Below are 55568 nucleotides of genomic sequence, written 5' to 3'. Positions count from 1 at the left end.
GGAGATCGCGCTGCAGAACAAGCTGCCCTTCATCCATCTGGTGGAAAGCGCGGGCGCCAATCTCATGCGCTACCGGGTCGAGGGCTTTGTGCTGGGCGGCGGGCTGTTCCGCAATCTGGCGCGGCTGTCGGCCGCAGGCATTCCGGTGATTACCGTGCAGCATGGCTCGGGCACGGCCGGCGGCGCCTATATGCCGGGGCTCTCGGATGTGGTGATCATGGTGCGCGGCCGCTCGCGCGCCTTTCTGGCCGGGCCGCCGCTGCTCAAGGCCGCCACGGGCGAGATCGCGACCGAGGAGGCGCTCGGCGGTGCGGAGATGCACACCGGCATCTCGGGCCTGGGCGAATACCTGGCCGAAGACGATCGCCATGCGCTGGGCCTGGCGCGCCAGGTGGTGGCGCAGCTATCCCAATGGAAACAGCCTGCAGCCAAGAACGGTCATGCGCTGGAAGCTATTGAATCGGGAGCGGCTGCCTCCGCCGGTGCACCGCTTTATGCGACCGAAGAGCTGCTGGGACTGATGCCCGCCCACCATCGCGAGCCCGTGGACATGCGCGAGATCATGGCGCGGCTCGTCGACGGCTCGGCGCTGCTGGAATTCAAGCCCGGCTACGGCTCGGCCACGGTCTGCGCCCAGGGCGCGATCGCGGGCCATGCTGTGGGCTTCATCAGCAACAACGGCCCCATCGATGTGGCCGGTGCCAACAAGGCCACGCACTTCATCCAGTGGATGTGCCAGCTCGGCCATCCCATCGTCTATCTGCAGAACACCACGGGATACATGGTGGGCAAGGACAGCGAGCAGAGCGGCATGATCAAGCACGGCAGCAAGATGATCCAGGCCGTGACCAATGCCACGGTGCCGCAGATCACCATCCAGTGCGGAGCCAGCTTCGGCGCCGGCAATTACGGCATGTGCGGCCGCGGCTATGCGCCCAGCTTTCTCTTCAGCTGGCCCGGTGCCAAGACGGCGGTGATGGGCGGCGAGCAGGCCGCGCGCACCATGCAGCAGGTGACCGAGGCCGCCATGGCGCGCAAAGGCCTGCAGCCCGATGCCGAGCAGATGCAGAACCAGTACCAGCAGATCGTGGCCATGTTCGAGGCCCAGGCCGATGCGCTCGTAACCAGCGGCCTGCTGCTGGACGACGGCGTGATCGATCCGCGCGATACGCGCCAGATCCTGGCCTTCTGCCTGGACACCCTGGCCGAGGCCGGCGCGCGCAGCCTGCGCCCCATGCAGTTCGGCGTCGCCCGGATGTAGTGCGGCGCGCCTATGGCCGTCCTTTTCCCTTCACCTGCCCCGCAGACATCAACGGAGACAAGCCATGCAGTGGACCCATGAGCATCTGGAAGTGCGCAAGACCCTGAAACGCTATATCGACGAGCAGATCAATCCCCATGTCGATGCCTGGGAGGAGGCGCAGATCTTTCCCGCGCACCAGGTGTTCAAGGGCCTGGGCAATCTGGGCCTGCTGGGGCTGACCAAGCCCGAGGCTTTCGGCGGCGCCGGCCTCGACTATTCCTACAGCCTGATGATGGCCGAAACCCTGGGCCATATACGCTGCGGCGGCGTGCCCATGGCGATCGGGGTGCAGACCGATATGTGCACGCCGGCGCTGGCGCGCTTCGGCAGCGACGCACTGCGCGAGCAGTTCCTGGCTCCGGCGATTGCGGGCGACATGGTGGGCTGCATAGGCGTGAGCGAACCCGGCGCGGGCAGCGATGTCTCGGGCATCAAAAGCCATGCGCGCAAGGACGGGGACGACTACATCATCAGCGGCCAGAAGATGTGGATCACCAACAGCATCCAGGCCGACTGGATGTGCATGCTGGTCAATACCGGCGACGGCCCGGTGCACAGGAACAAGAGCCTGATCATGGTGCCCATGCGCGACGGCCCGGGCGGCAAGCTGACCCGGGGCATAGAGGTGGCGCAGAAGCTGCGCAAGATCGGCATGAACTCCTCCGACACCGGCCTGATCTTCTTCGACGAGGTGCGGGTGCCGCAGCGCTATCTGGTGGGGCAGGAAGGCCAGGGCTTCATCTATCAGATGCAGCAGTTCCAGGAGGAGCGGCTCTGGGCCTCGGCCAGCGGCCTGGTCGCGATGGACGAATGCATACAGGAAACCATCGAATGGGCGCAGCAGCGGCAGATGTTCGGCTCCACGCTGATAGAGCAGCAATGGGTGCAGTTCAAGCTGGCCGAGCTGCAGACCGAGGTCGAGGCGCTGCGCGCGCTGACCTATCGCGCCGCCGAGCTGTACATGAGCGGCAAGGACGCGCTGCAGCTGGCCAGCATGGCCAAGCTCAAGACCGGGCGGCTCACACGCGAGGTGGCCGACACCTGTCTGCAGTTCTGGGGCGGCATGGGCTTTACCTGGGACAACCGGGTCTCGCGCCTGTATCGCGACGGGCGCCTGGCCTCGATAGGCGGCGGCGCCGACGAGGTGATGCTGGGCATCATCGGCAAGACCATGGGCCTGATCAAGCGCCCCAGCCACTGAAGGAGAGTGCCATGGCCGAAGTCCTGCAGATCGAACGCGAGCCATTGGCCGATGGCTGGCTGGAGTGGTGGCGACTCGATTCGCCACAGACGCGCAATGCGTTGACCGACGAAATGGTGGGGGCCTTGCGCCGGGCCTGCGCGCACGCCAGGGCCGACGCCGGCCTGCGCATGGTGGTGCTCAGCGGCAACGGCGGCTACTTCTGCGCGGGCGGCAGCCTGGGAAGCTTTGCGAGTGCCATAGGCCGGCCGCTGGAGGCACACGAGGGCGGCGACCCGTTGGTGCGCAGCAACCGGGAGTTCGGAGCCCTGCTGCAGGATCTGGCGGGACTGCCGCAACTGCTGGTGGCGGCGGTGCAGGGTTCTGCCATGGGCGGCGGACTGGGCCTGGTCTGCGTGGCCGATCTGGTGCTCGCCGCATCGGATGCGGTGTTTGCGACCCCCGAGGTGACGCTGGGCATTGTGCCGGCCCAGATTGCGCCTTTCGTGGTGCGCCGCATGGGCGACGGCCGGGCGCGCGAATGGCTGCTGGGCGGGCAGCGCCGCTCGGCGGCCCAGGCCCGCGAGGCGGGTCTGGTGCACAGGCTGATCGCCGCTGCCGACGAGCAGGACTGGCAGACCCAGCTGCGCGCGCATATCCAGGTCTGCGCGCAGGCCGCGCCCGCCGCCGTGGCCGCGACCAAGCAACTGCTGGCGGCCGCTGCGCATCAGCCGCTGGACGAGTTGCTGGGCCTGGGCGCTCGGACCTTCGCGCAGGCCTTGCGCGGGCCCGAAGCCGGGACGGGGCTCAAGGCCTTTGCCAACAAGCAGGCTGCGCCCTGGATGGTGCAGCAGAAGGGCTGAGCATGAAACGCATATTGATCGCCAACCGCGGCGAGATCGCACTGCGCGTGATGGCCACGGCCGGTCGCCTGGGCATAGAGACGGTGGCCGTCTACTCCGATGCGGATGCGTGCAGCCCGCATGTGCAGGCGGCAAGCCTGGCCTATGCGCTGGGCGGCCTGAGTTCGGCGCAGAGCTATCTGGATGTGGGCAAGCTGCTGGAGGCGGCCAGGGCCACGGGTGCGGATGCGGTGCATCCAGGCTATGGCTTTCTGAGCGAGGACGCGGGCTTCGCCCAGGCCGTGCAGGATGCGGGGCTGACCTGGATAGGGCCGCCGCCCGTCGCCATACGCCAGCTGGGCAGCAAGGCGGCGGCCAAGCAGCTGGCCAGGGTCCATGGCGTGCCCTGCCTGCCCGGCTACGAGGGCGAGGATCAGTCCGATGCGCGCTTTGCGGCCGAGGCCGCGGCCATAGGCTACCCCGTCATGGTCAAGGCCGTGGCCGGCGGCGGCGGGCGCGGCATGCGCCTGGTGGAGGGCGCAGCTCAGCTGCAGGCCGCGCTGGCCGGCGCTCGCTCCGAGGCGCTGGCCGGCTTCGGCAACGGCGAGCTGCTGGTGGAGCGGGCCCTGATGCACCCGCGCCATGTCGAGGTCCAGGTGTTCGCCGACGCCCATGGCCAGGTGATCCATCTGGGCGAACGCGACTGCTCGGTGCAGCGCCGTCACCAGAAGATCATCGAGGAAGCGCCCAGCCCCGCCGTGGATGCGGACCTGCGCGAACGCATGGGCGCCTGCGCCGTGGCGCTGGCCCGGGCCGCAGGCTATGTGGGCGCGGGCACCGTGGAGTTCCTGCTGGAAGGCCAGGAGTTCTTTCTGATGGAGATGAACACCCGGCTGCAGGTGGAGCATCCCGTGACCGAGGCGCTGACGGGGCTGGACCTGGTGGAGTGGCAGATTCGCGTGGCGCGCGGCGAGGATTTGCCTCTGACGCAGCAACAGGTTCGCTTCAGCGGCCATGCGATCGAGGTGCGGCTGTGCGCCGAGGATGAAAGCTTCCAGCCCCATACCGGCGTGGTGCGCCATTTCCTCGCTCCCGAGGCCTCGGCTTTCTCTCGCTCGGCCCTGCGCTTCGACCATGCGCTGCGCGTGGGCAGCGAGGTCAGTCCGTATTACGACGCCATGCTGGGCAAGCTGATCGTGCATGCGCCGACCCGGGAGCAGGCCATCGATCAGCTGCTCCACGCCTTGCACCGGCTGCAGCTGCTGGGCCTGCCCACGAATCGCGCGTTTCTGATGGAGTGCCTGCGAGACCCGGTGTTCCGCCAGGGCCGGGCCTTGATTTCCTATCTGGCCGGCAATGCGGAGCGCCTGCAACAGCTGCTGCGGGAGCGGGAAGCCCTGGCCCACCGGCGCTGGGGGGCTTTGTGCGCGCTGGGCCAGGCGCCCGGGCCTCTGGCCTGCGGCTTCGCCCAGCCGCGCCGGCTGCGCCATCGCGGCGAGGTCCGGGACTTGGTCCTGCAGCCCAAGGGCAGCCAGCGCTGGACCCTGGCGCAGGCCGATGGCGAGACCCTGCGGCTGCAGGTGGATGGTCTGCTGGCCCGGGGCTGGCGCGCAAGCCTGGACGGCGTGGGCGAGACGGTCCATGGCGTGCCCGTCGACGCACCGGACGGCGGCCAGCGCTGGCATCTGCAGGCCGCGGGCGTGGACTGGTGGGCCGAGGATGTCAGCTATCTGCCCCCCGAAGGCGCCGACGCAGCGGCGGCCGCCACCGAGCTGCGTGCGCCCTTCAACGGCCGGCTCGTGCAGGTCGCGGTGGAGCCCGGCCAGGCGCTGGAGGCTGGTGCCGTAGCCCTGGTGATCGAGTCCATGAAGCTGGAGCACAGCCTTTCGGTGCGGGCCGCGGCCGTGGTGGAGGCCGTGCTGGTCGGCCCGGGCCAGCAGGTTGCACCGGGCCAGGTGCTGCTGCGTCTCGCGCCGGTTCAAGGAGGTGCAGCATGAGCGAAGCCGCAGAGCGCGAACTGCTGTATGACACGGTGCGGCGCTTCGCACTGGAGCAAATCGCCCCCCATGTCACGGACTGGGACCGTGCCGGGGAATTTCCGCGCGAGCTCTACCGCCGGGCCGCGGAGCTGGGCCTGCTGGGCTTTGGCTATCCCGAGGAGCTGGGTGGCACGCCCGCATCGCACGGCCTGCGCGCCGCGCTATGGATTGCGCTGTGCCGCCATGGCGCGAGCGGTGGCGTGCTGGCCAGCCTGCTCTCGCACAATATCGGCCTGCCGCCGGTCGTGGCCCTGGGTAGCGAGGCCCTGAGGCGCCAGGTGGTGCCCGAGGTGCTGACGGGGCGCAGGATTGCGGCGCTGGCCATCACCGAGCCCGGCGGCGGCTCCGACGTGGCGGCGCTGCGCACCCGCGCGCGCCGCGATGGCGGCGACTATGTGATCGACGGCGAGAAGACCTTCATTACCTCGGGCATGCGCGCCGACTGGCTGACGGTGGCCGTGCGCACGGGCGAGGAGCGGGGAGCATCGGGCCTTTCGCTGCTGCTGGTGCCCGGAGACAGTGCGGGCCTGAGGCGCAGCCGGCTCGACAAAATGGGCTGGCAGTGTTCGGACACGGCCCATCTGTACTTCGATGCGGTGCGCGTTCCCGCGGCGAATCTGCTGGGGCCGGAGGGGCAGGGCTTTCGCGCCATCATGCACAACTTCAACGGCGAGCGCTTCGGCATCGCCTGCGCGGCCCTGGGCTTTGCCCAGGCCTGCTACGACGAGGCCCTGGCCTGGGCTCGGCAGCGCCAGGCCTTCGGCACGACGCTGAACCAGCATCAGGTCATACGCCACAAGCTGGTGGACATGCAGCAGCGCATACGCGGCACCCAGGCCTGGCTGGATGCGGTGGCCGCGCGTGCCGACGGCGGCGATAGCGGGGCAGACTGGGTGGGCGAGGTCTGTGTGCTCAAGAACCACGCGACCCAGACCATGCAGCACTGTGCCGATGCGGCCGTACAGATTCTGGGCGGCATGGGTTTCATGCGCGGCACCGTCAGCGAGCGCATCTACCGCGAAGTCAAGGTGCTGACGATCGGCGGCGGCACCGAGGAAATCATGAAGGAGCTGGCCGCGCGCCAGTGGCAGATCTGAGCTTTGCCCCGCAGTGCGCGGGCTGCGGGCCGGCTCTGGATACCGTTGAAATTTCAGTGAAACAGGGCTGTAGCGCTGATATATCAAGCGTAGGCAGCTTCCATTTAAGGAGCGAGCATGTCCGACAAAGCCATCATCACCTGTTCCATCACCGGCGTGCTGACCGACCCGGCCCAGCACCATGTGCCGGTCACGCCCGAGCAGCTGGCGCAGGAGGCGCGGCGCGCCTACGACGCGGGCGCCTCCGTGGTCCATGTGCATTTTCGCAAGCAGGAAGCGGGCAAAGGCCATCTGCCCAGCTGGGAGCCCGCGGTGGCCAAGGCCTGCGTGGACGCCATGCGCGCGGCCTGCCCCGATCTCATCATCAACCAGACCACGGGCGTGGTCGGGCCCAATTACCAGGGTCCGCTGGACTGCCTGCGCGCCACCAGGCCGGAGATGGCGGCCTGCAATGCGGGCTCGCTCAACTATCTGAAGGTGCGCAGCAACGGCAGCTGGGCCTGGCCGCCCATGCTGTTCGACAACCAGCCGGCCAAGGTGCAGGACTTTCTGGACGTGATGGCCGAGACCGGGACCTTGCCCGAGTTCGAGTGCTTCGACGTGGGCATCGTGCGCTGCGTGGGCATGTATGTGGAGACCGGCATGTACCAGGGCCTGCCCGAGTACAACTTCGTGATGGGGGTGGAGTCCGGCATGCCCGCCGACCCCGATCTGCTGCCGATTCTGCTCAGGCTCAAGATCAAGGATGCGCCCTGGCAGACCACGCTGATCGGCCGCAGCGAGATCTGGCCCACCCATCTGCGCACGGCCGAGCTCGGTGGCCATCTGCGCAGCGGGCTGGAAGACACTTTCTATTTGCCCGATGGCAGCAAGGTCACCTCCAACGCCCCGCTGATAGAGCAGCTGGCCCGCTATGCGCGCGATGTGGGCCGCGAAGTGGCGAGTCCGCAGGAAGCGCGGCAGCTGCTGCAGCTGGACAGCCGCGTGCTGGCTTGAGACGAGGTGACGACATGAACGTGCAATTTGATTTCTCCGGCCGCCATGCGATGGTGTTTGGCGGCACCACGGGCATCAATCTGGGCATTGCCCAGGCCTATGCGCACGCCGGCGCGCGGGTCACGGTGGTCAGCCGCAAGCAGGCCAATGTGGATGCAGCAGCGGCCACGCTGGGCGAGCGGGGCCTGGGCCTGGTGGCCGATGTGCGCGACGAGCCGGCCGTGGCCGCGGCATTGGCTCAGGCCGTGGCCAGTCAGGGGCCCATCGACGTGCTGGTCTCGGGGGCTGCCGGCAATTTTCTGGCACCTGCGGCGCAGATGTCGGCCAATGCCTTCAAGGTGGTGGTCGATATCGATCTGCTGGGCAGCTTCCATGTGGCGCGCCAAGCGCTGCAGCATCTGCGCCAGGGTGCCGCCAGTCTGATCTTCATCACCGCGCCCCAGTCCACGGTGCCCATGGCGTATCAGGCCCATGTCTGCGCGGCCAAGGCCGGCGTGGACCAGCTGGCGCGCGTGCTGGCGCTGGAGTGGGGCGCGCTGGGCGTGCGCGTGAACGCCATCTCGCCCGGCCCTATCGAAGGCACGGAGGGCATGCGGCGCCTGGCCCCGCAGGGGGAGGAGGGCGCCGCGCTGGTGCGGCAGATGGTGCCGCTGGGCCGCATGGGAACCACGGGCGACATCGCGCAGCTGGCCATGTTCCTGGGCAGCGATGCGGCCGGCTATATCTCGGGCACGGTCATAGCCTGCGACGGCGGCGCGCAGGGGCAGCTGTCGCCCATGATTCTGGCCGCCGCCGATGGAGCGTTGAAAAAGACATAACAGGCAGAAAAAGCGTTGGTGTGGGGGTGGTCTGAGTTTTTCCAAGACAAGCACTATCAAGGAGACAAGCCATGATCGAGATGAATCTGTCCGCAAGCGCGCGCCGCATACGACGCATAGCCCTTGGCGATCTGCTCTACCGTACGGCGCGCAAGTTCGGGCAGCGCACCGCGCTGGTCGACGGGGAGCTGCGCATCAGCTATGCCGATCTTGATGCGCGCAGCTCGCGCTTTGCTCACCATCTGCTGGACAAGGTCGGGACGGGCAAGCAGGTGGGCATGCTGTGCGCCAACTCCATAGACATGGTGGTGGCCTGCAACGGCATTCACAAGGCCGGCCAGGTGTGGGTGCCCGTGAACATCAAGCTCGATGTGGCCGCCATCGGCTACATCTTGCAGCATGCCGAAGTGTCTGCCGTGGTGGTGGACCAGGAGCTGCTGGGCCTGCCCGGCCTGACCGATCTGCTGCGGCAACTGGCCGTTCCCCTGATTTTCACCCGCAGCCAGGCCGGTGTCGCCGTGCAGGGCCTGAGCCTGGCCCAGGCCGAGTCCGGCCAGCCGGAGGCCCTGCCCGAGGTGGCGATAGACGACAACCAGGCCGCGCTGCTGATGTATACCAGCGGCACCACGGGCAACCCCAAGGGCGTGGTGCATTCGCATCTGTCGGTGTATGCGGCCGTCAAGGGCAATATCGACGAGATGCGCTATGGCGAGAGCGACGTGCTCAGCGGCTGGCTGCCGCTGTTTCACTGCGCCCAGCACGCGCTGACGCAGACCGCGATCGCTACCGGCGCCTGCACGGTGCTCACGCGCCAGTTTGTGCCTGCGGAGGTCGGCCAGTTGGTCCTCCGCGAAGGCGTGACGATTTTTGTCGGCCTGCCGCTGATGTACGCGGCCCTGCTGGCCGATCCGGGCTTTGCACCCACCACCATCCGCCACTGCATCTACGCCATGGCGCCCATCCCGAAGCCGCTGATTGCGCAGATCGCCAAGCGCATGAGCCGCAATATTTCCTTGGCGACCGGGCAGACCGAGATCTATCCGGCCACCATGAGCTTCTATCCGCTGCAGAACCCCGATTGCGATGCCAATTTCTGGGGCCGCTCTCTGGCCACCTGCGAAACCGCGGTGATGGATGACGAGGGCCGTCTGCTGGGGCCGGGCCAGCTCGGCGAGATCGTGCACCGCGGCCCCAATGTCATGCTGGGCTATTTCAAGGACGCCGCCGCCACGGCCGAAGCCCAGAAGTTCGGCTGGCACCATACGGGCGATCTGGGCATGTGGGACGCCCAGGGCCGCATGGAGTTCGTGGACCGCAAGAAAGACATGATCAAGAGCGGTGGCGAGAACGTGGCCAGCGTCAAGGTGGAGGCCGTGGTTCTGGCCCACCCCGATGTGGCCGCGGCCGCCGTGTTCGGCCTGCCGCACCCGCACTGGAGCGAGGCCGTCTGCGCGTTTGTGATGCGCAAACCCGGCGCCGAGGTGGACGCGGAGTCGGTGCTCGCGCATTGCCGCAAGCATCTGGGTGGCTTTGAAGTGCCCAAGCTGGTGCACTTCGTGGATGCTTTTCCGTCCACGGCCACGGGCAAGGTGCAGAAGAACGTGATGCGTCGCCAGTTCGAGCAGGTGGCGCGGGATCTCTGGGGCGGCTGACGCTGCCGCTCGACGGCACAAGGCCGGATATGAAAAATGCCGGCTGGGCCGGCATCGGGGATCATGGTCGTAGCGTTGCCGCGGGCGGTGATCAGTCCGCGGTTTCGGGCGCCCAGGCAAACACCGGGTCGGCCCGGGTTTCGATGATTTTGTTTCGCGCCTGCAGCAGCGGATCCAGCATTTCCGGCTGGGGAATGATCCAGTACTCACCGCGCTCGATGGCCGCGAAAACATGCTCCGCGAACTCGTCGGGAGTCAGGCCGTTCTGCTCCAGCAGGCCGCTCATCATGCCGTGGAAGTCGCTCGACGCTTCGGAAGGCGCTTCGCGGAAGATGGCGGTCTTGACCGGGCCGGGGGCCAGCAGCGAAACCTTGATCTTGCCGTTGAGGGCCGCGAGCTCGGTGGCCAGGCTTTCGGTCAGAGCCACCACGGCGAATTTGGTGGCCGTGTAGGGCGCCATCATGGGGCTGGGCAAAAAGCCGCCCATGGACGCCGTGTTGATGATGCGCGCGGGGCGGTTGGCCTGCAGCAGGCGCGGCACAAAGGCGCGCAGGCCGTTGACGATGCCGTTCACATTGACCTGCCAGGACTGCTGCCACTTGGCGTCGCTGATTTCCCAGCAGTTGCCCGTGGAGAGCACGCCGGCGTTGTTGAACAGCAGATCGACCTGGCCGTAAGCGGCATAGGCCTTGTCGGCCAGCGCATCCAGCGAGGCCTGCTGGGTCACATCGGTGGCGACGGCCAGCGCGCTGCCTCCCTGGGCCTTGATGGCCGCGGCCACCTGCTCCAGACCCGCGAGGTCGCGGTCTGCGAGAACCACGTTCATGCCTTTGGCGGCGGCCAACCTGGCCAGGCCGGCTCCGATACCACTGGCTGCTCCAGTGATGACTGCCACGCTCATATCTGTCCTTTGAAACGAATCAATCTGATCTTTTATTTCATCATTTTTAATGAGATTGCTTCATGCAGATAATCCTGGGTTGACATTTAATTTGTGTGCCCACAGTATATTCATATAAATTAAGTGAAAACCATTTGCTTGATATTTGCAGTAGTTCATATGAATTAAGATGAAACCCTTGTTTAAATATACGTGGATAGTCCGTATGCAGTAAGTAAGAACACTTGATTGACTTATTTTAAGTAGGCCCACAGTGTTGTTGAAATTTATAAGGGTTTGTACCAGAGACTGTGAATGCATCGTATTTTTGTAAAGAGGGAAATTCACAGTGATTGGGGTTTTTAAAAATATCCAGAATTGCCTCCGCGTCGATTGGTGACGGGTAAATAGATTGAGGCAAGAATGAATGAGCGAATTGATGGTTTGAAGGACAAGGTGATACTGGTGACCGGCGGCACCTCCGGGCTGGGCCTGGCAAGTGCACAGGTGGCAGCCGCCAACGGGGCCAAGGTGATCTGCGCGGATCTGAGCAACAGCCAGAAAAGCCTGCCCGAAGGCTGCGAATTCCAGGCACTGGATGTGGCGGACTGGAAAGCCACGGAGGCCTTGGCCAAGGACATCCTGGCCCGCTATGGCCAGATCGACGGTCTCGTGACCTCGGCCGGAGTCTCGGCCCTGGGAGATGTCGAGAGCCTGGATCTGCAGGAGTGGGACCAGGTGCTGAGGGTCAACCTCACGGGCAGCATGCTGTCGGCGCGTGCGGTTGCGGCCCATATGAAGCAGCGCAAGACGGGCTCGATCGTGACCATCGCCAGCATCAACGGCATGCTGGGCAATCCCGCCAACCTCGCCTACTGCTCGTCCAAGGGCGGGGTGCTGCAGATGATGCGCAGCATGGCCGCGGACCTGGGCCAATACGGTGTGCGCGTCAATGCCATCAGCCCCGGCCTGATCGACACCCCCATGACCTCCATGCTGCAGAGCGGTCCCGCACGCCTGAGCTTCATGAAGCAGCACTTGCTGGGACGCGCGGGCAATCCGCTGGAAGTGGGGCGCGTCGCGGCCTTCCTGTTGTCCGAGCTCTCTTCGTTTGTCACCGGTGCCAATATTCCGGTGGATGGCGGTTTCTCTGCCGCCAAGGTTATTGAAGTTGCTGAAGTCCAGTGAGGAAAATCATGAAATACGATGTGATTGTGATGGGTTGCGGAATGTCCGGTATTCTCGCTGGCATTCATCTCAAGAATAGCGGCAAGAAATTCATCATTCTTGAAAAGGCCAATACTCTGGGTGGAACCTGGAGAGATAATACCTATCCCGGATTGACCTGCGATGTTCCATCGCATGCGTATACCTATTCATTTGAACCCAATCCAGAATGGTCGCGCATATTGCCGCCGGGTTCCGAAATTCAGCAATATTTCAGGACCGTCTTCGATAAATACGGTATTGGCGAATATGTGAAATTCAATACCGAGGTGGTGCGCGCCGAATGGAAGGGCGATGCCTGGGAGCTCGAGGACCAGGGCGGTACCCTCTACCAGGGCCAGACGGTGATCGCGGCCACCGGGGTGCTGCACCATCCCAACTACCCCAAGCTCAAGGGGCTGGAGCAGTTCGAAGGCCATACCATCCACAGCGCGCGTTTTGACCATTCCGTGCCGCTGGAAGGCAAAAAGATCGCCGTGATCGGCAACGGCTCCACCGGCGTGCAACTGGTTTCGGCCCTGGCCGAACGCAGTCAGGTGCGGCATTTCCAGCGCACGGCCCAGTGGATTTTCCCCGTCGAGAATCCCCTGTTCACCGAGGAGCAGCGTGCGGAATTCCGCAGCAACCGCGATCTGCTGCTCTATCTGCAGCGCGAACCCACCTATCTGGCCAATGTCGAGCGTTTCACGCAGGGCGTGCTCGATCCCGATTCCGAGCAGATCCAGGAAATCCAGAAGCTCTGCCAGGACAATCTGGACAACTCGATCGCGGACCCCGTGCTGCGCAAAAAGCTGCAGCCCAGTTACCGTGCGGGCTGCAAGCGCCTGATTTATTCGCCCGATTACTACAAGGCGATTCAGCAGCCCAATTCCCGGCTGGTGACCGAGGGCATCGAACAGATCGAGAAGAACGGCATTCGCACCAGCGACGGCGTGCTGCACGAAATCGACATCATCGTGCTGGCCACGGGCTACAAGGCCGATCGCTATGTGCGCCCCATGAGCGTGACCGGGATCAACGGCGCGACCCTGGAGCAGGCCTGGAGCAATGTGCCCACGGCCTACAAGTCGATCTCGGTGCCCGATTTCCCGAATTTCTATTTCATGAACGGGCCTACGTCTCCGGTGGGCAACTTCTCGCTGATCGATACCTCCGAGATGCAATGGGGCTATATCTGGCAGCTCATCGAACGCGTGGCGAGCCTGGGCGTTGCGGGTCTGTCGGCCAAGCCTGCGGCATTGGCCAGCTATGACGCGGAGCGCTTGCAGGCGGCCAAGAAATCGGTGTTCGGCTCGGGCTGCAGCAGCTGGTATCTGGACAAGAACGGCGTGCCCAATACCTGGCCCTGGTCGCAATCGCGTTTCCGCGAGGAGATGCGCACGCCGCAATGGCAGGACTACACGGTCCATCAGACGGAGGATGTGACGGTCTAAGCGCCGTCCATGCCCAGACCGACAGCTCGTCATCCCTGGTGGGGGCGGGCTGTTGGTGCATTTCCCGGTTCAAAAAAGCTGTAAGGAACAGTTATGCAAATTCATCCCGAGCTGGCAGCGCTGCTGGAGCAGTTCAAGGACGCACCGGCCATGGACTTCAACACCATGCCGATGCCGGAAATCCGCAAGCTCATGGATCACATGGAACTCCCTCCCGGAGACCTGCCCATGCACGAGCTGCGCGAGCTGCGCATTCCCGTGGCCGAGCACAGTGTCGCCGCACGCCTGTACCGGCCGACGGCCGACCGGGCGGCGCCCGTGATGCTGTTCTTCCATGGCGGCGGCTGGTGCTTCGGCACCATGGATACACACGACAACCTGTGCCGCCATCTGGCCCGGATCACCGGCATGAATGTGGTCTCGGTCGACTACCGTCTGGCGCCCGAGCATGTGTTTCCGGCTGCGCTCGACGATGCCTATGCGGCCACGCGCTGGGTGGCGGCTCATGCCTCCGAGCTGTGCTGCGATGCGGGCCAGCTCTGCGTGGCGGGCGACAGCGCCGGCGGCAATCTGGCCATTGCGACCTGCCTGCGCGCCAAGCAGGACGGCTGGAATGGCATACGGCAGCAGTTGCTGTTCTATCCCGTCTGCGATGCCGGCATGGACGCGCCATCGCATGCGCTGTATGGGCAGATGCCGTTTCTCACGCGCGACGGCATGGCCGCGATGTGGCGCCACTACCACCCGGTCACTCCCGTGCACACGCTGGCATCCGTGATGCAGCACCCCGATGTCGCGGGCCTGCCGCCCGCGGTGCTGGTGACGGCGGAGCTCGACATCCTGCGCGATGAGGGCGAGGCCTTTGCGCGGCGGCTGCAGCAGGCCGGTGTGCGGGTCTCGACCCTGCGTGCCGAGGGCATGCTGCACGGCTTTGCCAACTTCAGCACCCTGGTGCCCGCCGTCGCAGCACTGGTGGAAGAGGCCTGCGCACGGCTGCAAACCGCGCCGCGAACGGCCCGCGCATGAAGTGCATGCTGGCAACTGTTGGTGCATACAGTTGTGCGGGCGGGGCGCCACATTTCTTATCCCCGCTTCATGTGGACGCTCTTGTGGAAAACTGCGGTTGAAGCCCTTGAAAGCCGCGCCAGCTGGTGCTTTGCACGGATTGCCTAAAAAATGATCGATATGCGGTTTCGGATCAAATTCAGGGTTTTTACCTAGGTTTTGAAACAGTGAGAAACGCTGCAAAAAAGCCCGCAAAACCGGTATCGGCTGCGGGCTTTTTTGCGGGTCGGCGGCGGTTTCAGGCCTGGGGTGCGGGACGGGTACGGTAGAACTGCATGGGATGCTCCTGCATCTCCTTGGCATGCTGATTGATGACGGACTTCTTCATCTTGCCCACCACATGCATCTCGCAGGGCTTGCAGTCAAAGCGCAGCGTGAGCTTTTCCTTGCCGTTGATCAGCTGCAGCGGCTCGGCCTTGATCGTGCCCTTGACGCCGATCACGCCCTTGGCCTGCTTGGGGCACAGGCTCATGGAGAAGCGCACGCAGTGCTTGGTGATCATCAGCGAGACTTCGCCTTCCTCTTCCTTGCTCTCGTAGGCCGCGGCTATCACCTTCACGCCGTGCTTCACATAGAAGTCGTGCGCCTTCTGGTTGAACACATTGGCCAGATAGGTCAGCGTATCCTCGGGGAAGGGCGCGGGCGGCTCCACGGGCTTGGCGCGCGGCAGGCGCACCAGGCCTTCGGTACGCGCCTGCTCCAGTGCGGCCACGGCGTCGCGGCGCAGCTGGTTGAGTGCCGAGGCGGGCACAAACCAGGGCTGGCTCACGCTCAGCGAGATGTCGTTGACTTCAAAGATGGAAGCGCCAAAGCGGCCCAGCTGCTCGCGCAGCGTGGTCTCGGCCTTGGCGGCATCGGTGGCCGCCTGATGCGGCTGCTCGATCTCGGCCACGCCCACAAAGCCGTCCTCGTCGGTGAGCGTGAGTGCAAAGCCGGCAGCGGTTTCCTTGAGTTCGGCCCACAGGCCTATGCGGCGCTCGCTGGATTTCTTCTCCAGCATGCGCACCCATTCCATGTCGCGGTTGCGGTTGATTTCCAGGCCCTTGCGCAGGTCCTTGAAGCTGGCGATCTCGTTCTTGGGGAACACGCGCCAGATGCCTTTTTTGGCATGCACGCACTCGGCGCGGTTGATGTGCACCCCCACCAGTTCCTTTTGCAGATCGTAGTAGCAGAGACCATCGCCGTTATGCAACTCCGTGGCCTTGTCGCTGGCCTCGATCTCGAACCATTTGTCGCCCACCTGCGTGACCCAGCCTATCGCGCGGCCCGGGGTCTTGGGCGTGTCGAAGGCGCCGATGTCGTCCTGGCGGCCGTTGACGAAGTAGTCGGTGAACTCGCGGTTGAAGTTCTGGTCGGGATCGGGCTCGAAGCTGAACGTGGTGCGGCCCGACGAGGAGCGGGCCAGAGGCTGCTCGGAGAACTCGCGCTCTTCGATGATTTCGTCGAGCAGCTTGCGGTAGTGGGCCGTGATGTTCTTCACATAGCCCATGTCCTTGTAGCGGCCCTCGATCTTGAAGCTGCGCACGCCGGCATCGATCAGGGCGCGCAGATTGTCGCTCTGGTTGTTGTCCTTCATGGACAGCACATGCTTCTCGTGGGCGATGATGCGGCCGCTGGCGTCCGTCACCTCATAGGGCAGGCGGCAAGCCTGGTTGCAGTCGCCGCGGTTGGCGCTGCGTCCCGTGTGCGCATGGGTGATATAGCACTGGCCCGAATAGGCCACGCACAGCGCGCCGTGCACAAAGAACTCGATGGTGGTGCGGGCCGGGTCGGTGGCGGCGCGCACGGCGGCGATCTGGCGCAGGTCCAGCTCGCGCGCCACCACGATCTGCGACAGGCCCGCATCCTGCAGAAAACGCGCTTTCTCGGGCGTGCGGATATCGGTCTGGGTGGAGGCGTGCAACTGGATCGGGGGCAGGTCCAGCTCCAGCAAGCCCATGTCCTGAATGATCAGCGCATCGGCTCCGGCGTTATAGACCTGCCAGGCCATATCGCGCGCGCCTTCGAGTTCGTCGTCGCGCAAGATGGTGTTGAGCGTGATGAAGATGCGGCTGCCGAAGCGGTGGGCATGCTTGATCAGCCGTTCAAGATCGCGGATGTCATTGCCCGCCGTGGCGCGCGCACCAAAGGCCGGACCGCCGATATAGACGGCGTCCGCGCCATGGTTGACGGCCTCGATGCCGATATCGGCATCGCGCGCCGGGGAAAGTAGTTCTAGCTGGTGGGGCAGGAGAGACATAGGGGCAGGATTATCTCAGCAAGCCCCGGTTTCGGCACGGCGGTGGGTAATCGCCGGTATCAATGCCCGCGCGGGCTGAAGGTGCGCGGGAAAACCACGGGGCCGCTGCGGTCCGCCAGGCGGTAGCCCATGGCGGGACGGTTGGATGGGCCCGCCACATGGCCGGCCTCCTGCAGGAACTGCGCGGCCAGCATGCGCGTGCGAAAGCCGCTTTTGTCGACGCTGCGGCCCAGCACCGTCTCGTAGACCTGCTGCAGCTGCGGCAGGGTGAAGGGCTCGGCCAGCAGAAAGGCGGGCAGGGAGGTGTATTCCACCTTGCTGCGCAGCCGCTCCACGGCGGCCAGCAGGATCTCGCCGTGATCAAAGGCCAGCCGGGGGGAGGCCAGCAGTTCGTCCACCTCGAACCAGTCCACATCGGCGGCATTGGCGCCCTTGGCCAGGGCCAGGTCCAGGCCCGGCAGCAGCGCAAAGTACACATGGGTGGCAGACCAGCCGCGCGGGTCGCGGGCGGCTCCGCCCCAGCTGCCCAGCTGCTCCAGATAGGGGCTGGCCACGCCTGTTTTCTCGCGCAGCTTGCGGGCTGCGCAGGCCTCGAGATCGGCGTCCAGCTCCACATTCACAAAGCCGCCGGGCAAGGCCCAGAGGCCGGGAAATGGGTCGTCCTCATGTGTGGGGCGCTGCACCAGCAGCACTTTCAAGGCCTTGTCGAGGATGGTGAAGATCACGATGTCCACCGTGGTGTAAGGGCGTGGAAAGTCCGGCGTGGTGCGGGCTGTTGGGACGTGGTTCTTCATAGGGCAAACAAAAAATGCTTGACTCGGCTTTGGCTTGGTTGTATTGTACAACTTAAGCAAGTTGCTCAGAACAACTTATTGGGGTAATGGCATTCAAACACATAACAATAAAAGGAAAAACATGAAGCTGAGCACCGCTCCCTATCTGCAACAAGCCGCCGCATGGCCCCAAAGTGGTGAGCACATTCTGGCCCACCACGATGAGACTTCGGTCATCGTCTACCAAGCTTACCGCCCCTCGATTGGTGCATATGCCATACGCCATGGCAGGCTGGGTGGGCCTGATTTCAGCTTGGCTCGCATGAGCTGGATCAAGCCCAATTTCCTATGGATGATGTATCGCTCGGGCTGGGGAGTGAAACAAGGGCAGGAAATCATTCTCGGCCTGCGCATATCGCGCCGCTTTTTTGACTCCGTGCTGCACACGGCTGTGCCCTCTACCTGGGATGCGCAGCGCTATCCTGCATTAAAGGACTGGCGCTCCGCCGTAGCCCAGTCTGAGGTGCGCCTGCAATGGGACCCCGATCACACCCCCAGTGGACTCAAGCACACCCGCCGGGCCGTGCAACTGGGCTTGAGAGGGCAGGTCCTGGCGGCTTTTGCCGGTGAGCAATTACTGGAAGTGATTGATATGACGGACTTTGTGGCTGAGCAAAGAAGCTTGGCCCACGATGACAGCGCCCAGTTGCTGACACCGGTGGAGCATGTCTATGTACCGGGTGCTGCCGGAGCAGGGCAGCACCCAGAAAACACAACAAACAACAGAGCAAAAGAGCATGAAAAACAAGAACAACATCACCACTGTGCGAAGCAAGTTTCTCAGTCTGGTGCTGCGCCATAGTCCGCAGACAATTGGCCTGAAGCTGGATGGCGCAGGCTGGGTCCAGACCCAGGAACTGCTGGTTTGCCTGGCCCGTGCGGGCCGCAGCATGAGCCTCGAAGAGCTGCAGGCCGTGGTGGCAGACAACAACAAGCAACGCTTTGCCTTCAGCGAAGACGGCACGCGTATCCGCGCCAATCAGGGGCATTCCATCCCCGTCGAGCTGGAGTTGACATCCCGGCGGCCACCGGCCGAGCTGTATCACGGCACGGCCACACGCTTTCTGGATGCCATCTTTCGGGAGGGGCTGAAACGCCAGAGTCGCCACCATGTGCACCTGTCCGCCAGTACCGAGACTGCTGGTGCAGTGGGGCGGCGCCACGGCAAGCTGGCTTTGTTGCGAGTGGATGCTGCGCGCATGGCCGTCGATGGCCATGTCTTCTATTGCTCGGACAACGGTGTCTGGTTGACCGACGCCGTGCCCGTGGCCTATCTGGCCAAGCTAGAAACATGAATACCTCAAAACTGATAGCGCTTGACGCAGACGGCGTATTGCTGGACTACAACCTGGCATATGCAAGCGCCTGGGAGAGGGCCTTTGGCGGCCGTCCGCAGCTGCGCAATCCCCAGGCTTACTGGGCCATGGACCGCTGGACGGTGGAGAGCCTGCAAGGGGAGGCGCTGCAGAGCTTTCGCCGCAGCTTCGATGCGCAGTTCTGGTCAACCGTGCCCGCAATTGCCGGGGCGGTGCAGGCTTGCGAAAAGCTGGTCGCGGCTGGCTATGAGCTGGTGTGCGTCTCTGCGCTCAAGCCCGAATTTGCTCAGGCCCGCCAGGCCAATCTGCAACGACTGGGTTTTCCCATAGAGCGCGTCATGGCTACCAGCAATCACGCCCAGCCGGGCCACAGTCCCAAGGCTCGGACATTGGCACAGTTGCGGCCTGCTGCTTTTGTCGATGATTTCCTGCCTTATTTCGAAGGCGTTCCGGCGCAGATTCATGCCGCTCTGATCCTGCGAGAACAGGACGGCTCGCCCAATCAAGGGCCCGGCTTGCAGGCCATTCATTCCACGCATGGCAATTTGGCGCAGTTTGCCGATTGGTGGCTGGAGCGCTGATGCTCTGCACCTATATTGAGAAGAACCAACAATGAACCGAGATTACGCAATCCGCTCGCAAGCCGATCTGCTGGCGCAACTGGACCAGGGCTACAGGCCCAAGTACTTATGCTTCTGGGGCCATCAGCCCGAAAAGAATGGCTCCGTGGGCCGGGGCTGCCTGAGCCAGTGGTTCCATGCACCCTTCACCGCGGAGGGGGACCGCTTTGCCACGGCCGAGCATTTCATGATGGCGGAAAAGGCCAGGCTGTTTGGCGACGAGCAGGCCCGCGTGGCGGTGCTGGCAGCGGCATCGCCGGCTGCGGCCAAGGCCCTGGGCCGGGGCGTGCGCAATTTTGACGAGGCCCGCTGGAACGCCGCACGTTTTGACATTGTGGTGCGCGGCAATGTGGCCAAATTTGGGCAGAACCCTGCGCTGCGCGATTTTCTGCTGGCCACGGGTGAGCGTGTACTGGTCGAAGCCAGTCCGCGCGATCGCATCTGGGGCATAGGCATGGGGGCAGCCAACCCCGATGCTGAGCAGCCGCGCAAATGGCGTGGGCAGAACCTGCTGGGCTTTGCCCTGATGGCCGCGCGTGCGCAGCTGCGGCAGGAGGGCTGATGAGCGAGCTGGACCGTTTTGAAGGTGCGCTGCTGGGCCTGGCCTGCGGCGATGCCGTGGGCACCACCGTGGAGTTCATGCCGCGCGGCAGTTTCACGCCTATGGCGGACATGATCGGTGGCGGCCCGTTCGGCTTGCAGCCCGGCCAATGGACCGATGACACATCCATGGCCCTGTGTCTGGCCGAGAGCCTGATCGCCCTGCCGAGCTGCGATCCGCGCGACCAGATGGCACGCTATGCCAACTGGTACCAATGGGGCTACTGGAGTTCTACCGGCGATTGCTTCGACATCGGCATGGCCACGCAGGAGGCTATCCAGACGTTTCTGCACACCGGCGAGGCCCTGGCCGGCAGCACGGATCCGCACAAGGCGGGCAACGGGTCGCTGATGCGCCTGGTGCCGATTGCCATGCTGTATGGCGCGGATGAGCAGCGGGTGCAGCAGATGGCCGAGCTCAGCTCGCGCACCACCCACGCGGCCGCCGAATGCCTGGATGCCTGCCGGCTGTTCGCCGTGGTCCTGAGCCGGGCGCTGGCGGGCCAGACCAAGGCCCAGGTGCTGGATCTGTCGGGGCTAAGCATTGCCAGTCCCAGGATTGCGGAGATCGCCCGGGGTTCCTGGCGGCATAAGAGCCGGGAGCAGATCAGCGGCTCGGGCTATGTGGTGCACAGCCTGGAGGCGGCGCTGTGGTGCTTTGCACGGAACGACAGCTTTGAAGCCGCAGTGCTGGAGGCCGCCAATCTGGGTGACGATGCCGACACCACGGCGGCCGTCACCGGGCAGATCGCCGGTGCGTTCTGGGGCCGCAGCGGCATTCCTGCCGCATGGCTCGAGAAACTGCATAGGGGCATGGATATCAGCGCTCTGGCGCAGGCCCTGCATCAAATGAGACATCGGGTAAATCAGGGGCCGCACGCGTAACGAGCGGCCTGCCGGGCGGGCGCGGGCCGGCTCAAACGTGTTCAAATCCGCGGATCGCTGTTGCCGGATGTCGTCATGAGAGCTGTTTGGGGCTTGCTCGGCCTTGTTGTGGTGCTGGCCATGGTCGGGGTGCTGGCCAGGAAAAGCTGGCATGCGGGCCAGGAAAGCCTGGCGCGGCAGACCCAGAGCGTGCCGGCGGGGCACAATCGGGCCCCCGAAGCCGCCCAGGTGGGTGATCAAGCGCGCCAGGTTCAGCAGCAATATCGCCAGCAGCTGGCGTCGGCCCTCAACGCCCAGCGGCCCGTGCCCGATCAGGCACAGTGAGACCGGCTGTACCACAGCCCCTGGACCCATCAAGGAGAAAGCATGTCCATGACTGTTCGTGCGGCCCCGAGCCGTTCCGCTCGCATCCCATACGCACTGGCCCTGGCGCTGGCCACCGTCTGCCTGGGGTCGGCCCGGGCTGCCGAGGCGGAAAAGCCCTTGACCGTGCGCATTGCCCACGGCGGCCCGATATCCGGCCCCATCGCGGCCCTGGGCAAGGACGAGGAGAACGGCGTGCGCATGGCGGTGGAAGAACTCAATGCCCGCAAGCTGCAGCTCGGCGGGCGCCCCGTGCTGTGGAAGCTGGAGGCGGGCGACGATGCCAGCGATCCGGGGCAGGCGGCCTCCCTGGCGCGCATGTTCTGCGACAAGAAGGTGGCGGCCGTGGTCGGGCATCTGCAGTCTGGCACCACTTTGCCGGCGGCCAGGATCTACAACGACTGCGGCATTCCCAACATCACCCCGGCGGCCACCAACCCGGCGATTACCGAGGCCGGCTATGACGATACCTTCCGGGTGATCGCCAACGACCAGGCCATGGTGGAAGCCCTGCTCGACTATGCCGTCAAGCACCTGGGCGTCAAGCGTGTGGCCATCGTCGATGACCGCACGGCCTACGGCCAGGGCATAGTCAAGCTGTTCGAGGCGGCGGCGCGTGCACGCGACGTGCAGATCGTGGACAAGCAGTACGCCAGCGACAAGAGCGTGCAATTCGAGTCCGCGCTCACGGCCATCAAGAGCCGCAAGCCGGATGCCATCTTCTTCGGCGGCCTGGATGCCCAGGCCGGCCCCATGCTGCGTCAGATGTCGCAGCTGGGCATGAACAACATCAAATTCCTGGGGGGCGATGCGCAATGCACGGAGCGCCTGCCCGTGATGGCGGCCAAGGCGGCGGCGCTCAAGAACGTGACCTGCGTGGTGGGCGGCAGCTCCATAGAGAATATGCCCGGCGGCGCGGCCTGGAAGCTCAGGTATGACCAGCGCTTTCCCGGCCAGTATCAGGTCTACAGCCCCTATGCCTACGACGCGACCATGGTGCTGGCTCAGGCCATGCTGCGTGCCGACTCGGCCAAGGTCGAAGCCTATCTGCCGCAGCTGCGCCAGACCCGCTACGACGGGGTGACAGGCACCATCGTGTTCGACTCTCAGGGCGAGCTGGTGAATCCGCGCGTCACGCTCTACGGCTATGAATCGGGCGAGCGCAAGGAACTGGTGCTCGGTGGCCGTTGATTCAGCGATGAATATGCGTCAATCCATTGCTGGATAAGCGCATGCAGCTATGAATTCGGATAACTCCAGGCATGAGGCTTTCATGCGCCAGGCCTTGCAGCAGGCGCGTCTGGCGGCCGCCGACGGCGAGGTGCCGGTGGGCGCCGTGGTGGTCAAGGACGGCCAGGTCATAGGCCGCGGCCGCAACAGCCCGCTGACCACGCTGGACCCTACGGCCCATGCCGAGATGCTGGCGCTGCGCGAAGCGGCCCAGGTCCTGGGCAACTACAGGCTTGAAGGCTGCACGCTGTATGTGACGCTGGAGCCCTGCGCCATGTGCAGCGGCGCCATGCTGCATGCGCGCGTGGATGGCGTGGTCTACGGTGCGGCAGAGCCCAAGACCGGTGCGGCGGGCTCGGTGCTCAATGTCTTCGGCTACCCCGAGATCAACCACCAGACCCGGGTGCTGCGCGGCGTGCTGCAGGACGAGTGTGCCGCGTTGCTGGCTGCATTCTTCCAGCAGCGGCGCAAGGAGAAAAAAGCGCAGCAGCCGCATCCGCTGCAGGACTGGGCGCTGCGCAACCCCGACGCGGCTTTCGAGCATCTGCCGGGCTGGCCCTGGCAACCGCAGTGGCGCAGCGATCTGCCCGCGCTCAAGGGCTTGCGCCTGGCCGTGGTCGACGAGGGGCCGGCGGCCGCGCCGCGGACCTGGCTGTGCCTGCACGGCAGTCCCGGCTGGGGCTATGCGTTCCGGCGGCTGCTGCCGGACCTGCTGGCCGCCGGCCATCGCGTGGTGGTGCCGGATCTGCCGGGCTTCGGCCGCAGCGACCAGCCCAAGAAGGAGCTGCAGCACGCGGCCGCCTGGCATGTGCAGCTGCTCGCGGAGCTGGTGCAGGCTCTGGACCTGCAACAGGTGGTTTTGCTGGGGCAGGGCGATGGCGGCCGCCTGGGCCTGGCCGTGGCGCAAAGCATGGAGCCGCGTTTTGCGGGCGCCTGGCTCGCGGATGTCTGGCCCCTGGCCGAGCAGCCCGAGCGCCGCCGCCAATGGTTCGAGCAGGCGGCGCGCAAGCCCTCCTGGGATGTGGCCAAGGCCATGGCCCAAGGCCGCAGTCTCGGTGCCGAGGCCGGGGCCTGGAACGCGCCGTTTGCGCAAAGCGGCCATCGCGCCGCGCTCAAGGCCTGGCCGCGCGTGCAGGCCGAGCTGCCCGAGCTGCCGGCGCCGCTGCTGATGCGCTGGGCCAGTGTCCGCAAGCTATGGCTGCAGGCCCCCGCGGGGGCCGAACCCGTGCCGGCAGCGCAATGGCAGGCTGCATGGTTGCAGGCTCTGCCGCAGCTTGCGCAGCATGCCGAGGTCTGGCGGCAAACCCAGCATGTCTCTCTGGTTCCTGCGCTGCCTGAGGGCAATGCGGCGGCGGCTGTGGAATACTTTGCGCCATTGCCCGCAGCCTGATGTGCGGCGGGCCGTCGACATCAGTTTTGTAGCGCTTGTGCAAACCGGAATGCATGGAGCGGGTTTCCATGGGGAAACGCCGTGCCCGAACCCGGCTTGTGCAAGCCGTCTTTGAATCTGCGGATTCCTCATCTTTCACGGAGCATGCGGCCGGCGGCCGCATGAAAAGGCTTTGGCAAACTCGCGCAAGTCCCCTGCATCCAGCAACACCGCAAGCAAGAACGATCACCAGCATGTGCATGACGAGCATTGCGGGCATGAGGCCCACGATCATGTCCATGCCGCCGACGGCAGCTGCTGCGGCCATGAGCACAGCCATGGCCCCAAGCACATCTATATCTATTCGCCCGCGGGCGCGGTGCGCGACAAGACGGCTTTCAAGCGCGGCGTCAAGCGCCTGCAGGCCCTGGGCCACGAGGTGGAGGTGGATGCCGATGCCCTGGCCAGCACCCAGCGCTTTGCGGGCGACGATGCCACGCGGCTGGCGGCCATCCACCGTGCGGCGGCCAGCGGCGCCGATGTGGCGCTGGTCAGCCGCGGCGGCTACGGCCTGACGCGCATCCTGCCCGGCATCAAATACAAGACCGTGGCCAAGGCCATCGCTAAGGGCACGCAGTTTGTGGGCCTGAGCGACTTCACGGCCTTCCAGCTGGCCATGCTGGCGCAGACCGGCGCCACCACCTGGGCGGGGCCGGCGCTCAACGCCGACTTCGGCGTCGAGGGCGAAGTGGACGACATCATGCAGGACTGCTTCGAGGACCTGCTCAGCGGCCATGGCGAAGGCGCGGGCTGGCAGATGCCCAAGATCGGCGAGCTGCCCAATGGCAAGCCCCAGCTCAAGGATCTGTATGTGCCTGGCGGCGCCACGCTATGGGGCGGTAATCTGGCCGTGCTGGTCTCGCTGCTGGGCACGCCGTACTTCCCGCAGATCGAGGGCGGCATTCTGTTCCTGGAGGACGTGGGCGAGCATCCCTACAAGATCGAGCGCATGCTGACGCAGCTGCTGCTTTCGGGCGTGCTGCAAAAGCAGAAGGCCATCGTTTTTGGCCAGTTCACCGAGTTCAAGCTCAGCACCCACGACAAGGGCTTCAAGCTGCAGACCGTGATCGACTGGCTGCGCATGCAGCTCAAGCGTCCCGTGCTCCAGGGCCTGCCGTTCGGCCATGTGCCCACCAAGGTGCTGCTGCCCGTGGGCGCGCAGGTTTCGCTGTCCGTTGAAGGTCGCGATGCCTTGCTGTACTGGGGGCATGCGCATTGAAATCATCCCCCTGAGCGGCTGCGCCGCTTCCCCCGGAGGGGGACGGCGCCCTCGCCGCGAGGCGGCTCTTGCTCGGCGCCTCTGGCCTGGGTTGCGCCAGTTTCAGGTGCCATGGATAACCGAGAAAAGGATGCGCAAGCATGGGTAAAGCCGCATTGCAGTGGACCGATGAGATGCTGGCCAGTCTGGGCCGTGAAACCGATGCGGCGCTGGCCGAGCTATGGGGCACGACGGCCAAGACCGTCAACCTCAAGCGCAACGCCCTGGGGATAGCGGCCTTCGGGCATTTCCAATGGACGCCCGAGGCTCTGGCCTTGCTGGGCAAGGCAGCCGATGCCGAGGTGGCCGCGCAGCTGGGCATCAGCAAGGCCAGTGTGGTGGCCAAGCGCGGCGAGCTGAAGATCGGCTCGGCCGCGGGCAGCGCCTTCGTCTGGACCGATGAGGCCGTGGCCCTGCTGGGCACGGCCTCCGATGCCAAAGTGGCCCTGCAGCTGGGCCTGAGCCGTCTGACGGTCTACAACGCCCGCCTGGCCCGCGGCATTGCCGCCGCGCCAAGAGGCCGTGCCGCAGCGGGGGGCAGCAGCCAGGAATGAGCGGCTTACCGCCGTGGCTGCGTGGCCTGTTGCTGGGCTGGCTGTGGCTGGCCGCCCTGGGCGGCTTTAGCCAGCTGCTGACCCGGCTGCCGCCCTGGGGCTGGCTGCTGGCGCTGCTGGTGCTGGCGACACTGCCGGCCTGGGGGCAATGGCTGATGTTCATGCTGCGCAAAAAGCTGCTGCATCTGCAGTTTGCGCCGCAGGGGCTGGTCGGGCGCTGGTTTTCCGGGGGCTGGTGGCCCGGCTGCAAGGCCCTGGCGCTGGCACTGCTGCTGTGTGGCGCCTCGCTGTGGCAGGCCTGGTTTTTCGCGCCCTGGGAATGGGCTTTGCTGGCCCTGGCGCCGCCGCTCCATGCAGGCCTGGCGGCCTGGCTGCAGAGCAGGCTGGCGCCCGAGTTCTCATCGCCGGCCTTTGCCTGGGCCTGGAGCCAGCGGGCGGCCAGATGGCTGCTGCTGGCGCTGCTGGGCAGCGCCTGGCTGTATGCGATGGCGCGCAGCCAGGACTTCGGGCGCTCGCTTGCTCCGGCCATGGCGCCGGCAGCGCTGGACGCCGCCCTGGCCCGGATACAAACGGCGCCATCGGGACTCGTGCGCTGGGGGCTGGACGGCTTGCTGAGCTTGCAACTTGCCGGCGGTGCTGCGGCCGATCTACCTCAACTGGCGGCCCTGCGCCTGCTGCTGCTGGCCCTGTTCGGGCCGGTGGGCCTGCTGCTGTGCGTGGGCAGTGCGCTGCAGGGCGCTTCGGGCTCCCGGGCCGTCTGGCAGCAGGCGGCGCCACCGGGCGCGGGCCGCCAAGCCGTGCCCTTGCTGGCGCTGGTCGGCGTGCTGCTGCTGGGCATACTGGTCCAGACCACGGCCGGTCTGGATGGGTTGGCGCGTCGCCATGAGAGCCCGCTGGCGCTCAAGCGCCTGCCGGAATGCGAGCGCATAGGCCGGCAGCTCTACAGCCTGGGCACGCTGGAGGCCACACGCCAGCAGGCTTTGCAGGCGCTGGGCCGGATGCGGGCCGGGCAGGCGCTGTGTCAGAGCGGCCATGACATGCAGGCGCAGCTGGATCTGGCGCTGGAGCGCTATCTGGACTGGTATTTCAGCCTGGGCGCGGAGTGGGGGCGCATCTTCAGCCTGCTGACCGGCGACGTGAACCGGTTTCTGCAGGACAAGCTCGCCGCAAGCCTGGTTGAAACCCCGGGGCTCGAGGCCTGGATGCAGGCCTTGCGGCAGCAGGCCCAGGACAGCGGCGCCGCACTCGAGCAGGGCCGGCAGGGAATTGAGCAGACCCTGGCCCGCCATCACCTGGCCCTGGGCGCCGGGCAGTGCACTGTGCGCGCCGAGGTCCCCGCGCCGCCGGCGCTGGATTTGCTGGGCGATGCGCGCCAGCGCCTGCAGGCCAGCGCCATGGCGGGCACGGGCGCCGGCGCATTGGCCGCCGTGGTGGCCGGCAAGGCCATGGCCAAGACCTCGATGAAAGCCGCCGGCAAGGTGCTGGCCAAGGCGGCCGCCAAGCAGGGTCTGGGCAAGGCCGGCACGGCCATCGCGGGTGCGGCCCTGGGCTCGGTGCTGCCCGGCATAGGCACGGCAGCGGGCGCTGTTGCCGGGGCTGTGGCGGGCGCCATGATAGGCGTGGGCATAGACTGGGCCGCGCTTTATGCGGAAGAGCGCCTGACCCGCGATGCCATGCGCGAGGACCTGCGCTCTGCCTTGAGCGAGCCGCTGCAGGATATGCGGCTGGCGCTGGGGTGCGAATAGCGGCCGGCGGGCCGGCGAGAACCCGTTTTGCGGGTGCTGTCTAGGGCTGCGATCAGGTTTCGAACGGCGTACAGTGAAACAGTCATTGCAGGAGTCGCACATGCTGAATTACTCCCTGATGAAACCCGAAGGCATCTTGCTGCTTGAGCCCCATGGGCCTTTGACCCGGCAGGACTTTGATGGCGTGGACCAGGATGTGAACGCTTTTCTGGCCGACCATCCCAAGCTGCACGGCCTGATGGTTCAGACCAAGGATTTCCCCGGCTGGGAAAACTGGGCCGGCTTTAGCGCCCATATGAGCTTTGTCCGCCATCATCACAAGCAGGTCGAGCATATTGCCCTGGTGACCGACAGCCAGCTGGCGGGCATGGCCGAGTTTCTGGGCAAACATCTCATGGATGCCGAGGTCCGGCATTTCGCGTTCACCGAGGATGCCCAGGCCATGCAGTGGCTGCAGTCCTGAGCGCGGGTTCACGAGTTTCACGCCACCCCGTCCGCCAAGATGCGGGCGGGTGCCGGCGTAGCCTTGCCATCATGGCCGGCTTGCAGCGGGGGGGCGGCCCCCTTGGTCGGGGAGGGGCCGCCTGCGCGCCTAGCCGTGCTTTCTGCCGGGGGCAGAGGCCAACGCCGCCAGGTCCTGCGCCGGCGCCTCCGCATAGCGCTTGAACTCCATGGTGTAGGTGGCTCGGCCCTGGCTCATGGAGCGCAGCTGCGTGGCATAGCCGAACATCTCCGACAGCGGCACTTCGGCGCGGATGGTCTTGCCGCCGCCGGCGATATCGTCCATGCCCTGCACCATGCCGCGTCGCGAGGACAGATCGCCCATCAACGTGCCCGCGTACTCCTCGGGCGTCTCCACCTCCACGGCCATCATGGGCTCGAGAATCACGGGGCTGGCTCTCTTGGCCGCCTCCTTGAAGCCCAGGATGGCGGCCATCCGGAACGCCTGCTCCGACGAATCCACCTCGTGATAGGAGCCGAAGGTCAGGCGCACGCGCACATCCACCACCGGGTAGCCGGCCAGCACACCGGTGTTCAGCGCTTCGCGCACGCCTTTTTCCACGGCGGGGATGAACTCGCGCGGCACCGTGCCGCCCTTGATCTCGTCGACGAACTCGAAGCCCTTGCCGGATTCCAGCGGCTCGATGCTGAGCACGACATGGCCGTACTGGCCCTTGCCACCGGACTGGCGCACGAACCTGCCGTCCACATCGGCCACGGGCTTGCGTATGGTCTCCCGGTAGGCGACCTGGGGCTTGCCCACATTGGCTGCCACATTGAACTCGCGCCGCATGCGGTCGACGATGATTTCCAGGTGCAACTCGCCCATGCCGGCGATGATGGTCTGGCCGGACTCCTCGTCGGTGCGCACCCTGAACGAGGGGTCCTCGGCGGCCAGGCGCGACAGAGCCTGCCCCATCTTCTCCTGATCGGCCTTGGTCTTGGGTTCCACGGCCTGAGCGATCACGGGTTCGGGGAAGGACATTTTCTCGAGAACAATGGGCGCGCCGGGATCGCACAGGGTCTCGCCCGTGGTCACGTCCTTGAGGCCCACGCAGGCGGCGATATCGCCGGCGCGGATTTCGTCGATTTCCTGGCGGGCGTTGGCATGCATCTGCACGATGCGGCCTATGCGCTCCTTCTTGCCGCGTATCGGGTTGTAGACCAGATCGCCCCTGGACAGCACGCCCGAGTAGACGCGCACAAAGGTCAGCTGCCCCACGAAGGCATCGGTCATGAGCTTGAAAGCCAGGGCAGCGAACTTCTCATTGTCGTCGGCATGCCGCACCAGCAGCGCGCTGCTCTCATCGTCCTCGCTATGGCCCGTGACCGGCGGCACGTCCAGCGGCGAGGGCATGAACTCGACGATGGCATCGAGCAGGCGCTGCACGCCGCGGTTCTTGAAGGCCGAGCCGCACAGCATGGGCTGGATGTCGGTGGCAATTGTGCGCAGGCGCAACCCGGCCGTGATCTCGGCGGCGCTGAGATCGCCCGTCTCTAGGTATTTGTCGGTGAGCTCTTCGCTGGCCTCGGCCGCGGCCTCCACCATCTTCTGGCGCCATTCGCTGGCGCTGGCCTGCAGCGCTTCGGGAATCTCCCGGTACTCGAACTTCACGCCCTGGGATTCGTCGTCCCAGAAAATGGCTTTCATCTTGATGAGATCGATCACGCCGTGAAAGTCGGCCTCGGTCCCAATGGGGATCATGATGGGCACGGGATGGGCATTGAGGCGCTCGATCATCATCTGGCGCACGCGAAAGAAGTCGGCGCCCACGCGGTCCATCTTGTTCACAAAGGCCAGGCGCGGCACCTTGTACTTGTTGGCCTGGCGCCAGACGGTCTCGGACTGCGGCTGCACGCCGCCCACGGAGTCATAGACCATGACCGCGCCGTCGAGCACGCGCATGGAGCGCTCCACCTCGATGGTGAAATCCACGTGGCCGGGCGTGTCGATGATGTTGATGCGGTGCGGCGCGAAGTTGTGCTCCATGCCCGACCAGAAGGCCGTGGTGGCGGCGGAGGTGATCGTGATGCCGCGCTCCTGCTCCTGCTCCATCCAGTCCATGGTGGCAGCGCCGTCATGGACTTCGCCCAGCTTGTGGTTCACTCCGGTATAGAACAGGATGCGCTCGGTCGTGGTGGTCTTGCCGGCATCGATGTGCGCGGAGATGCCGATGTTGCGGTAACGCTCTATAGGGGTATGACGAGCCATGACGACCTCCCTGAATCAGTCCTGCAATTTGCAGAAGAAGGCGCCACACCCGCGGCACCGGCAACAGGACTGGAAGCTTGGAAATACTAAATGTACGCATACAGTCGTACTGTCAGCATGGGTATGCTTGCCGGCATGAAAATGCGCTTGGCAGGATCGGCTCCCGTGGCATGGCGCGCGGGCCGCTCCTGCAGATGTCAGCAATGTCAGCTGGTTTGGAGCGCGCGAGCAGCGCGCCAGGACAGGATGGGCCAGGCAATGCTTCCCGATCATCCCGAGCGTGAACAGATCCGGCTGGAGAGCGTGCTTGCGGCGCTAGGCAACCCCTTGCGCCTGGCCATAGTGCGCACGCTTGCCGAGAGCGGCGAGCGCAATTGCAGCTCGCTGCTGCGCGCGCAGAGCAAATCCACCATGACCCACCACTGGCGTGTGCTGCGCACCAGCGGCGTAATCTGGCAGCGTCCCGAAGGACGGGAGAACCTGCTGTCCCTGCGGCGCGTGGATCTGGATGCGCGCTTTCCCGGGCTGCTGGATGCCTTGCTGGGCGTCATGGAGCATGACGCGCCCGGTCACGAAACCACCGAACCCAAGGAGTCTTGAGCATGACGGATCAAACCATTCAGGCCGCAGCCCACAAAATCGTCTACATCTTGGTGGCGGAGCAGGGCCTGCGCGCCGGCGAGGGCATGACCAGGCAGCAGCTCAGCGAGGACCTGGCCAGGCACGGCATCAGCGACAGCGATCAACGTGCGGCACTGTCGCTGGCCATGCACAAGGGCTGGCTGCAAAAAGGCCCGGAAGACGAGGTTCAGCTGACCGAAGAGGGCTTTGACCTGGACTTCACGCAGTGAAGTCCGCGCTGGCCGGCAGTTCCTGATGGCTCGGGGTATCTCGCTCGGGCGGGCCTGTTCAGGGCCTCACTCCAGATAGACCCCTTTTTCTTTTTTGCGCGCCCGCATGCCGGTGCGCAGAAAAAGCTCGCTGCCGCCCTGGACGGCCAGAGGCTTGCCGCTGGCTGCGGCCAGATGGGCATCGGCGCGCGCGCTCCAGTGCTCCAGCAGGTCCTGCAAGGCCTGGCGCTCGGCGTCGGCAAGCTGCGGGTGCTGGCAGAGAAAGTCCTGCAGATACTGGCGCGCATCCTGCTTCAGTTGCGCGCGCGTGGTGGCCAGCGAGATATAGCTGATGTCGTCGTCGCGCCCTGCGGTATGCGTGCCCAGCAGATAGCAGCCTATGTAGTCGCCCCGGGTCTGGCCCACGGCCGGGTCCTGGCTGAGTTTCTTGAGCAGGCTGAATGGCCACATGCGTTGAATTCCTAACACCGGGCCGCGGCCCAAACGGCTATTGTCGCCCATGCTTTGTCACCACAGGGATGTGGTGATTGCGAACCAACCATCAAGAAGAGGCGACATGGGAGAGACAAGTTCGGCGGGATTTTCTTCGGGCGGCCGCTGGCTGCGGCGCGGGCTTTATGCGGCCGCGGCCCTGACGGGGCTGGCCCTGCTTGCCGGGGGCGCGGCGGCCGTCTACGGCGTGCGGGCCCAGCCGCGCATGGATGGCAGGCTGGAGGTGCGGGGTCTTGCAGACCGCGTCTGGCTGCGGCGGGACGGCTCCGATGTCACGCATATCGCGGCGGCATCACCGCAGGATGCCTGGCGTGCTCTGGGCTTTGTCCATGCTCAGGAGCGCGGCTGGCAGCTGGAGTTCAACCGCAGGCTCATGCAGGGGCGGTTGTCCGAGATCCTGGGCCCGGCCACGCTGGAGCTCGACAAGCTCATGCGTGCGCTGGACATCCATGGCGCGGCACGTCGCCAGTACCAGGCCCTGCCGGCCGCGGTGCAGGAGGCCTTGCAGGCCTATAGCCAGGGCATCGCGGCCTTCTACGCCAAGCCTTCGCAGGCGGCCGCCCCCGAATTCCTGCTGCTGGGCACCAGGGCCGGCGCCGACCGCGGCCCTGCCTGGGAGCCCGAGGACAGCGTGGGCTGGGCGCTGATGATGGCCCTGGACCTGGGCGGCAACTGGGGCAACGAGTTTGCCCGCCTGAATCTGCTGCAGGTGCTGGACACCGCGCAGCTGTGGCAGCTGATGCCGCCTTATCCGGGCGAGCAGCCGGCCTCTGCCGTGGATCTGGCCGGGCTTTACAAGGAGCTCGGCGTATACCGCGCCGGCGGCGAGGCGCAGAAGCTTGCGGAGCCTGAGGCGCAGCTCGGGTCGGCGCTGCGGCAATGGGCGGCGGCCGCGGTACGCGACATGGGCACCAACGACGGCCTGGGCAGCAACAACTGGGTGGTGGCCGGCTGCAGGACGCAAAGCGGCAGGCCTTTGCTGGCCAATGACCCGCATCTGGGGCTGAGTGCCCCGGCCATCTGGTACTTCGCCCATCTGCAGGCCCCGGCCGGCAAGGCCGCCGACGGCAGCGCGCTGGCGGCCATCGATGCGATAGGGGCGACCTTGCCCGGCTTGCCGTTTGTGGTGCTGGGGCGTACGCGCCAGGTCGCCTGGGGATTCACCAACACCAATCCCGATGTACAGGACCTGTACCTGGAGCAGATCGACCCGCAGGACGGCACGCGCTACCGCACGCCCACGGGTTGGGAGCCGTTCGGCCGGCGCGAGGAGGTTTTCAAGGTCAAGGGCCAGGCCGATGTGAGGCTTACGCTGCGCAGCACGCGCCACGGCCCGGTGCTCAGCGATGCCCAGGCCCAGTACGGCCAGGTCATCGATACCGACAGGTATGCGCTGGCCCTGCGCTGGGCCGCGCTGGACACGGACAACCGCACCGTGGAGGCTGGCCTCAAGACCAATAGCGCGCAGACGGTGCAGCAGCTGTTCCAGGCGTTCTCGGGCTATCACTCGCCGATGCAGAGCGTGGTGGCCGCCGATGTCCAGGGTCATATCGGTTTCAAGGCCGCGGGCAAGGTGCCGCTGCGCGCCGCGGACAACGATGTGCGCGGCGTGGCGCCGGTGCCGGGCTGGGAGGCGCGTTATGACTGGCAGGGCTGGCTGGCCTATGAACAGACGCCGCAGGACGACGGCCGGGCGCGGGGCTTTGTGGCCACGGCCAATCAGCGGGTGACGGAGCCCGGCTACGCGCATTTCCTGACCCAGGACTGGAGCCTGCCCTATCGCTACCGGCGCATAGAGCAACTGCTGGCCGCCGGCAAGCAGCATGACGCGCTCAGCATGGCGGCCATACAGAACGATGTGCAGTCCCTGGCCACCCAGGCCTTGCTGCCGCAGCTGCGCCGTGCGCGATCCGGCCATGCGCTGGCGGACCAGGCCATGCAGCTGATGGCGGACTTCGACGGCCGCATGGACAAAGACCGGGCCGAGCCGCTGATCTTCGCGGTCTGGGTGGATGAGCTCACGCGCGGCATCGTCATTCCCCGCATTGGCGAGCAGCGCTTTGCCATGAGCTACGGCAAGCGCGATTTCCGCGCGGGGCTGGAGGGGATCCTGGCGCGCAACGACAGCTGGTGGTGTGAGCCCGCAGGCTGCGATCGGCAGGTCAGCGATGCGTTGACCCGCACGCTGGACAAGCTGCAGGCCGCCTATGGCAGCGATATGTCGCGGTGGCGCTGGGGCGAGGCGCATCCGGCGCTCAGCGCACACCGCCCGTTCGGGGGCGTGGCCGCGCTGGCGCCCATCTTCAACGTCAGCGTTGCCTCCAGCGGCGATGCCTATACCGTCAATGCGGGCCAGTACAACCCCAATCCCGCGCCCGCCGATGCCAGGGGGCCGCTGGCCGGGCGTTTCGTGAACCGGCATGCGCCTTCGTTGCGCGCCATCTATGACCTGGCGGATCTGGAGGCCTCGCAGTTCATCTACCAGACCGGGCAAAGCGGTCTCGCGCTTTCGCCGCGCTATGCTGATATGAGCGAGGCATGGGCCAATGGCCGCTATCGGCCGCTGCAGATGGCGCCCACGCGCTGGACGCACAGCCTGCAGCTGGTGCCGGGTTGAACCGGTGCTTCAAATAAAGAAGCTGCTGGCGCTTGCCAGGCAATGGATTCGGCAGTAATCACATCTGAAAACCATGCTGGTGAGGCGCTGGCAGCTACGCTTCTAGCTCAACCCCTGGCGCCTACAAAGTCTTCAATCAGCCGGGCCACGGCCTGGGGCTGGTCGTGGTGCAGCATATGGCCCGCGTCCTGCACCACGGCCAGCTCGCAGTGCGCGATCTGCTGCAGCCGCTCATGGTATTGCTCTAGCGTGTAGCGGCCCTTGTACCACTGGCCCAGGCTGTCGTCGGAGGCTTCGACGGACAGCACGGGGGCGGTGATGGCTGCCAGGCAGGCAATGGCCTCGTCGGCGCGGTAGATGTAGGGGTTGACCACCTTGTGCGAGGCGTCGCCCAGAATATGCCAGCGGCCCTGCTCGTCGGGCGCCGACCAGTGGTGGGCCAGCCACAGGGCCTTGTCGCGGGGCAGGCGCCGGTTGGTTTTCTGCAGCCGGCCGGCCACGGCTTCCACGCTGTCATAGGCCGCCAGGCCCATGCCGCCCGCGCGTTGCTCGCGCAGTTCGTCCATCCACTGGGCCAGGCGTTTGGGCGCCTGGCTGGCCGGGACTTCGGGCATGCCGAAGCCTTCGAGATTGACAAAGCTGCGGATGCGCTCGGGCCGTGCTCCCGCATACCAGCTGCCGATATTGCCGCCCATGCTGTGGCCAACCAGGTCCACGGGCCGGTCCGGCGAGAGCTGCTCCAGCAACATGTCCAGATCGGCCAGATAGTCGGTGAAGTAATAGCTGTCGCAGGGCTGGGCCGCACGGCTGAGGCCGAAGCCGCGCCAGTCATGGGCCACGATGCGGCGGCCGCGCACAAAGGCCTCACCGAAGGCGTCGACCACAAACTGCCAGGAGGCGGCCACGTCCATCCAGCCATGGGCCAGCACCAGCAGCGGCAGCTCGGGATCGGGTTCAGCGGGTTCCCAGCTGCGCTGGTGGTAGTGCAGTTCGCGCACCGGCAGCATCCGGGATTGCCAGAGTCGGCGGGGTTGGTAGGGAAGAAGGTCTGTGCTCATCGGGTCTCCGTTTTCCCCAATTATTGCGGCAGCGAAAGCCCGGGCCGTCTTCCGCGGGACAGGGCCGAAGGCCGCGGTGGCAAAAACATGGCGCGGCAGCCGCGGGGCATAGGGCGCAGCGCATAAACTTGGGCGCATGACCTCAGCAGCCTCTTCCACCCGTCTTTCCATGCATCCCGTCGCCCTGGGACAAAGCGATCTGCGCGTCAGCCCGATCTGCCTGGGCACCATGACTTTCGGCGAACAGGTCGACGAGGCCGAGGCCTATCGCATCATGGACCGCGCCGTGGAGCGCGGCGTGGACTTCTTCGACACGGCCGAGATGTATTCCGTGCCCGCACGCGAAGCCACTTTCGGCGCCACGGAAGCCATCATCGGCCGCTGGCTCAAGGCCAGGCCCGGCATGCGCGCCAGGCTGACCCTGGCCAGCAAGGTGGCCGGGCCCTCGCGCGGCATGCCCTGGATCCGGGCCGGTGCGGGCATGGCCGCGCAGGACATCGTCAACTCCTGCGAGGCCAGTCTCAAGCGCCTGCAGACCGAGGTGATCGACCTCTACCAGATCCACTGGCCCGAGCGTCATGTGCCGGCCTTTGGCGCCATGTATTACGACCCGAAGAAGGAAAGTTCGGCCACGCCCATCCATGAGCAGCTGCAGGTGCTGGGACGCCTGGTCAAGGAGGGCAAGATCCGCCATATAGGCCTGTCGAACGAGACTCCGTACGGCGTGCACGAGTTCGTGCGCCTGGCCGAGCAGCACGGCCTGCCGCGCGTCGCCACCACGCAGAACCCTTACTGCCTGATCAACCGCAGCTACGAGAATGCGCTGGATGAAACCTGCGAGCGCCTGGAGGTGTCGCTGCTGGCCTATTCGCCGCTGGGCTTCGGCCTGCTGAGCGGCAAGTTCGACCAGTTCGCGCCCACCGAGCCCGGTGCGCCCAAAGAGGCGCGCATCGCCAGGTATGAATCGGTGCAGAAACAGCGCTGGGGCCGCCCCGACGCACTGGCCGCTGCGCGCCGCTACAACGCGCTGGCGCGCCGGCACGGCATGACGCCGGTGCAGATGGCGCTGGCCTTCTGCTACACCAAATGGCAGGTGGCCAGTACCATCATCGGCGTGACCTCGGTGGCGCAGCTTGACGAGGACCTCGATGCCTGGGGCACCGAGCTGGCGCCCGAGCTGTTGGCCGAGATCGACCAGATCCGCTGGGAGATGCGCGATCCCGCAGTCTGAGTCCGCGGATCGTAGAATTTGAGGTGAAATCGGCGGCAAGTTAAAGCAGGTTGGGTGCTTGCAGCTATCAAAATTGAATCATGGCAAAAAAAGACAAAAACGCCCATGTGAGCGAGACGCCGGCCACGCAGATGCTCAAGGCCCACAAGGTGGAGTTCACCGAGCACCCCTATGACTATGTGGAGCATGGCGGCACCGAAGAGTCGGCCAGGCAGCTGGGGCTGGACGAGCACGCGGTCATCAAGACCTTGGTCATGCAGGACCAGGACGCCAAGCCGCTGATCGTGCTCATGCACGGCGACTGCAAGGTCTCGACCAAGAATCTGGCGCGCCAGATCGGCGCCAAGAGCGTGGAGCCCTGCAAGCCCGAGGTGGCCAACCGCCACAGCGGCTACCTGGTCGGAGGCACCTCGCCCTTCGGCACCAAGCGCGCCCTGCCGGTCTATATCGAGGCCAGCATTCTCGAGCTGCCGCGCATTGCCATCAACGGCGGGCGGCGTGGTTATCTGGTGCAGCTGGCGCCCGAAGTCTGCACCCGTTTGCTGCAAGCCACGCCGGTGCACTGCGCGCTGGCAGAATAAGGGCCTGGCTTGGCGGGGATGCAGGAGTGCCCGCCAGGCCGCAGCTCAAACAACAATAAGGGCCAGTCTCTGGCCGAGGAATTCCCTTGAACGCCCTCTATCCTCTGCTGGCCGTGGTCGCGGCCTATCTGATCGGTTCTCTCTCGTTTGCCGTCATCGTCAGCCGCGTCATGGGGCTGAACGACCCGCGCACCTATGGCAGCGGCAACCCCGGTGCCACCAATGTGCTGCGCTCGGGCAGCAAGGCCGCGGCCGCTGTCACGCTGCTGCTCGACGCCGTCAAGGGCTGGCTGCCCGTGGTGCTGGTCAAATGGTTTGGTGCGGATCTGGGCCTGGGCGACAGCACCGTGGCCCTGGTCGGCCTGGCCGCATTTCTCGGTCATCTGTATCCGGTCTTCTTCGGTTTCGTGGGCGGCAAGGGCGTGGCCACGGCGCTGGGCGTACTGCTGGGCATCAGCGGCTGGCTGGGCCTGGCCACGGCGCTGACCTGGCTGATCGTGGCGGTGTTCTTCCGCTACTCCTCGCTGGCGGCCCTGATCGCCTCGGTGTTCGCCCCCCTGTATTACGTGCTGTGCAGCGGCCTGGTTTGGGATGCCGAGCCGCCGATCACGGCAGCGGTGGTCGTCATGGCCATGCTGCTGATCTGGCGCCACCGCGAGAACATCCAGCGCCTGATGGCGGGCAAGGAGTCCAAGCTGGGGAAGAAAAAGGCCGATGCGGCCAAGCCCGCGGATGCCGCCGCCAAGAGCAAGGGCAAGCACCACTGAGCGGCCGATCCGCAGCGCGTTCCGGACGACCCTGAGCGGGCGCCGGGGCGGCTGCATTGCAACCAGCCCTACATCGGGCGCAACCTGCTCATCATTCAATAGCTCTCAGATATGGCATCCAGCCCATCGCAGCGCGGTTACAGCGCTCCCTGTCCTGGCTGTGGCGCACCGGTCCACTTCAGCACCGCGCAGTCCAGCCATGCGGTTTGCGAGTTCTGCCGCAGCACGGTGGCGCGCGATGGCGAGGTGCTTCAGCGCATAGGCTCCATGGCCGAGGTGTTCGAGGATTACAGCCCGCTGCGCCTGGGCGCCTCGGGCATGGTCAAGCGCAATGGCCGGCCCGAGCCCTTCACCATCGTGGGGCGCGCCCAGTACAAGAGCGGAGCCGGCAACTGGTCGGAATGGACGGTCTCGCTCAGCGACGGCGAGCTGGCCTGGCTGAGTGAGGACAACGGCAGCTATGTCTTCTCGCTAGCCTGGACGCCGCCGGGCTGGGAGATCAAGGAATTCGCGCCGCGCCAGTGGCGCATGGGCCGCGAGATCAAGGCCGGTGCCGAATCCTTCACGGTGACCAGCGTGCAGGGCGTGCAGCTGCTGGCCGCCCAGGGCGAGCTGGCGCAGCTGCCCGCACCGGGCAAGAGCTTCAAGCTGGTGGAGCTGCGCAACGACAAGGTCCAGATCCTGTCGGTGGACTTCAGCGGCAAGCGGCCCAGCTTCACGCTGGGCTCGCCGGTGGCGCTAGAAGGCCTGCAGATGCAGGGGCTGCGCGATGCGGTGGCCATCAAGAAGGAAGAGGGGCGCCACTTCAACTGCCCCAGCTGCGGCGCCGTGGTGCCGGTGCGCTTTGACGGCACCAAGTCCTTGAGTTGCCCCAGCTGCGGCAGCCTGATCGATATGTCCCAGGGGGTGGGCGGTGAACTCAGCTTTGCCGAGCAGCGCAAGAAAATCCGCCCGGCCATTCCGCTGGGGCGCGAAGGTACGCTGGACGGCCTTCTGTGGCAGGTCGTGGGTTTCCAACGGCGCAGCGGCCGGGAGCTGGGCGAGGACGATGACGACAGCTTCGAATGGGACGAATACCTGCTCTTCAACAAGAAAGCGGGCTTCTCCTTCATCGTGGACTCCGAGGACGGCTGGAGCACGGCGCGCGTCATCAGCGGTGCGCCCACGCTCAGCAAGAACGCGGCCACGGCCACCTATCTGCACCGCAAGTACCGGCGCGATTGCGCCTATATGGCGGAAACGCTGTATGCCGAAGGCGAGTTCTACTGGCCCGTCTACAAGGGCCAGAAGACCAGCAATGTCGACTATTCCAACGACGGCAAGCATTCGACGCTGGCGCAGGAGACCTCCAACCACGAAACCACCTGGACCCATGGCCGGCAGGCATCGGCGAGCACGCTGGCCATGGCTTTTGGCGTGGACAAGCTCAAGGACCGAGCCCAGGTCGGCCCGCTGTCGGGCAGCGGCTTCAGCTGGCGCCAGATTCTGTTCTGGCTGATCGTGCTGCTGCTGATACTGTTGCTGCTGAGGGCCTGTATTTTCACGCCCAGCTTCGGCTGCGATCCGCGCACCGATTTTGGTTGCAGCTACAGCCGCTCCAGCAGCGGCTCCTATGGCGGCTATACCTCGGGTGGCAGCCATAAATAACACAACCCAACAAGGAGAAAGCACATGAGCTTCGACTGGTTCAACCCCCAGGCCTTCTTTGGCTCCATCGTCTACGCCCTGGTGGGCGTGGTGGTGTTCTGGCTGTGTTTCATCATCATCGACAAGATCACGCCCGTGGACATGTGGGCCGAGATCGTGGAAAAGCACAACAAGGCCCTGGCCATGGTGGTGGCGGCGATGTGCCTGGGCATCAGCATCATTGTGGCCGCAGCTATTCACTGATACACCCCCTGAGCCGCTGCGCGGCTTCCCCCTCTCTCGCTTCGCGGGAGGGGGACGACACCTTCGCTGCGGGGCGGCCCTTGCTTGCTGTCCCTGGGTTGGGGCAGGGTGGTTTTTGCCGCCGGGCCGCCCCAAGGCAAAAAGCGGCGCGGCCGGCCTAGGCCCCCTTGGGGGGCAGCGGCTACACGCGAGTGAGCAAGCGTGGGGGCCATTTTTCTGAAAGTTGAGGGCGGTTTGACGAATGTGAAGGCGGCGGGGCCGCGGCCCATCGATGTGGCGCTGCTGGCCAGCGTGTTCGTGATTGCGGCCTGCGGTCTGCTGTACGAGCTGTCGGCGGGAGCTCTGGCCTCCTATCTGCTCGGTGATTCGGTGCTGCAGTTCTCCACCATCATCGGCACCTATCTGTTTGCCATGGGCATAGGCTCATGGCTGTCGCGCTATTTCGAGGATCAGCTGCCCGCGCATTTTCTGCGTGTCGAGCTGATGGTGGCCCTGATCGGCGGCGCCTTGCCCGCCGTGCTGTTCCTGGCCAATGCCTATGCGCCCGCGGCCTTCCGCCTGCTGCTCTACGGCATGGTGCTGCTGGTGGGCACGCTGGTCGGGCTGGAGATTCCGCTGGTCATGCGCATACTCAAGCGCAATGCCACGCTCAAGGACCTGGTCTCGCAGGTGCTGACCTTCGACTATCTGGGCGCGCTGGCCGTGTCGCTGGCCTTTCCCATCGTGCTGGTGCCCAAGCTGGGCCTGGTGCGCACCGGCCTGCTGTTCGGCTTCATGAATGCCGCCGTTGCCGTCTGGGCGCTGCTGCTGTTCAAGAACGAGTTGCGCCATCTGCGCGCCCATGCCTGGGCCTGTGCGGGCGTGATGCTGGCGCTGGCCGGCGGCATCTGGGGCGCCGACCATCTGACGCGGCTGGCCGACGAGCATTTCTACCAGGACCGCATCGTGCTGAGCAGTGCCACGGCCTATCAACGCATCGTGGTCACCCAGGGGCGCCAGGGCGCGCGCCTGTATCTGAATGGCAATCTGCAGTTTGCCCAGAGCGACGAGTACCGCTACCACGAAGCCCTGGTGCATCCGGCCATGGCGGCGCATGGTGCTCCCAGAAAGGTGGCGGTGCTGGGCGGCGGCGACGGCATGGCGGTGCGCGAGCTGCTCAAGTACCCGGGCGTGGAAGCGGTCACCCTGGTGGAGCTGGACCCTGCCATGACCGGCCTGTTCAAGGACAACGCCATGATGCGCGCACTCAACCAGGATGCGCTGCGCGACCCGCGCGTTACCATCGTCAACACCGATGCCTTCCAGTGGTTGCAGCAGGGCGGCGACATCTTCGATGTGATCATCGTGGACTTTCCCGATCCGACCAATTTCGCGATCGGCAAGCTGTTCACCAACAGCTTTTATGCGCTGCTGGACAAACGCCTGGCCGCCAGCGGCTATGCGGTGGTACAGACCACCTCGCCGCTGATTGCGCGGCAGAGCTTCTGGACCGTGGTGCAGACCGTGGAGTCCGTGGGCCTGAGGGCCACGCCCTACCATGTGCATGTGCCCAGCTTCGGCGAATGGGGCTTTGTGCTGGCCAGCCACCGGCCCTGGCGCGAGCCTCCCGGCTTGCCGCCGGGCATGCGCTTTCTCACGGCGCCCACGTTGCGCCTGATGTTCGACTTCCCGCTCGATATGGCGCGCGTCCCCGCCGAGGTGAACCGCCTGTCCAACCAGGTGCTGGTCAACACCTACGAGCGCGAGTGGGGCAAGGTGGAGCACTGATGGTGGGCACGGCCGTCGATCGTCGTCAATGCCTGCGGCTGGCCGGGGCGGCGGCGCTGCTGGCCGGCTGCTCGCCCGCCGCACCCGGGCTCGAGGATCTGCCCGGCGGCTTCAGCGGCGTGGCGCTGGAGCGTGCTCATGCTCTGCGCCCCTTCTGGCAACGCCTGGCCCAGGGACTGGAGCTGCCGGCGCCGGCAGCGAGCCATCGCGCGCCGGTGCTGATCGCGGGCGGCGGCATGGCGGGTCTGGCCGCGGCGCGCGCACTGGAGCTGGCCGGAGTGCAGGGCGCAGCCCTGCTCGACACGCAGACCGCCATGGGCGGCAACAGCCAGGGCGGGCAGCTTCAAGGTCTGCCCTGTCCGCTTGGCGCCCACTATCTGCCCTTGCCCGGCGACGATGCCAGCGAGGTGCAGGACTGGCTGGAGGAGCTGGGCCTGCGCCGGCGCGAGGGGGGCCGCTGGAGCTATGACGAGCGCCATCTCTGCCACAGCCCGCAGGAGCGCCTGTACTTCCAGGGCAACTGGCAGGAAGGCCTGCTGCCCGTGCAGGGCGTGAGCCAGAGCACGCTCGATCAATATGCGCGCTTCGAAAATGCGGTGAAGCATGCCGCGCGCAGCGCGCCTTTCGCCATGCCCTCGATACGCGTCTGGCAGCGCGAGGGACGGCTGCCGGCCGCCCATGCCGAGCTCGATGCCTTGCGTTTTGATCGCTGGCTGGCGGCCCAGGGGCTGGCCGACGAGCGCCTGCTCTGGTATCTGGACTACTGCTGCCGCGATGATTTCGGCGCGGGCCTGGGCCGGGTCTCGGCCTGGGCCGGCATCCACTATTTCGCCAGCCGCCATGGCTTCCATGCCTCGCGCCAGGCAGCGGCGCCCGGCCAGGACGATGAAGGCGAGCAGGTTCTGACCTGGCCTCAGGGCAATGGCTGGTTGTCGCAGCAACTGGTGGCGCGGCTGCGGAACACGCGCTTGCAGACCGATTGCAGCGTGCTGGCCGTCACCGAAGGCCGGGATGGCGTGCAGGTCGACACCTATCACCATGGCCGCGGCCAGCATGAACGCTGGCTGGCCAAGCGCTGCGTGCTGGCTTTGCCGGCCTTTGTTGCGGCCCGGGTGCTGCGCAACCCGCCGGATTTTCTGCGCACGGTGGCATCCCGGCTGGACTGGGCGCCCTGGCTGGTGGCCAATATCCATATCGATCGCCAACTGGCCGACTACCCGGGCGCCGAGCCGGCCTGGGACAACGTGCTGTACCAGGACGGCAACACGGGCGGCCTGGGCTATGTGGATGCGGGCAACCAGCGCCTGGACCGCGTGAGCCGCCGGCCAACGGTGCTGAGCTACTACCAGGCGCTTGGCGACTGGGCCGATGGCCGCCGGCAGCTGCTGCAGCAGCCTTTCGCCTTCTGGCGCGAGCGCATCGTCCGCAGCTTGAGCCTGCCCCATCCCGATCTGCTCGCGCGAGCCACGCGCATGGAGATCACGCGCTACGGCCATGCGATGGCGATTCCGCGTCCCGGTGATCAGGCAGTCCTAAGTCAGATCGCGCTGCAGGCAAGCCCTGGCAGGCGCAAGCTGCTATTGAACGGGGAGCGTGTGACGGGCCTGCCGACACCGGCGACGCCGCGGCTGCTGTTTGCGCATGCGGACTGGGCAGGTTACTCGGTGCTCGAAGAAGCTTTCACACGCGGTCACCATGCGGGGCTGTGGGCCGCCCAGGCTCTTTGAGCACTCAGAAGGCCTTGCTGCCCGGCAGCTGCACCATGCGGTACAGCGCCTTGTTGCCGCGTGCGCTGTGTATGCCCAGCTGCGCCATGGAGCGCAGGTCCAAGTCTAGCGTGATGGAAGAGCGCGAGAGCGCCGATTCTATGGGCGGCCTGCGGCTTTCCGGGTGCCAGATGGGCGGGTACAGGCCGTGGCCGCTGGCGTCGATCACGCTGGCCATCTGCGGCTCACCGGGTTCGGCGCCGCGGCGCAGCACGACGGCGATCTCGCCATTGCCCAGCTGCACATAGGTGCCGGGCGGGTACAGGCCCACCACCTGGGCCAGGGCCTGCTTGACTTCATCGGCGTACTGGCTGTCCTGCTGCAGGATCTGCAGCGACTCGGTGGAGGTGCGGCCGCTGCGGGTCTTGCGCGGGCTGATCAGGGCCGCATAGCGGTCCACGGTGCCCAGGATGCGCACCAGGCGCTGCAAGGGCTGCAACTGTACCAGCGGCGCCGGCGGCAGCACCCCATGGTGGCGCAGCACGGTTTCCAGCCACAGCTCATCGCGCACCTGCAGGCGCTCCAGCACCAGCCGGCCTTCCACGGGATGGCGCTTCACGGCCTCGGCCTGCTGGGCCGAGAGCGGCTCGCGCTGCTCGGCCAGCTGGTTCTGCAGCCGCGTCATGCCGATATTCATGGTCAGCGCCGCATGGATCAAGGTGTCGCGCTCGCTGCGCGCGAGCTGCAGCGCCTGGGCCAGCACATGGCACAGGCCGGCGCAGATCAGGGCGTGGGAGGGGCTGTAGCCTACGGTGGTGGCGCCCGCGCGCTGGAACATCAGATACAGGGCCGTATCCGTGTCGTGCGCGATCAGGTCCTGCAGCCAGAGATCGAGCTGGTGCAGCTTGACCGCAAAGCCCGGGATGCGCAGCGGCTCGGTCAACAGCACGGACAGTGCGGCCTCCAGGTCCGACCACAGACCCAGCAGGTCTTCGTAAGGTTCGTCGTGGCGGGTTTGCATCGCTGATCAGCGCCTTTCCAGCACCATTTCATTGCCCTTGCGCGTCATCTGGAACTGCGACAGCAGATTGTTGCCCAGCAGCACATAGGGCATGGACTGGGGCGCCACGATGGCGTCCACATCGTAGAGATCCACTTCGCCGACCCGCACGCTGTCGAGCTTGATATGCCAGCCCTGGGCCGTGCCGTTGGCCGTGCGCATCAGCACGGGCGTGCCTTGCTGGAACGGCAGGCCCATGCGCTCGGCATCGGGCCGGCCTATGGCAATGGTGCTGGCGCCGGTGTCCACCATGTACTGCATGGTCTTGCCGTTGATCAGGCCCCGGTCTATGAAGTGCCCGCGGGAGTCGGCGATCAGCACCACGCGACCGGAGCGCGAGCCGCCGCCAGCACCGCCGCGGCTGCCGACGCTCACCGGAGCCTCGCCCAGGCGCAGGGTCTGGCGCTGGCCCTGGATGTCCACGACGGCGGTATCGCCGCTGATCTGCAGCAGGCGCACGCCCTGGTGGGTCTCGTTGGCTGCCAGCGCCTTGGGCGGGCTGCCATTGACCACCAGCAAGGCCTTGCCGCCCAGCACGCCCGTAAGAGCCACGGACTGGGCATGCGCAGCCAGAGGAAGCACCGCAGCCAGCGCCGCCGCAAGCAGGAAACCGGTACGGCCGTGAGGGTTCATTTCAGTGATCCATTGCGTTGTGGTCGCTGCCCGGCGGCTTGGAGCCGGAGCCGCCCGTGCTGCAAACGAGCGCGGGGGCTTAATCCCGGAAGTTGTTGAACGACAGCGGGTGTTCAGCCAGATCCTTGCGGATCAGTGCCATGGCGGCCTGCAGATCGTCGCGCTTGGCGCCGGTGATGCGAACCTTGTCCTCCTGAATTGCAGCCTGCACCTTGAGCTTGCTTTCCTTCATCAGTTTTTGCAGCTGCTTGGCCAAATCGGATTCGATGCCGTTCTTGACCTTGATGACCTGCTTGACCTTGTCTCCACCGATCTTCTGGGCCTTTTGAATGTCGAGGAAGCGCACGTCCACATTGCGCTTGGTCAGCTTGTTGCGCAACAGGTCTTCGACTTGCTGAAGCTGGAACTCGGCATCGCCATACATGGTGATTTCCTTGTCCTTGAGCTCGACTGCAGCTGAGGTACCCTTGAAGTCAAAACGGGTGCCAATTTCCTTGGTGGCGTTGTCAACAGCGTTCTTTACTTCGACGAAATCGGCTTCGCAAACAGTGTCAAAAGAAGGCATGGTTTTATTCCTATCAGTATCAGAGCAGTAAACAGTCGCAGTGCGCCGACCTGTGATGCGGTGCTTGCCTGCAGCGGAGCAGGCTCAGTGCGACAATGGGGTGGATGTTAGTCGAGAAAAATGTTCCCCTGCAGCATTGCAACACCTTTGGCATTGCCGCGCGCGCCGAAACCTTGGTGCGCATTCGTAGTCAGGACGATATTCGCCAGTTCCTGAAAGATCCTTTGTGGGGGCGTCAGCCGGTGTTTGTGCTGGGCGGCGGCAGCAATGTGGTGTTGACCGGCGATGTGGCTCCGGTCGTGCTCAAGATGGAAATCATGGGCATGCGCCTGCTGCGCGAGACCGACAGGCACTGGATCGTGGAGGTCGGCGCCGGCGAGCGCTGGCACGATATGGTGGCCTGGACCCTGTCCCAGGGCTATACCGGGTTGGAGAATATGGCCCTGATTCCCGGCACCGTGGGCGCGGCGCCCGTGCAGAACATCGGCGCCTACGGGCTGGAGTTGCAGGACCGCTTCGACTCTCTGGACGCCATCGACCTGGCCACGGGCGAGCAGTTCAGCCTGAATGCAGCCCAGTGTGCTTTCGGCTACCGCGATTCCGTGTTCAAGCATGCGCCGGCTCAGCCCAAGTACTGGCCGCTCACCGGCACCGTGGCCATGCCGCGCGGCCTGGGGCTCAAGGGGCGGGCCGTTATCACCCAGGTGCGCCTGGCTCTGCCCAAGGACTGGAAGCCCGATCTAGGCTATCTCGATCTGCAGCGCAAGCAGGCCGAAAAAGGCATCGAGCAACCTTCGGCCCGGCAGATCTTCGAATGGGTGTGCGAGATCCGCCGCGCCAAGCTGCCCGATCCGGAAGTCATAGGCAATGCCGGCAGTTTTTTCAAGAACCCCACGGTGAGCTCCGAGCAGTGCGCCGACATCATTGCGCGCGAACCCAAGATCGTGCATTACCCCATGGATGACGGCTCGATCAAGCTGGCTGCGGGCTGGCTCATCGATGCCTGCGGCTGGAAGGGCAAGACTCTGGGGCGCGCCGGTGTCTACGACAGGCAGGCACTGGTGCTGGTCAATCGCGGCGATCGTCACAGCAGCGAAGGCAGTGTGAGCGGCGGTGAGGTCATGACGCTGGCGGCGGCCATCCAGACCAGCGTGTACGAGCGCTTCGGCATTCGGCTGGAGCCCGAGCCCGTGGTGGTCTGAGGTTGCAAAAAAATGGGGCCCGAGGGCCCCATTTTTGAGAACGGCCGGGCCTTATTTCCAGAAAGCGGGGCGCAGCAAAATGCCCGAGATGCGGTAGGGCGCCTGGGGCTCCACGGCCAGCTCCAGCGGCACGAAGCCCTTGGTGCAGCCCAGCAGCACGCTGGTGGCGATGGGCGAGGAGCTTTGCATGCGGCCCACGGGCTGGCAGCTGCCAACGCCGGCGCGCATGGAGTCCAGCGCTTTTTGCACCACGTCTATGGGCGAGTTCTTGAGGAATTGCTCGGAGAAGTTGCTGGCGGCCAGCTTGTTCTTGCCGTCCAGCGAGGAGATCACCGCTTGCAGGCGTTTGCGCAGCGCGGCATCGGCGGCAGCGGCATCCACATTGGGGGCGGCCGGCGCAGCCGGAGCGGCTTGGGCGGCCGCAGCCGCCGGGGCTGCAGCGTCTGCAGGCGTGTCGTTCTGGGCTTGTGCGCTGCTCATGAAACCCGCAGCGGCAAGCACGGCGGCCAGGCACAAGGCCTTGGATGTCTTGGTGGAAACCATTCGTTGAACCTTTCGTCAAACAACCCGCCCACTGTAAACCTTCTGCAAGCTTGGCCCGGCCGGATGGAAACCTGTTTTATGCAAATGAATTGCAAAGATTGCTGCGAGCTTGAGGACAATGTGGCCGCATGAATCCGGCTTGTCAGGGTAACTGCCTGCCGTCGGGGCTTGCAGCCTGCCTAAAATCTGCTGCAGTGCAATAGTCGATTTAAAAATGGGTCTGCCCCATAACATGGAGGAACTTGCCATGCAAGAAAACAATGAGGGTGCTGCCCAGTCCGCAAGTCAGCGCGTCATCAAGAAATATCCCAACCGCCGCCTGTATGACACGGACACCTCGTCTTACATCACGCTGGCCGAGGTCAAGCAACTGGTCATGGACAGCGAGCCCGTGGTCATCAAGGATGCGAAGACCGGCGAGGACCTGACGCGCTCCATCCTGCTGCAGATCATCCTGGAGGAAGAGGCGGGCGGGACCCCCATGTTTTCCGAAGCCATGCTGGCCAACATCATCCGTTTCTACGGCCATGCCATGCAGGGTTTCATGGGCAGCTATATCGAGAAGAACGTGCAGCTGTTCACGGATTTCCAGAGCAAGCTGGCCGAGCAGTCGCAGGGCGCGAGCCCCGAGGCCTGGAAGCAGTTCATGAGCATGCAGCCGCCGGCCATGCAGGCCATGATGAGCAATTACATGGAGCAGTCGCAGAACATGCTGAGCCAGATGCAGAAGCAGACGGAACAGATGCTGGGGGTGTTCGGTATCAAGCGCTGATCTTGCGCTGCCGACAGAGAAAGCGGGCCTCGAGCCCGCTTTTTGCTGTGCGCAGACAAGTTCTGCCCGGTCTAGTCCTATTTGACGATGTTGCTGCCGGTTCGCAATCGAACAATGGTCTTGTCGCTTCCGGAACTCCGCGAACAGGAGGTGAGAGCGGCGGCGAATATTCGGTCAAGAGTCGATGTGCGACAGCGCATCGAAGAAGACAGGGAAGCCCGTTCGAGGCCGGGCACGGAACAAAAAGGAGACGGAGATGGCGGAGCGTTTGCGGGGCAAGGTGGCGCTGGTCACCGGCGGAGCCAGCGGTGTGGGCCTGGAAGTGGTCAAGCTGCTGCTGGGCGAAGGCGCGAAAGTGGCTTTCAGCGATATCAACCAAATGCAGGGGCAGCAGCTGGCGGCAGAGCTGGGCGAGAGCGCCATGTTCGTGCGCCACGATGTGAGCAGCGAGGCCGATTGGCGCAGCGTCATGGCCGCCGTGCAGCAGCGCCTGGGGCGGCTCGATGTGCTGGTCAACAATGCAGGCATCTTGCTGCCCGGCGATATGGAGACCGGAAGGCTCGAGGATTTCAGCCGTCTGCTCAAGATCAATACCGAGTCGGTCTTCATCGGCTGCCAGCAGGGCATTGCTGCGATGAAGGAGGCGGGCGGCTCTATCATCAACATGGCATCGGTATCGAGCTGGCTGCCGGTGGAGCAGTATGCCGGCTATAGCGCCAGCAAGGCTGCGGTGGCGGCACTCACGCGCGCGGCTGCGCTGAACTGCCGCAAGCAGGGCTATGCGATTCGCGTCAACTCGATTCACCCCGATGGCATTTACACGCCCATGATGCAGGCCTCCCTGCCCAAGGGCGTGAGCAAGGAAATGGTGCTGCACGACGCCAAGCACAACCGCGGCGGCCGCGCCTATATGCCCGAGCGCATCGCGCAACTGGTGCTGTTTCTTGCGTCGGACGAGTCCAGCGTCATGAGCGGCAGCGAGCTGCATGCCGACAACTCGATTCTGGGCATGGGCCTGTAATCGGGTTCCCCGCACGCGCCCGCCGCGGGCAAAGACAAGGCCTTGAGGTATCTCAAGGCCTTTTGTCATATGGCGGGGCGCGCGGCAGGCGCTGGCACTTCATCCTAGAAATGCGATGCGGCCGAAGAATCCTGCGGCACGGTGTTTTGAAAGCAGATGTCCGGATACATTCTGTCGGGCAGGTACACGCGATCACGGCCGGATTTTTTGGCACTGTACAGCAGCCCGTCGGCCTCCTTGAGCGCCTCGGCCAGCTGATGGGGGGCCGTGATCGCGGCTATGCCAAAGCTGATCGTCAAACGGGCGCCCGGTGGCAGCGTGGTGTTGTCGGAGCTGAGTTCAAGCCGGATGCGCTGAGCCAGGCGCTCGGCTCCCAGCAGGTCGATGCGCGTCAGCAGCAGCACAAACTCTTCTCCGCCGAAGCGGGCCACCAGATCCTGGCTGCGCACATGGCGCTGAAATATGGAAGAGACCAGCTGCAATACCTGATCGCCACGATCATGTCCCCAGTTGTCGTTGATGCGTTTGAAGTGGTCTATGTCACCCGCCAGAACGGCCATGGGATACAGGCGCTGGTCCGCCAGTCGCCGCTTGGCCGCCTCGTGAAATGCCCGGCGATTCAGAATCTGGGTCAAAGCATCGTGGTCGCGCTCGTCGCGCAGTTGATCGATGGTCGCCCTGATGGTGATGGCACACAGCAGCACGGTGATGAGTAGCGCGTACAAGGTCACGCTGATCAGCGTTGTTTCCCAGTACGCGGAGTTGGGATGCATGGCGTCGCCAAGGCCGGCAGGCCCAAAAATGGAGACCAGCAGAGGCCGGAGCATTGTGAAGACCGCATAGGCCACATAGGACCAGAGCAAGGTCTGATCCAACCAGTCCTTGGAGCGTTCGTGCCTTAGAACATCTGATACTGGGAGCAGCAGGATCACGGCTATGCCCAGGCCGAATGCATGCAGTCGCCCGGGCAGATAGAGGTTGATGCCGGTGAAATAGAACACGGCGACCAGGGTGATCAAGCTCGTCAGCAGCGCTAGTTTGGGGTGGGTGGAGGCGTTTCTGCGTTCTGCAAAGCCCATGGCGAGGCACCATGCACCCAGCAGGTAGAGCGCACTGACGGCAACCACATGGTGGTTGAGAAGCTCAAAAGGCAGAAGGCTCCGAATGCCCAAAGAGACGGCCGTCAGCGTGAACGCCGAGCAAAGCCACAGCAGAAAGCGCTGCTGACGCTGGACAAACCAGCAGACACCCAGGATGGCGGCCAAGGACAGCAGGCTCAGAGAGGGCGCGAGCACTAAGATGTAGTCGTCGTTTGCGGACATCGTTGATGCTCCCTGTGATCAACATCGCGCCCGGCGAGACAGGCGCTGCTGCTTTCGTCCGGATGGCCTAGCTTCTGGTGCTGCTGTTCTAAACCTCTGGAAATGAATTGGCAACAAAAAGTAGAGCGGATTTCTTTTTTATTCGGGCCGGAATAGAGCGCTCCTATCTCCAGCTTGTTGCCCTGCGGCTGGCAGCGGGGAGGGTACATTGAGCGCATGAAACAAGCACTCTGTATTGCGGGATCAGTTCTCGCCGTTGCGGCAACTGGAGGATGTGCGCAAACCGGGTCGACCGCTGCCGTGGTCGGCATGGCCAATCCCGCCTCCGCGTATTGCGCGCAGCTGGGCGGAAAAACACGGATTGAGAAGACGACTGCTGGCGAACGAGGTATCTGCACTCTTCCCGATGGTTCGGAGATGGATGAGTGGAAGCTTTTCCGCCGGGATCATCCGGTGAAGTAGCCTGCAGAAAATCCATGCCGATCACCGGAGGCCGGGCCGGCAATCGGGTGGAAAACTGCATATCGGCGCTACGGAGAGCCGACCGGGGTGCGCGGGCCTTGAGCCAAGGGCTCAATATCCATAGAACTCCTCGCTGCGCACATCGTCTTCATCGATACCCGCGGCAAGCAGTATCTGGCGCATGGCAGCCACCATGGCTGGCGGGCCGGCCACATAGAAAATCGGCTCGGCCAGGCCCTCGATGGCTTGTCGCAACCAGACACCATCGATGGTCCGGGTGTCGCCATTCCAGCCTGCGGCAGAGTGAGCTATATCTGTCATGGTGGCTTTGAGGCGGAATCTTGGATATTGCTGTTCAAGCGTCTGCAGCTCGGAGAGAAACGCCGCGTCTTCGGGGCGGCGATTGGAATACAGCAGAACCAGGTCCTGCGGCAGCTGCCGCATTGCAGCGCTGCGCAGCATGCTCATGAAAGGCGTGATGCCAATCCCGCCGGCAATGAGCACGGCCGCGCGCGCCAGGTTTTTGTGCAAGGTAAGCGAGCCGAACGGTCCGTCGATATCCAGAGCAGCGCCCACGGGCATGGCTCCAAGAGCGCGCTTGTAAACACTGTCCCGCATACGCGTAGCAAACATCAGTTCGTTCTCGTGTGGCGCACTGACGATGGAAAACGCGTGAACGCGGTCCTCTGTGCTGGTCTCGGAGCCTGTCCCCGGCAACTGGATTTCAAATGCCTGCCCTGGGCGGAACTCAAATCCCGTCGGCTTGGCGATATGAAACGCCATCGTGCCCTGTGCGACCTCTTGGCGTGCAAGGATTTTGCTGTGCTCTATGCCCATGATTTACTCCTTGGCAATCGATGGATCTACACATTGGATGCGCCGACAGCACTCATATTCCCGCGAATCGATACCCACCGCAGGCAGCGGGTTGAATTGGACGTTCTCGCCCGCTCCCTCGCGATCGCGGCCGCGCATGTCGCACGACGCGCTTTGCACGCTTGGCTCGCAGGCTCTGTCTTTGCGCGCGTCGTCCAAGACGAGGAAAAAGATGGACGGCCCGGCCGGCCGGGCGTAAAAGCGGGAGCGGCAGAAGTCCTTCTGCACGCGACCCGCTCGTCCTGCCGAGACCGAGCGGGCCTGAACTTCGTATTCGTGAAGGATGGCATATGACGATCGAGTGCTTTGCAGAGACTAATCCGGGAACACAAAGCCTGCCGCGCTCGCTGGCCACCAAGGCCGGCGGCTTTGTCTTTGTCGCTGGTCAGGTTGCGCGTGACGAAGAGGGGCGCATCATCCCCGGAGGCATAGAGGCTCACACGCGCCAGACTTTGAAAAATATCGCTCAGGTGCTGGCGCTGGCGGGTTGCACGCTGGAGGATGTGGTAAAGACCAACGTCTGGCTCGAAGACATTCTCGACTTCGAGGCGTTCAACCGTGTCTACAGCGAGTTCTTTGGCGGCCACAAGCCATCGCGGTCGACGCTGCAGGCAAAGAATGTGGCCGGAAGCAGGGTGGAGATCGAGGCGATTGCCTATAAGCCATGAGTTCGCTGCATAGAGTCAATGGATGAAATCCGCTGCTCCGGCATCAATGCGCCGGTGCTCAGGTAGGGCAGGCTGCCTGCGACGCTCGCATATCGGCCTGCAGCCGGCATCTGGACTTACATCAGCAGCATTACCACCAGGACGGTGCACAGCAGTGCAAGATAGGTCTTCGCGTGGATGCTGTCGGGAATCCTGCCTATCCATGGCGATGCAGCCTGGATGCCCAGCCATGAACCGATAACCAGCGCCAGGCAGGCGCGCAAGTCGATGAAGCCTGCATGCCAGGCACCCGTTGGCGCAGCGTGCCTGGCCAGCAGCGCATAGCTTATGGAGCCCACCACCGCCATCGGCAGCGACAGCGGATTGGCCGCGGCCGTCGCGGCGCTCATGCTCGCGCCTCGGCGGCGCATCAGCGGAACCGTCATCACACTCCCGCCCACGCCGAGGAAGGCGGCGATCGCGCCAATCGCCACTCCGGCTCCGGCGGTCGCCGGCTTCACTGGTGCGAGCGTCCGCGGCGTGGCTTCCTGAATGAAGCCGGGCCGCAGAAGGCTGTCGAGGATGGTCAGCCCCAGATAGATGATGAATGCCCAGCGAACCCAGCTTCCACTCAAGGCAAGCGTCGCAATAGCTCCGGGCACGGCTCCAATAGCGATATAGCCCAGCAGCGGACGCACCTGAGCCCATTGCACGGTACCGGCCCTGTGGTGACGCAGCGTGGCCAGGCCGGCACCGAAAATCATCACGCAGGTCGAGGTGGCGACGGCAATGTGCATGGCGGCTTGGCCCACTTCGCTATCGGCACCGTAGGTTGCCACAAGCACCGAATACAGAACCGGAACGACTACAAAGCCGCCACCGAAACCAAACAAGACGGTGGTCACACCCGCCACAACGCCAAAGAACAGCAGCAGAAAATACATGGGAAGAAAATCATCGTGATGTTGCAAAACCTCACGATAGAGGGCGACGGTATGGCCGTCTTTCGATAGCGGGACAATAATCCTTTCGTTTCAGCCAAACCCCTCCTATGCACAACATCCCTCTAGCTTCCGTGGATGCCGTGGCACGGCCTCTGCTTGCCATTGGAACCGACTATCCACCGGGCACGCTGCTGGACAGTCACACGCATCGGCGTGCGCAGGTGCTCTATGGAATGACGGGGCTGATGGAGGTTGAGACAGACGACGGCGCATGGGTCATCCCGCCATACAGCGGCGTGTGGATTCCTGCGGGCAAGCGCCACCGGGTGCGTATGCAGGGCGTCAGCACACGCAGCCTCTATATCGAGCCGGCTGCCGCGCCGCGAGCGGGAACGCAGTGCGAGGCGCTGGTGGTCACTCCGCTGTTGCATCAGTTGCTGCTGGCATCCTTGTCCATGCCTGCGCTCTACGACGAACAGGGGCGCGACGGTGCGTTGGCGCAACTGCTTCTGCACGAAGTAAGGCTGGCGCAGACCATGCCTTTGTTTGCACCCATTCCGCAGGATCGGTCGCTGGCAAAGCTGTGCAAGGGCTTTCTGAGGTCGCCCCATATCCAGGCCACGCCGCAGCAGTGGGCACAGCAGCTGCACAAAAGCCTGCGCACTTTCACCCGTCTGTTCCGGCAACAGACCGGCATGAGCTTTGGAGCATGGCGACAGCAGGCATGTTTGCTGGCCGCACTGCCCAGGCTGTCGGCGGGACAATCGGTCACGCAGGTGGCGCTGGATCTCGGCTACGACAGTCCCAGTGCTTTTTCGACCATGTTCCGCAAACGACTCGGACGGGCTCCTAGCGATTTCATCCGCGTATCGCTGAGCAGCGACGCCCGCTAAGCTCCGGCCTGCTGGCTCTGAGCGGAAGGGTTTGCCAGAACCAGACGTTTGTGGGCGCATCACAATGGCGGTCACCCCATGACCCATGCCGGAAGGCGCTGATGGCTGGCTGTTGAAAGTGCCGCCGGATCCGAACTCGGTGCCACCGCAATGCTTGGGTGCATGCAGTCACCGCTGTTTCGCGATTGCATACGGGCTGGGGCCAGAGCGGCCTGAGTGCCTGCCTCGCGCCGTGGGTGAAATTCATAATGAGAAGCGGCGAAAGGGCTTGATATATGGCTACAGAAATTGAACGTAAATTCCTCGTCCGCGACACCGCAGTGCTGGCGGGCTTGACCGGGACCAAGATGGCTCAGGGCTATCTGGCGGATAACGGCATGGTCGTTAGGGTCCGCGTGGCGGGCGACAGGGGTTTCTTGACGCTGAAAGGCAAGACCAAGGGCCTCTCCCGTGCGGAATTCGAGTATGAAGTGCCTCTCGAGGACGCGCAAGCGCTTCTGGCGGGCTTTGCAACTCTGGGGCGGGTCGAGAAGATCAGGTACTGCATTCCCGTCGGGGATCTGATCTTCGAAGTCGACGTTTTCGAGAAAGAACTCTCGGGCCTGGTCGTCGCAGAAGTGGAGCTGCCGACCGAGGAACATCCTGTGCCCCAGTTGGATTGGCTGGGTGACGAGGTGAGTCTTGATCCTCGATACCGGAACTCAGAGCTGGCGGTCAGTCGGACCATTCCGGCATAGAGCCATTGGCGCGGTTGGTGCCTGCTATCCCTGAATGCCAGCGCCTCAGCCCTGCTGGTGGCCTGCGCTATTTCCTCTTGCTCTTGTCTCCTCCGTAGCAGAGGCGAAAGCGCTGTTCCTGAATGCCGCATCTGTCGGCTGGGCTTGTGACTCGGCGCCGATTACAGACTCTCTGCCGTGCCAGCCAGCGCCAATTGACCTTGATTGATGTGTTCGCGGGTTTGCTGATCGTGGCAAGCTGCGCATCTATTGAGAGGCGTTGGACATCCATGAGGCGTTGCCGCAGTCCCCCCATGCTTGGTGCCAGGGTGGTGTCGGTGAGCCCGAGTCGCCAAAACGAAAAAGGCCTTGAATTGCTTCAAGGCCTTTTGTCATTTGGCGGAGCAGGCGGGATTCGAACCCGCGGTGGGCTATTAACCCACACACGCTTTCCAGGCGTGCGACTTAAACCACTCATCCACCGCTCCGCAGCGATAACTTTTTTACTTCGTCATCAGAAGTAAAAAACCAAGCTCTTGGTAAGCTTGGTTTTCAAACTTGGCGGAGCAGGCGGGATTCGAACCCGCGGTGGGCTATTAACCCACACACGCTTTCCAGGCGTGCGACTTAAACCA

General features: G+C 64.8%; 53 protein-coding genes and 1 tRNA gene (1 of these 54 running past the window's edge). 40 read left to right on the top strand and 14 right to left on the bottom strand.

Features of this window, described 5'->3' with window-relative positions:
• The 8 genes from AB6724_RS11560 to AB6724_RS11525 form a co-directional block, all read left to right on the top strand.
• On the top strand, positions 1 to 1261 hold the 3' portion of the coding sequence (locus AB6724_RS11560) for an acyl-CoA carboxylase subunit beta (RefSeq protein WP_369338670.1). Its footprint begins 395 nt before the window's first position; only the last 1261 of its 1656 coding nucleotides appear in the window; its start codon lies beyond the left edge, outside the window; the stop codon is at positions 1259 to 1261.
• 64 nt (positions 1262 to 1325) lie between these two features.
• Positions 1326 to 2504, top strand: coding sequence for an acyl-CoA dehydrogenase family protein (locus AB6724_RS11555; protein WP_369338669.1), 1179 nt, complete (start codon positions 1326 to 1328; stop codon positions 2502 to 2504).
• Positions 2505 to 2515: 11 nt separating this feature from the next.
• The gene (locus AB6724_RS11550) at positions 2516 to 3346 is read left to right on the top strand and encodes an enoyl-CoA hydratase/isomerase family protein (RefSeq protein ID WP_369338668.1); all 831 of its coding nucleotides are present in this window, start codon (positions 2516 to 2518) and stop codon (positions 3344 to 3346) included.
• Positions 3347 to 3348: 2 nt separating this feature from the next.
• On the top strand, positions 3349 to 5322 hold the full coding sequence (locus AB6724_RS11545) for an ATP-binding protein (protein ID WP_369338667.1): 1974 nt from the start codon (positions 3349 to 3351) through the stop codon (positions 5320 to 5322).
• Complete coding sequence (locus AB6724_RS11540) at positions 5319 to 6461, top strand: acyl-CoA dehydrogenase family protein (protein ID WP_369338666.1); 1143 nt, start codon at positions 5319 to 5321, stop codon at positions 6459 to 6461. Before AB6724_RS11545 ends, AB6724_RS11540 begins: the two co-directional genes overlap by 4 nt.
• 117 nt (positions 6462 to 6578) lie before the next feature.
• Positions 6579 to 7457, top strand: a complete 879-nt coding sequence (locus AB6724_RS11535) for a beta-keto acid cleavage family enzyme (protein ID WP_369338665.1) — start codon at positions 6579 to 6581, stop codon at positions 7455 to 7457.
• A 14-nt stretch (positions 7458 to 7471) separates the two neighbouring features.
• Positions 7472 to 8275 (top strand): SDR family oxidoreductase, encoded by an 804-nt coding sequence (locus tag AB6724_RS11530; RefSeq protein ID WP_369338664.1) that lies wholly within the window; start codon positions 7472 to 7474, stop codon positions 8273 to 8275.
• Between the two features lie 71 nt (positions 8276 to 8346).
• Complete coding sequence (locus tag AB6724_RS11525) at positions 8347 to 9927, top strand: class I adenylate-forming enzyme family protein (RefSeq protein WP_369338663.1); 1581 nt, start codon at positions 8347 to 8349, stop codon at positions 9925 to 9927.
• A gap of 91 nt (positions 9928 to 10018) precedes the next feature.
• Here AB6724_RS11525 and AB6724_RS11520 read toward each other — a convergent pair whose 3' ends face one another.
• Positions 10019 to 10828: an SDR family NAD(P)-dependent oxidoreductase gene (locus AB6724_RS11520; RefSeq protein ID WP_369338662.1), complete on the bottom strand. Its 810-nt coding sequence runs from the start codon at positions 10826 to 10828 to the stop codon at positions 10019 to 10021.
• 402 nt (positions 10829 to 11230) lie between these two features.
• On the opposite strand from AB6724_RS11520, the gene AB6724_RS11515 reads away from it, so the two are divergent.
• From AB6724_RS11515 to AB6724_RS11505, 3 genes are all read left to right on the top strand, one after another.
• Positions 11231 to 11995 (top strand): SDR family NAD(P)-dependent oxidoreductase, encoded by a 765-nt coding sequence (locus AB6724_RS11515; RefSeq protein WP_369338661.1) that lies wholly within the window; start codon positions 11231 to 11233, stop codon positions 11993 to 11995.
• A gap of 8 nt (positions 11996 to 12003) precedes the next feature.
• A complete protein-coding gene (locus AB6724_RS11510; RefSeq protein WP_369338660.1) occupies positions 12004 to 13467 on the top strand; it encodes a flavin-containing monooxygenase in 1464 nt (487 codons plus the stop codon).
• A 93-nt stretch (positions 13468 to 13560) separates the two neighbouring features.
• The gene (locus AB6724_RS11505; protein WP_369338659.1) at positions 13561 to 14493 is read left to right on the top strand and encodes an alpha/beta hydrolase; all 933 of its coding nucleotides are present in this window, start codon (positions 13561 to 13563) and stop codon (positions 14491 to 14493) included.
• Positions 14494 to 14770: 277 nt separating this feature from the next.
• Here the strand turns inward: AB6724_RS11505 and AB6724_RS11500 are convergent, their stop codons facing one another.
• Together AB6724_RS11500 and AB6724_RS11495 are read right to left on the bottom strand one after the other, a co-directional pair.
• Entirely contained in the window at positions 14771 to 16771 is a 2001-nt protein-coding gene (locus AB6724_RS11500) for a peptidase U32 family protein (protein ID WP_369338658.1), read from the bottom strand.
• A 59-nt stretch (positions 16772 to 16830) separates the two neighbouring features.
• Positions 16831 to 17565, bottom strand: a complete 735-nt coding sequence (locus tag AB6724_RS11495; protein WP_369338657.1) for an NUDIX hydrolase — start codon at positions 17563 to 17565, stop codon at positions 16831 to 16833.
• Positions 17566 to 17686: 121 nt separating this feature from the next.
• Here AB6724_RS11495 and AB6724_RS11490 point away from each other — a divergent pair, with 121 nt between their 5' ends.
• The 12 genes from AB6724_RS11490 to AB6724_RS11435 all read left to right on the top strand — a co-directional run bounded on the left by AB6724_RS11490 (position 17687) and on the right by AB6724_RS11435 (position 28067).
• Positions 17687 to 18406 carry a DUF4291 domain-containing protein gene (locus tag AB6724_RS11490; RefSeq protein WP_369338656.1) on the top strand — a complete coding sequence of 240 codons (720 nt, stop codon included), beginning with the start codon at positions 17687 to 17689 and terminating at the stop codon, positions 18404 to 18406.
• A complete protein-coding gene (locus AB6724_RS11485; protein ID WP_369338655.1) occupies positions 18342 to 18899 on the top strand; it encodes an RNA 2'-phosphotransferase in 558 nt (185 codons plus the stop codon). The genes AB6724_RS11490 and AB6724_RS11485 overlap by 65 nt, the downstream gene beginning before the upstream one ends.
• On the top strand, positions 18896 to 19501 hold the full coding sequence (locus AB6724_RS11480; RefSeq protein ID WP_369338654.1) for an HAD family hydrolase: 606 nt from the start codon (positions 18896 to 18898) through the stop codon (positions 19499 to 19501). The genes AB6724_RS11485 and AB6724_RS11480 overlap by 4 nt, the downstream gene beginning before the upstream one ends.
• Before the next feature lie 31 nt (positions 19502 to 19532).
• Complete coding sequence (gene ybiA, locus AB6724_RS11475; RefSeq protein ID WP_369338653.1) at positions 19533 to 20102, top strand: riboflavin biosynthesis intermediates N-glycosidase; 570 nt, start codon at positions 19533 to 19535, stop codon at positions 20100 to 20102.
• Complete coding sequence (locus tag AB6724_RS11470) at positions 20102 to 21025, top strand: ADP-ribosylglycohydrolase family protein (protein ID WP_369338652.1); 924 nt, start codon at positions 20102 to 20104, stop codon at positions 21023 to 21025. The genes ybiA and AB6724_RS11470 overlap by 1 nt, the downstream gene beginning before the upstream one ends.
• Positions 21026 to 21100: 75 nt before the next feature.
• Positions 21101 to 21349 carry a hypothetical protein gene (locus AB6724_RS11465; RefSeq protein ID WP_369338651.1) on the top strand — a complete coding sequence of 83 codons (249 nt, stop codon included), beginning with the start codon at positions 21101 to 21103 and terminating at the stop codon, positions 21347 to 21349.
• A 42-nt stretch (positions 21350 to 21391) separates the two neighbouring features.
• Complete coding sequence (locus AB6724_RS11460; RefSeq protein ID WP_369338650.1) at positions 21392 to 22579, top strand: branched-chain amino acid ABC transporter substrate-binding protein; 1188 nt, start codon at positions 21392 to 21394, stop codon at positions 22577 to 22579.
• Positions 22580 to 22628: 49 nt separating this feature from the next.
• Positions 22629 to 24008: a tRNA adenosine(34) deaminase TadA gene (tadA, locus tag AB6724_RS11455; protein WP_369338649.1), complete on the top strand. Its 1380-nt coding sequence runs from the start codon at positions 22629 to 22631 to the stop codon at positions 24006 to 24008.
• 235 nt (positions 24009 to 24243) lie between these two features.
• Complete coding sequence (locus tag AB6724_RS11450; RefSeq protein WP_369338724.1) at positions 24244 to 25266, top strand: LD-carboxypeptidase; 1023 nt, start codon at positions 24244 to 24246, stop codon at positions 25264 to 25266.
• Positions 25267 to 25406: 140 nt separating this feature from the next.
• Positions 25407 to 25859 carry a hypothetical protein gene (locus AB6724_RS11445; RefSeq protein ID WP_369338648.1) on the top strand — a complete coding sequence of 151 codons (453 nt, stop codon included), beginning with the start codon at positions 25407 to 25409 and terminating at the stop codon, positions 25857 to 25859.
• Positions 25856 to 27604 (top strand): hypothetical protein, encoded by a 1749-nt coding sequence (locus tag AB6724_RS11440; RefSeq protein ID WP_369338647.1) that lies wholly within the window; start codon positions 25856 to 25858, stop codon positions 27602 to 27604. The genes AB6724_RS11445 and AB6724_RS11440 overlap by 4 nt, the downstream gene beginning before the upstream one ends.
• A 100-nt stretch (positions 27605 to 27704) precedes the next feature.
• Positions 27705 to 28067 carry a SpoIIAA family protein gene (locus AB6724_RS11435; RefSeq protein WP_369338646.1) on the top strand — a complete coding sequence of 121 codons (363 nt, stop codon included), beginning with the start codon at positions 27705 to 27707 and terminating at the stop codon, positions 28065 to 28067.
• 129 nt (positions 28068 to 28196) lie between these two features.
• On the opposite strand, the gene fusA is transcribed toward AB6724_RS11435, so the two are convergent.
• Positions 28197 to 30317, bottom strand: a complete 2121-nt coding sequence (gene fusA, locus AB6724_RS11430; RefSeq protein WP_369338645.1) for an elongation factor G — start codon at positions 30315 to 30317, stop codon at positions 28197 to 28199.
• A gap of 258 nt (positions 30318 to 30575) precedes the next feature.
• Here fusA and AB6724_RS11425 point away from each other — a divergent pair, with 258 nt between their 5' ends.
• Complete coding sequence (locus AB6724_RS11425) at positions 30576 to 30917, top strand: ArsR/SmtB family transcription factor (protein WP_369338644.1); 342 nt, start codon at positions 30576 to 30578, stop codon at positions 30915 to 30917.
• 2 nt (positions 30918 to 30919) lie between these two features.
• Positions 30920 to 31168: a hypothetical protein gene (locus AB6724_RS11420; protein ID WP_369338643.1), complete on the top strand. Its 249-nt coding sequence runs from the start codon at positions 30920 to 30922 to the stop codon at positions 31166 to 31168.
• A gap of 66 nt (positions 31169 to 31234) precedes the next feature.
• Here the strand turns inward: AB6724_RS11420 and AB6724_RS11415 are convergent, their stop codons facing one another.
• Complete coding sequence (locus AB6724_RS11415) at positions 31235 to 31618, bottom strand: hypothetical protein (protein WP_369338642.1); 384 nt, start codon at positions 31616 to 31618, stop codon at positions 31235 to 31237.
• 106 nt (positions 31619 to 31724) lie between these two features.
• Between AB6724_RS11415 and AB6724_RS11410 the strand changes: the two genes are divergently transcribed.
• Positions 31725 to 34277, top strand: coding sequence for a penicillin acylase family protein (locus AB6724_RS11410; RefSeq protein ID WP_369338641.1), 2553 nt, complete (start codon positions 31725 to 31727; stop codon positions 34275 to 34277).
• A 107-nt stretch (positions 34278 to 34384) separates the two neighbouring features.
• Here the strand turns inward: AB6724_RS11410 and AB6724_RS11405 are convergent, their stop codons facing one another.
• Positions 34385 to 35335 (bottom strand): alpha/beta fold hydrolase, encoded by a 951-nt coding sequence (locus AB6724_RS11405; RefSeq protein ID WP_369338640.1) that lies wholly within the window; start codon positions 35333 to 35335, stop codon positions 34385 to 34387.
• 169 nt (positions 35336 to 35504) lie between these two features.
• On the opposite strand from AB6724_RS11405, the gene AB6724_RS11400 reads away from it, so the two are divergent.
• From AB6724_RS11400 to AB6724_RS11370, 7 genes are all read left to right on the top strand, one after another.
• Positions 35505 to 36566 carry an aldo/keto reductase gene (locus AB6724_RS11400; RefSeq protein ID WP_369338639.1) on the top strand — a complete coding sequence of 354 codons (1062 nt, stop codon included), beginning with the start codon at positions 35505 to 35507 and terminating at the stop codon, positions 36564 to 36566.
• A gap of 80 nt (positions 36567 to 36646) precedes the next feature.
• Complete coding sequence (ybaK, locus tag AB6724_RS11395) at positions 36647 to 37147, top strand: Cys-tRNA(Pro) deacylase (protein ID WP_369338638.1); 501 nt, start codon at positions 36647 to 36649, stop codon at positions 37145 to 37147.
• Positions 37148 to 37233: 86 nt separating this feature from the next.
• Positions 37234 to 37914, top strand: a complete 681-nt coding sequence (plsY, locus tag AB6724_RS11390; RefSeq protein ID WP_369338637.1) for a glycerol-3-phosphate 1-O-acyltransferase PlsY — start codon at positions 37234 to 37236, stop codon at positions 37912 to 37914.
• Positions 37915 to 38025: 111 nt separating this feature from the next.
• A complete protein-coding gene (locus AB6724_RS11385; RefSeq protein ID WP_369338636.1) occupies positions 38026 to 39561 on the top strand; it encodes a DUF4178 domain-containing protein in 1536 nt (511 codons plus the stop codon).
• Positions 39562 to 39585: 24 nt separating this feature from the next.
• Entirely contained in the window at positions 39586 to 39804 is a 219-nt protein-coding gene (locus AB6724_RS11380) for a DUF350 domain-containing protein (RefSeq protein ID WP_369338635.1), read from the top strand.
• A gap of 234 nt (positions 39805 to 40038) precedes the next feature.
• Positions 40039 to 41571, top strand: a complete 1533-nt coding sequence (locus tag AB6724_RS11375; protein ID WP_369338634.1) for a polyamine aminopropyltransferase — start codon at positions 40039 to 40041, stop codon at positions 41569 to 41571.
• Positions 41571 to 43298 carry an FAD-dependent oxidoreductase gene (locus AB6724_RS11370; protein ID WP_439329861.1) on the top strand — a complete coding sequence of 576 codons (1728 nt, stop codon included), beginning with the start codon at positions 41571 to 41573 and terminating at the stop codon, positions 43296 to 43298. Before AB6724_RS11375 ends, AB6724_RS11370 begins: the two co-directional genes overlap by 1 nt.
• A 4-nt stretch (positions 43299 to 43302) precedes the next feature.
• Here the strand turns inward: AB6724_RS11370 and AB6724_RS11365 are convergent, their stop codons facing one another.
• The 3 genes from AB6724_RS11365 to AB6724_RS11355 all read right to left on the bottom strand — a co-directional run bounded on the left by AB6724_RS11365 (position 43303) and on the right by AB6724_RS11355 (position 45535).
• Positions 43303 to 44298 (bottom strand): HD-GYP domain-containing protein, encoded by a 996-nt coding sequence (locus AB6724_RS11365; protein ID WP_369338633.1) that lies wholly within the window; start codon positions 44296 to 44298, stop codon positions 43303 to 43305.
• A gap of 6 nt (positions 44299 to 44304) precedes the next feature.
• Positions 44305 to 44970, bottom strand: a complete 666-nt coding sequence (locus tag AB6724_RS11360; RefSeq protein WP_369338632.1) for a retropepsin-like aspartic protease family protein — start codon at positions 44968 to 44970, stop codon at positions 44305 to 44307.
• Between the two features lie 79 nt (positions 44971 to 45049).
• On the bottom strand, positions 45050 to 45535 hold the full coding sequence (locus AB6724_RS11355; RefSeq protein WP_369338631.1) for a YajQ family cyclic di-GMP-binding protein: 486 nt from the start codon (positions 45533 to 45535) through the stop codon (positions 45050 to 45052).
• 104 nt (positions 45536 to 45639) lie between these two features.
• Between AB6724_RS11355 and murB the strand changes: the two genes are divergently transcribed.
• Positions 45640 to 46737 (top strand): UDP-N-acetylmuramate dehydrogenase, encoded by a 1098-nt coding sequence (gene murB / locus AB6724_RS11350; RefSeq protein WP_369338630.1) that lies wholly within the window; start codon positions 45640 to 45642, stop codon positions 46735 to 46737.
• A gap of 51 nt (positions 46738 to 46788) precedes the next feature.
• Here murB and AB6724_RS11345 read toward each other — a convergent pair whose 3' ends face one another.
• Positions 46789 to 47280 carry a hypothetical protein gene (locus tag AB6724_RS11345; protein WP_369338629.1) on the bottom strand — a complete coding sequence of 164 codons (492 nt, stop codon included), beginning with the start codon at positions 47278 to 47280 and terminating at the stop codon, positions 46789 to 46791.
• A gap of 247 nt (positions 47281 to 47527) precedes the next feature.
• On the opposite strand from AB6724_RS11345, the gene phaR reads away from it, so the two are divergent.
• Positions 47528 to 48052: a polyhydroxyalkanoate synthesis repressor PhaR gene (gene phaR, locus AB6724_RS11340; RefSeq protein ID WP_369338628.1), complete on the top strand. Its 525-nt coding sequence runs from the start codon at positions 47528 to 47530 to the stop codon at positions 48050 to 48052.
• Between the two features lie 256 nt (positions 48053 to 48308).
• A complete protein-coding gene (locus tag AB6724_RS11335; RefSeq protein WP_369338627.1) occupies positions 48309 to 49073 on the top strand; it encodes an SDR family oxidoreductase in 765 nt (254 codons plus the stop codon).
• A 104-nt stretch (positions 49074 to 49177) separates the two neighbouring features.
• On the opposite strand, the gene AB6724_RS11330 is transcribed toward AB6724_RS11335, so the two are convergent.
• On the bottom strand, positions 49178 to 50395 hold the full coding sequence (locus AB6724_RS11330; RefSeq protein WP_439329860.1) for a GGDEF domain-containing protein: 1218 nt from the start codon (positions 50393 to 50395) through the stop codon (positions 49178 to 49180).
• Between the two features lie 216 nt (positions 50396 to 50611).
• On the opposite strand from AB6724_RS11330, the gene AB6724_RS11325 reads away from it, so the two are divergent.
• Complete coding sequence (locus AB6724_RS11325) at positions 50612 to 50857, top strand: putative hemolysin (protein ID WP_369338625.1); 246 nt, start codon at positions 50612 to 50614, stop codon at positions 50855 to 50857.
• A gap of 111 nt (positions 50858 to 50968) precedes the next feature.
• Here AB6724_RS11325 and AB6724_RS11320 read toward each other — a convergent pair whose 3' ends face one another.
• Positions 50969 to 51694, bottom strand: coding sequence for a ferredoxin--NADP reductase (locus AB6724_RS11320; RefSeq protein WP_369338624.1), 726 nt, complete (start codon positions 51692 to 51694; stop codon positions 50969 to 50971).
• A gap of 329 nt (positions 51695 to 52023) precedes the next feature.
• Here AB6724_RS11320 and AB6724_RS11315 point away from each other — a divergent pair, with 329 nt between their 5' ends.
• Positions 52024 to 52401 (top strand): RidA family protein, encoded by a 378-nt coding sequence (locus AB6724_RS11315; RefSeq protein WP_369338623.1) that lies wholly within the window; start codon positions 52024 to 52026, stop codon positions 52399 to 52401.
• Between the two features lie 116 nt (positions 52402 to 52517).
• On the opposite strand, the gene AB6724_RS11310 is transcribed toward AB6724_RS11315, so the two are convergent.
• Positions 52518 to 53324 carry a sulfite exporter TauE/SafE family protein gene (locus AB6724_RS11310; protein ID WP_369338622.1) on the bottom strand — a complete coding sequence of 269 codons (807 nt, stop codon included), beginning with the start codon at positions 53322 to 53324 and terminating at the stop codon, positions 52518 to 52520.
• 107 nt (positions 53325 to 53431) lie between these two features.
• On the opposite strand from AB6724_RS11310, the gene AB6724_RS11305 reads away from it, so the two are divergent.
• Positions 53432 to 54217, top strand: a complete 786-nt coding sequence (locus AB6724_RS11305) for an AraC family transcriptional regulator (protein WP_369338621.1) — start codon at positions 53432 to 53434, stop codon at positions 54215 to 54217.
• 275 nt (positions 54218 to 54492) lie between these two features.
• Positions 54493 to 54954 carry a CYTH domain-containing protein gene (locus tag AB6724_RS11300; RefSeq protein WP_369338620.1) on the top strand — a complete coding sequence of 154 codons (462 nt, stop codon included), beginning with the start codon at positions 54493 to 54495 and terminating at the stop codon, positions 54952 to 54954.
• 376 nt (positions 54955 to 55330) lie between these two features.
• On the opposite strand, the gene AB6724_RS11295 is transcribed toward AB6724_RS11300, so the two are convergent.
• Positions 55331 to 55421 (bottom strand) — tRNA-Ser (locus AB6724_RS11295).
• Positions 55422 to 55568: the final 147 nt, after the last annotated feature.

Origin of the sequence: Comamonas guangdongensis (genome assembly GCF_041079535.1) — a bacterium.
GTDB lineage: Bacteria > Pseudomonadota > Gammaproteobacteria > Burkholderiales > Burkholderiaceae_C > Comamonas > Comamonas guangdongensis.
This window is presented reverse-complemented; position numbering and strand designations above follow the sequence as displayed.

Coding starts and splice junctions, on each gene's coding strand:
- AB6724_RS11555 (WP_369338669.1), top strand. CDS start 1,326: ATGCAGTGGACCCATGAGCATCTGGAAGTGCGCAAGACCCTGAAACGC.
- AB6724_RS11550 (WP_369338668.1), top strand. CDS start 2,516: ATGGCCGAAGTCCTGCAGATCGAACGCGAGCCATTGGCCGATGGCTGG.
- AB6724_RS11545 (WP_369338667.1), top strand. CDS start 3,349: ATGAAACGCATATTGATCGCCAACCGCGGCGAGATCGCACTGCGCGTG.
- AB6724_RS11540 (WP_369338666.1), top strand. CDS start 5,319: ATGAGCGAAGCCGCAGAGCGCGAACTGCTGTATGACACGGTGCGGCGC.
- AB6724_RS11535 (WP_369338665.1), top strand. CDS start 6,579: ATGTCCGACAAAGCCATCATCACCTGTTCCATCACCGGCGTGCTGACC.
- AB6724_RS11530 (WP_369338664.1), top strand. CDS start 7,472: ATGAACGTGCAATTTGATTTCTCCGGCCGCCATGCGATGGTGTTTGGC.
- AB6724_RS11525 (WP_369338663.1), top strand. CDS start 8,347: ATGATCGAGATGAATCTGTCCGCAAGCGCGCGCCGCATACGACGCATA.
- AB6724_RS11520 (WP_369338662.1), bottom strand. CDS start 10,828: ATGAGCGTGGCAGTCATCACTGGAGCAGCCAGTGGTATCGGAGCCGGC.
- AB6724_RS11515 (WP_369338661.1), top strand. CDS start 11,231: ATGAATGAGCGAATTGATGGTTTGAAGGACAAGGTGATACTGGTGACC.
- AB6724_RS11510 (WP_369338660.1), top strand. CDS start 12,004: ATGAAATACGATGTGATTGTGATGGGTTGCGGAATGTCCGGTATTCTC.
- AB6724_RS11505 (WP_369338659.1), top strand. CDS start 13,561: ATGCAAATTCATCCCGAGCTGGCAGCGCTGCTGGAGCAGTTCAAGGAC.
- AB6724_RS11500 (WP_369338658.1), bottom strand. CDS start 16,771: ATGTCTCTCCTGCCCCACCAGCTAGAACTACTTTCCCCGGCGCGCGAT.
- AB6724_RS11495 (WP_369338657.1), bottom strand. CDS start 17,565: ATGAAGAACCACGTCCCAACAGCCCGCACCACGCCGGACTTTCCACGC.
- AB6724_RS11490 (WP_369338656.1), top strand. CDS start 17,687: ATGAAGCTGAGCACCGCTCCCTATCTGCAACAAGCCGCCGCATGGCCC.
- AB6724_RS11485 (WP_369338655.1), top strand. CDS start 18,342: ATGAAAAACAAGAACAACATCACCACTGTGCGAAGCAAGTTTCTCAGT.
- AB6724_RS11480 (WP_369338654.1), top strand. CDS start 18,896: ATGAATACCTCAAAACTGATAGCGCTTGACGCAGACGGCGTATTGCTG.
- ybiA (WP_369338653.1), top strand. CDS start 19,533: ATGAACCGAGATTACGCAATCCGCTCGCAAGCCGATCTGCTGGCGCAA.
- AB6724_RS11470 (WP_369338652.1), top strand. CDS start 20,102: ATGAGCGAGCTGGACCGTTTTGAAGGTGCGCTGCTGGGCCTGGCCTGC.
- AB6724_RS11465 (WP_369338651.1), top strand. CDS start 21,101: ATGAGAGCTGTTTGGGGCTTGCTCGGCCTTGTTGTGGTGCTGGCCATG.
- AB6724_RS11460 (WP_369338650.1), top strand. CDS start 21,392: ATGTCCATGACTGTTCGTGCGGCCCCGAGCCGTTCCGCTCGCATCCCA.
- tadA (WP_369338649.1), top strand. CDS start 22,629: ATGAATTCGGATAACTCCAGGCATGAGGCTTTCATGCGCCAGGCCTTG.
- AB6724_RS11445 (WP_369338648.1), top strand. CDS start 25,407: ATGGGTAAAGCCGCATTGCAGTGGACCGATGAGATGCTGGCCAGTCTG.
- AB6724_RS11440 (WP_369338647.1), top strand. CDS start 25,856: ATGAGCGGCTTACCGCCGTGGCTGCGTGGCCTGTTGCTGGGCTGGCTG.
- AB6724_RS11435 (WP_369338646.1), top strand. CDS start 27,705: ATGCTGAATTACTCCCTGATGAAACCCGAAGGCATCTTGCTGCTTGAG.
- fusA (WP_369338645.1), bottom strand. CDS start 30,317: ATGGCTCGTCATACCCCTATAGAGCGTTACCGCAACATCGGCATCTCC.
- AB6724_RS11425 (WP_369338644.1), top strand. CDS start 30,576: ATGCTTCCCGATCATCCCGAGCGTGAACAGATCCGGCTGGAGAGCGTG.
- AB6724_RS11420 (WP_369338643.1), top strand. CDS start 30,920: ATGACGGATCAAACCATTCAGGCCGCAGCCCACAAAATCGTCTACATC.
- AB6724_RS11415 (WP_369338642.1), bottom strand. CDS start 31,618: ATGTGGCCATTCAGCCTGCTCAAGAAACTCAGCCAGGACCCGGCCGTG.
- AB6724_RS11410 (WP_369338641.1), top strand. CDS start 31,725: ATGGGAGAGACAAGTTCGGCGGGATTTTCTTCGGGCGGCCGCTGGCTG.
- AB6724_RS11405 (WP_369338640.1), bottom strand. CDS start 35,335: ATGAGCACAGACCTTCTTCCCTACCAACCCCGCCGACTCTGGCAATCC.
- AB6724_RS11400 (WP_369338639.1), top strand. CDS start 35,505: ATGCATCCCGTCGCCCTGGGACAAAGCGATCTGCGCGTCAGCCCGATC.
- ybaK (WP_369338638.1), top strand. CDS start 36,647: ATGGCAAAAAAAGACAAAAACGCCCATGTGAGCGAGACGCCGGCCACG.
- AB6724_RS11385 (WP_369338636.1), top strand. CDS start 38,026: ATGGCATCCAGCCCATCGCAGCGCGGTTACAGCGCTCCCTGTCCTGGC.
- AB6724_RS11380 (WP_369338635.1), top strand. CDS start 39,586: ATGAGCTTCGACTGGTTCAACCCCCAGGCCTTCTTTGGCTCCATCGTC.
- AB6724_RS11370 (WP_439329861.1), top strand. CDS start 41,571: ATGGTGGGCACGGCCGTCGATCGTCGTCAATGCCTGCGGCTGGCCGGG.
- AB6724_RS11365 (WP_369338633.1), bottom strand. CDS start 44,298: ATGCAAACCCGCCACGACGAACCTTACGAAGACCTGCTGGGTCTGTGG.
- AB6724_RS11360 (WP_369338632.1), bottom strand. CDS start 44,970: ATGAACCCTCACGGCCGTACCGGTTTCCTGCTTGCGGCGGCGCTGGCT.
- AB6724_RS11355 (WP_369338631.1), bottom strand. CDS start 45,535: ATGCCTTCTTTTGACACTGTTTGCGAAGCCGATTTCGTCGAAGTAAAG.
- murB (WP_369338630.1), top strand. CDS start 45,640: ATGTTAGTCGAGAAAAATGTTCCCCTGCAGCATTGCAACACCTTTGGC.
- AB6724_RS11345 (WP_369338629.1), bottom strand. CDS start 47,280: ATGGTTTCCACCAAGACATCCAAGGCCTTGTGCCTGGCCGCCGTGCTT.
- phaR (WP_369338628.1), top strand. CDS start 47,528: ATGCAAGAAAACAATGAGGGTGCTGCCCAGTCCGCAAGTCAGCGCGTC.
- AB6724_RS11335 (WP_369338627.1), top strand. CDS start 48,309: ATGGCGGAGCGTTTGCGGGGCAAGGTGGCGCTGGTCACCGGCGGAGCC.
- AB6724_RS11330 (WP_439329860.1), bottom strand. CDS start 50,395: ATGTCCGCAAACGACGACTACATCTTAGTGCTCGCGCCCTCTCTGAGC.
- AB6724_RS11325 (WP_369338625.1), top strand. CDS start 50,612: ATGAAACAAGCACTCTGTATTGCGGGATCAGTTCTCGCCGTTGCGGCA.
- AB6724_RS11320 (WP_369338624.1), bottom strand. CDS start 51,694: ATGGGCATAGAGCACAGCAAAATCCTTGCACGCCAAGAGGTCGCACAG.
- AB6724_RS11315 (WP_369338623.1), top strand. CDS start 52,024: ATGACGATCGAGTGCTTTGCAGAGACTAATCCGGGAACACAAAGCCTG.
- AB6724_RS11310 (WP_369338622.1), bottom strand. CDS start 53,324: ATGTATTTTCTGCTGCTGTTCTTTGGCGTTGTGGCGGGTGTGACCACC.
- AB6724_RS11305 (WP_369338621.1), top strand. CDS start 53,432: ATGCACAACATCCCTCTAGCTTCCGTGGATGCCGTGGCACGGCCTCTG.
- AB6724_RS11300 (WP_369338620.1), top strand. CDS start 54,493: ATGGCTACAGAAATTGAACGTAAATTCCTCGTCCGCGACACCGCAGTG.